At 71.4% G+C, this 53,052-nt stretch carries 64 protein-coding genes (2 of these 64 cut by a window edge); 22 read left to right on the top strand and 42 right to left on the bottom strand.

Going from position 1 to position 53,052, the window contains the following annotated elements; all coding sequences use genetic code 11:
- Positions 1–293, top strand: the 3' end of a protein-coding gene (locus AC6H2I_RS06290; protein WP_497499730.1) for a xanthine dehydrogenase family protein molybdopterin-binding subunit. The gene continues 2,026 nt to the left of window position 1, outside the view; the window shows 293 of its 2,319 coding nt (coding positions 2,027–2,319); the start codon falls outside the window, past its left edge; it ends in the stop codon at positions 291–293.
- A gap of 51 nt (positions 294–344) precedes the next feature.
- Here the strand turns inward: AC6H2I_RS06290 and AC6H2I_RS06285 are convergent, their stop codons facing one another.
- Positions 345–827, bottom strand: coding sequence for a peroxiredoxin (locus tag AC6H2I_RS06285; RefSeq protein ID WP_497499729.1), 483 nt, complete (start codon positions 825–827; stop codon positions 345–347).
- Between the two features lie 114 nt (positions 828–941).
- Positions 942–3,116, bottom strand: a complete 2,175-nt coding sequence (locus AC6H2I_RS06280; RefSeq protein ID WP_497499728.1) for a protein-disulfide reductase DsbD family protein — start codon at positions 3,114–3,116, stop codon at positions 942–944.
- Between the two features lie 153 nt (positions 3,117–3,269).
- On the opposite strand from AC6H2I_RS06280, the gene AC6H2I_RS06275 reads away from it, so the two are divergent.
- Positions 3,270–3,845, top strand: a complete 576-nt coding sequence (locus AC6H2I_RS06275) for a YqgE/AlgH family protein (protein WP_497499727.1) — start codon at positions 3,270–3,272, stop codon at positions 3,843–3,845.
- A 145-nt stretch (positions 3,846–3,990) separates the two neighbouring features.
- Here AC6H2I_RS06275 and AC6H2I_RS06270 read toward each other — a convergent pair whose 3' ends face one another.
- The 4 genes from AC6H2I_RS06270 to thrC form a co-directional block, all read right to left on the bottom strand.
- Positions 3,991–4,194: a hypothetical protein gene (locus AC6H2I_RS06270; protein ID WP_497499726.1), complete on the bottom strand. Its 204-nt coding sequence runs from the start codon at positions 4,192–4,194 to the stop codon at positions 3,991–3,993.
- 141 nt (positions 4,195–4,335) lie between these two features.
- Positions 4,336–4,926 carry a GNAT family N-acetyltransferase gene (locus tag AC6H2I_RS06265; protein WP_497499725.1) on the bottom strand — a complete coding sequence of 197 codons (591 nt, stop codon included), beginning with the start codon at positions 4,924–4,926 and terminating at the stop codon, positions 4,336–4,338.
- A gap of 9 nt (positions 4,927–4,935) precedes the next feature.
- Positions 4,936–6,195 (bottom strand): M16 family metallopeptidase, encoded by a 1,260-nt coding sequence (locus AC6H2I_RS06260; protein ID WP_497499724.1) that lies wholly within the window; start codon positions 6,193–6,195, stop codon positions 4,936–4,938.
- Positions 6,192–7,604: a threonine synthase gene (thrC, locus tag AC6H2I_RS06255; RefSeq protein WP_497499723.1), complete on the bottom strand. Its 1,413-nt coding sequence runs from the start codon at positions 7,602–7,604 to the stop codon at positions 6,192–6,194. Before thrC ends, AC6H2I_RS06260 begins: the two co-directional genes overlap by 4 nt.
- A 508-nt stretch (positions 7,605–8,112) precedes the next feature.
- Between thrC and coxB the strand changes: the two genes are divergently transcribed.
- From coxB to AC6H2I_RS06210, 9 genes are all read left to right on the top strand, one after another.
- A complete protein-coding gene (coxB, locus tag AC6H2I_RS06250; protein WP_497499722.1) occupies positions 8,113–8,967 on the top strand; it encodes a cytochrome c oxidase subunit II in 855 nt (284 codons plus the stop codon).
- 124 nt (positions 8,968–9,091) lie between these two features.
- On the top strand, positions 9,092–10,729 hold the full coding sequence (ctaD, locus tag AC6H2I_RS06245) for a cytochrome c oxidase subunit I (RefSeq protein ID WP_497499721.1): 1,638 nt from the start codon (positions 9,092–9,094) through the stop codon (positions 10,727–10,729).
- Positions 10,730–10,813: 84 nt separating this feature from the next.
- Positions 10,814–11,719, top strand: a complete 906-nt coding sequence (cyoE, locus tag AC6H2I_RS06240; protein WP_497499720.1) for a heme o synthase — start codon at positions 10,814–10,816, stop codon at positions 11,717–11,719.
- Positions 11,720–11,748: 29 nt separating this feature from the next.
- The gene (locus AC6H2I_RS06235; protein WP_497499719.1) at positions 11,749–11,871 is read left to right on the top strand and encodes a cytochrome c oxidase system small membrane protein; all 123 of its coding nucleotides are present in this window, start codon (positions 11,749–11,751) and stop codon (positions 11,869–11,871) included.
- A complete protein-coding gene (locus AC6H2I_RS06230; protein WP_497499718.1) occupies positions 11,871–12,539 on the top strand; it encodes a cytochrome c oxidase assembly protein in 669 nt (222 codons plus the stop codon). Before AC6H2I_RS06235 ends, AC6H2I_RS06230 begins: the two co-directional genes overlap by 1 nt.
- 16 nt (positions 12,540–12,555) lie before the next feature.
- Positions 12,556–13,395, top strand: coding sequence for a cytochrome c oxidase subunit 3 (locus AC6H2I_RS06225; protein ID WP_497499717.1), 840 nt, complete (start codon positions 12,556–12,558; stop codon positions 13,393–13,395).
- Positions 13,383–13,778, top strand: coding sequence for a DUF983 domain-containing protein (locus AC6H2I_RS06220; protein WP_497499716.1), 396 nt, complete (start codon positions 13,383–13,385; stop codon positions 13,776–13,778). The genes AC6H2I_RS06225 and AC6H2I_RS06220 overlap by 13 nt, the downstream gene beginning before the upstream one ends.
- Entirely contained in the window at positions 13,775–14,530 is a 756-nt protein-coding gene (locus tag AC6H2I_RS06215) for an SURF1 family protein (RefSeq protein WP_497499715.1), read from the top strand. Before AC6H2I_RS06220 ends, AC6H2I_RS06215 begins: the two co-directional genes overlap by 4 nt.
- On the top strand, positions 14,527–16,038 hold the full coding sequence (locus AC6H2I_RS06210; protein ID WP_497499714.1) for a carboxypeptidase M32: 1,512 nt from the start codon (positions 14,527–14,529) through the stop codon (positions 16,036–16,038). Before AC6H2I_RS06215 ends, AC6H2I_RS06210 begins: the two co-directional genes overlap by 4 nt.
- A 15-nt stretch (positions 16,039–16,053) precedes the next feature.
- Here the strand turns inward: AC6H2I_RS06210 and AC6H2I_RS06205 are convergent, their stop codons facing one another.
- Complete coding sequence (locus AC6H2I_RS06205; RefSeq protein WP_497499713.1) at positions 16,054–16,470, bottom strand: hypothetical protein; 417 nt, start codon at positions 16,468–16,470, stop codon at positions 16,054–16,056.
- Between the two features lie 333 nt (positions 16,471–16,803).
- Between AC6H2I_RS06205 and AC6H2I_RS06200 the strand changes: the two genes are divergently transcribed.
- Entirely contained in the window at positions 16,804–17,172 is a 369-nt protein-coding gene (locus AC6H2I_RS06200) for a hypothetical protein (RefSeq protein ID WP_497499712.1), read from the top strand.
- A gap of 96 nt (positions 17,173–17,268) precedes the next feature.
- Here the strand turns inward: AC6H2I_RS06200 and AC6H2I_RS06195 are convergent, their stop codons facing one another.
- On the bottom strand, positions 17,269–18,594 hold the full coding sequence (locus AC6H2I_RS06195) for a DUF3422 family protein (protein WP_497499711.1): 1,326 nt from the start codon (positions 18,592–18,594) through the stop codon (positions 17,269–17,271).
- A 145-nt stretch (positions 18,595–18,739) separates the two neighbouring features.
- Here AC6H2I_RS06195 and tldD point away from each other — a divergent pair, with 145 nt between their 5' ends.
- A complete protein-coding gene (gene tldD, locus AC6H2I_RS06190) occupies positions 18,740–20,176 on the top strand; it encodes a metalloprotease TldD (protein WP_497499710.1) in 1,437 nt (478 codons plus the stop codon).
- Positions 20,177–20,227: 51 nt separating this feature from the next.
- Here tldD and AC6H2I_RS06185 read toward each other — a convergent pair whose 3' ends face one another.
- Positions 20,228–20,905, bottom strand: coding sequence for an MlaA family lipoprotein (locus AC6H2I_RS06185; RefSeq protein ID WP_497499709.1), 678 nt, complete (start codon positions 20,903–20,905; stop codon positions 20,228–20,230).
- Positions 20,906–21,138: 233 nt separating this feature from the next.
- Between AC6H2I_RS06185 and AC6H2I_RS06180 the strand changes: the two genes are divergently transcribed.
- Complete coding sequence (locus AC6H2I_RS06180; RefSeq protein WP_497499708.1) at positions 21,139–21,456, top strand: rubredoxin; 318 nt, start codon at positions 21,139–21,141, stop codon at positions 21,454–21,456.
- 119 nt (positions 21,457–21,575) lie between these two features.
- Positions 21,576–22,094 (top strand): glycine cleavage system transcriptional repressor, encoded by a 519-nt coding sequence (locus AC6H2I_RS06175; protein WP_497499750.1) that lies wholly within the window; start codon positions 21,576–21,578, stop codon positions 22,092–22,094.
- 10 nt (positions 22,095–22,104) lie between these two features.
- Here the strand turns inward: AC6H2I_RS06175 and AC6H2I_RS06170 are convergent, their stop codons facing one another.
- The 3 genes from AC6H2I_RS06170 to AC6H2I_RS06160 all read right to left on the bottom strand — a co-directional run bounded on the left by AC6H2I_RS06170 (position 22,105) and on the right by AC6H2I_RS06160 (position 22,891).
- Positions 22,105–22,332 (bottom strand): hypothetical protein, encoded by a 228-nt coding sequence (locus AC6H2I_RS06170; RefSeq protein WP_497499707.1) that lies wholly within the window; start codon positions 22,330–22,332, stop codon positions 22,105–22,107.
- Between the two features lie 23 nt (positions 22,333–22,355).
- On the bottom strand, positions 22,356–22,592 hold the full coding sequence (locus AC6H2I_RS06165) for a hypothetical protein (protein ID WP_497499706.1): 237 nt from the start codon (positions 22,590–22,592) through the stop codon (positions 22,356–22,358).
- Positions 22,593–22,681: 89 nt separating this feature from the next.
- Complete coding sequence (locus AC6H2I_RS06160) at positions 22,682–22,891, bottom strand: cold-shock protein (RefSeq protein ID WP_497499705.1); 210 nt, start codon at positions 22,889–22,891, stop codon at positions 22,682–22,684.
- Between the two features lie 229 nt (positions 22,892–23,120).
- Here AC6H2I_RS06160 and AC6H2I_RS06155 point away from each other — a divergent pair, with 229 nt between their 5' ends.
- Positions 23,121–23,621: an Lrp/AsnC family transcriptional regulator gene (locus tag AC6H2I_RS06155; RefSeq protein ID WP_497499704.1), complete on the top strand. Its 501-nt coding sequence runs from the start codon at positions 23,121–23,123 to the stop codon at positions 23,619–23,621.
- Positions 23,622–23,626: 5 nt separating this feature from the next.
- Positions 23,627–24,322 carry a LysE family transporter gene (locus AC6H2I_RS06150; protein WP_497499703.1) on the top strand — a complete coding sequence of 232 codons (696 nt, stop codon included), beginning with the start codon at positions 23,627–23,629 and terminating at the stop codon, positions 24,320–24,322.
- Positions 24,323–24,353: 31 nt separating this feature from the next.
- On the opposite strand, the gene AC6H2I_RS06145 is transcribed toward AC6H2I_RS06150, so the two are convergent.
- Positions 24,354–24,485: a hypothetical protein gene (locus tag AC6H2I_RS06145; protein WP_497499702.1), complete on the bottom strand. Its 132-nt coding sequence runs from the start codon at positions 24,483–24,485 to the stop codon at positions 24,354–24,356.
- Between the two features lie 284 nt (positions 24,486–24,769).
- On the opposite strand from AC6H2I_RS06145, the gene rssA reads away from it, so the two are divergent.
- Entirely contained in the window at positions 24,770–25,699 is a 930-nt protein-coding gene (gene rssA / locus AC6H2I_RS06140; protein WP_497499701.1) for a patatin-like phospholipase RssA, read from the top strand.
- A 26-nt stretch (positions 25,700–25,725) separates the two neighbouring features.
- On the opposite strand, the gene AC6H2I_RS06135 is transcribed toward rssA, so the two are convergent.
- Together AC6H2I_RS06135 and AC6H2I_RS06130 are read right to left on the bottom strand one after the other, a co-directional pair.
- Positions 25,726–26,661: an SAM-dependent methyltransferase gene (locus AC6H2I_RS06135; RefSeq protein ID WP_497499700.1), complete on the bottom strand. Its 936-nt coding sequence runs from the start codon at positions 26,659–26,661 to the stop codon at positions 25,726–25,728.
- Between the two features lie 40 nt (positions 26,662–26,701).
- Positions 26,702–28,318 carry an alpha-glucosidase family protein gene (locus tag AC6H2I_RS06130; RefSeq protein ID WP_497499699.1) on the bottom strand — a complete coding sequence of 539 codons (1,617 nt, stop codon included), beginning with the start codon at positions 28,316–28,318 and terminating at the stop codon, positions 26,702–26,704.
- Positions 28,319–28,476: 158 nt separating this feature from the next.
- Between AC6H2I_RS06130 and AC6H2I_RS06125 the strand changes: the two genes are divergently transcribed.
- Complete coding sequence (locus AC6H2I_RS06125) at positions 28,477–28,761, top strand: (2Fe-2S)-binding protein (protein ID WP_497499698.1); 285 nt, start codon at positions 28,477–28,479, stop codon at positions 28,759–28,761.
- Positions 28,762–28,971: 210 nt separating this feature from the next.
- Here AC6H2I_RS06125 and AC6H2I_RS06120 read toward each other — a convergent pair whose 3' ends face one another.
- A complete protein-coding gene (locus AC6H2I_RS06120; RefSeq protein WP_497499697.1) occupies positions 28,972–31,968 on the bottom strand; it encodes a PAS domain S-box protein in 2,997 nt (998 codons plus the stop codon).
- A 318-nt stretch (positions 31,969–32,286) separates the two neighbouring features.
- Here AC6H2I_RS06120 and AC6H2I_RS06115 point away from each other — a divergent pair, with 318 nt between their 5' ends.
- Both AC6H2I_RS06115 and AC6H2I_RS06110 read left to right on the top strand, forming a co-directional pair.
- Complete coding sequence (locus AC6H2I_RS06115; protein ID WP_497499696.1) at positions 32,287–32,832, top strand: RNA polymerase sigma factor; 546 nt, start codon at positions 32,287–32,289, stop codon at positions 32,830–32,832.
- Between the two features lie 63 nt (positions 32,833–32,895).
- Positions 32,896–33,465: a hypothetical protein gene (locus tag AC6H2I_RS06110; RefSeq protein WP_497499695.1), complete on the top strand. Its 570-nt coding sequence runs from the start codon at positions 32,896–32,898 to the stop codon at positions 33,463–33,465.
- Here the strand turns inward: AC6H2I_RS06110 and AC6H2I_RS06105 are convergent.
- The 25 genes from AC6H2I_RS06105 to AC6H2I_RS05985 all read right to left on the bottom strand — a co-directional run bounded on the left by AC6H2I_RS06105 (position 33,431) and on the right by AC6H2I_RS05985 (position 52,374).
- Complete coding sequence (locus AC6H2I_RS06105; protein WP_497499694.1) at positions 33,431–33,991, bottom strand: hypothetical protein; 561 nt, start codon at positions 33,989–33,991, stop codon at positions 33,431–33,433. The two genes, AC6H2I_RS06110 and AC6H2I_RS06105, sit on opposite strands and share 35 nt — an antisense overlap.
- A gap of 34 nt (positions 33,992–34,025) precedes the next feature.
- On the bottom strand, positions 34,026–36,143 hold the full coding sequence (gene sctV, locus AC6H2I_RS06100) for a type III secretion system export apparatus subunit SctV (RefSeq protein ID WP_497499693.1): 2,118 nt from the start codon (positions 36,141–36,143) through the stop codon (positions 34,026–34,028).
- On the bottom strand, positions 36,140–36,505 hold the full coding sequence (gene sctY / locus AC6H2I_RS06095; protein WP_497499692.1) for a type III secretion apparatus assembly chaperone SctY: 366 nt from the start codon (positions 36,503–36,505) through the stop codon (positions 36,140–36,142). The genes sctV and sctY overlap by 4 nt, the downstream gene beginning before the upstream one ends.
- Positions 36,502–36,891, bottom strand: coding sequence for a type III secretion apparatus assembly protein SctX (gene sctX / locus AC6H2I_RS06090; protein WP_497499691.1), 390 nt, complete (start codon positions 36,889–36,891; stop codon positions 36,502–36,504). The genes sctY and sctX overlap by 4 nt, the downstream gene beginning before the upstream one ends.
- Before the next feature lie 16 nt (positions 36,892–36,907).
- On the bottom strand, positions 36,908–37,279 hold the full coding sequence (sycN, locus tag AC6H2I_RS06085; protein ID WP_497499690.1) for a type III secretion chaperone SycN: 372 nt from the start codon (positions 37,277–37,279) through the stop codon (positions 36,908–36,910).
- The gene (gene sctW, locus AC6H2I_RS06080; protein ID WP_497499689.1) at positions 37,276–38,394 is read right to left on the bottom strand and encodes a type III secretion system gatekeeper subunit SctW; all 1,119 of its coding nucleotides are present in this window, start codon (positions 38,392–38,394) and stop codon (positions 37,276–37,278) included. The genes sycN and sctW overlap by 4 nt, the downstream gene beginning before the upstream one ends.
- The gene (locus tag AC6H2I_RS06075) at positions 38,391–39,176 is read right to left on the bottom strand and encodes a hypothetical protein (RefSeq protein WP_497499688.1); all 786 of its coding nucleotides are present in this window, start codon (positions 39,174–39,176) and stop codon (positions 38,391–38,393) included. The genes sctW and AC6H2I_RS06075 overlap by 4 nt, the downstream gene beginning before the upstream one ends.
- 103 nt (positions 39,177–39,279) lie before the next feature.
- Positions 39,280–40,323, bottom strand: coding sequence for a type III secretion system export apparatus subunit SctU (gene sctU / locus AC6H2I_RS06070; RefSeq protein ID WP_497499687.1), 1,044 nt, complete (start codon positions 40,321–40,323; stop codon positions 39,280–39,282).
- A 10-nt stretch (positions 40,324–40,333) separates the two neighbouring features.
- A complete protein-coding gene (gene sctT, locus AC6H2I_RS06065; protein ID WP_497499686.1) occupies positions 40,334–41,128 on the bottom strand; it encodes a type III secretion system export apparatus subunit SctT in 795 nt (264 codons plus the stop codon).
- Positions 41,125–41,394, bottom strand: a complete 270-nt coding sequence (sctS, locus tag AC6H2I_RS06060) for a type III secretion system export apparatus subunit SctS (RefSeq protein WP_497499685.1) — start codon at positions 41,392–41,394, stop codon at positions 41,125–41,127. Before sctS ends, sctT begins: the two co-directional genes overlap by 4 nt.
- A gap of 27 nt (positions 41,395–41,421) precedes the next feature.
- Positions 41,422–42,066, bottom strand: coding sequence for a type III secretion system export apparatus subunit SctR (sctR, locus tag AC6H2I_RS06055; RefSeq protein ID WP_497499684.1), 645 nt, complete (start codon positions 42,064–42,066; stop codon positions 41,422–41,424).
- Entirely contained in the window at positions 42,059–43,096 is a 1,038-nt protein-coding gene (gene sctQ, locus AC6H2I_RS06050) for a type III secretion system cytoplasmic ring protein SctQ (RefSeq protein ID WP_497499683.1), read from the bottom strand. Before sctQ ends, sctR begins: the two co-directional genes overlap by 8 nt.
- The gene (locus AC6H2I_RS06045) at positions 43,093–44,199 is read right to left on the bottom strand and encodes a hypothetical protein (protein WP_497499682.1); all 1,107 of its coding nucleotides are present in this window, start codon (positions 44,197–44,199) and stop codon (positions 43,093–43,095) included. The genes sctQ and AC6H2I_RS06045 overlap by 4 nt, the downstream gene beginning before the upstream one ends.
- Positions 44,186–44,683 (bottom strand): type III secretion system stalk subunit SctO, encoded by a 498-nt coding sequence (gene sctO, locus AC6H2I_RS06040; protein ID WP_497499681.1) that lies wholly within the window; start codon positions 44,681–44,683, stop codon positions 44,186–44,188. Before sctO ends, AC6H2I_RS06045 begins: the two co-directional genes overlap by 14 nt.
- Positions 44,680–46,005 carry a type III secretion system ATPase SctN gene (sctN, locus tag AC6H2I_RS06035; RefSeq protein ID WP_497499680.1) on the bottom strand — a complete coding sequence of 442 codons (1,326 nt, stop codon included), beginning with the start codon at positions 46,003–46,005 and terminating at the stop codon, positions 44,680–44,682. The genes sctO and sctN overlap by 4 nt, the downstream gene beginning before the upstream one ends.
- A 3-nt stretch (positions 46,006–46,008) precedes the next feature.
- Positions 46,009–46,662 carry an HrpE/YscL family type III secretion apparatus protein gene (locus tag AC6H2I_RS06030; protein ID WP_497499679.1) on the bottom strand — a complete coding sequence of 218 codons (654 nt, stop codon included), beginning with the start codon at positions 46,660–46,662 and terminating at the stop codon, positions 46,009–46,011.
- Positions 46,641–47,315, bottom strand: coding sequence for a SctK family type III secretion system sorting platform protein (locus tag AC6H2I_RS06025; protein ID WP_497499678.1), 675 nt, complete (start codon positions 47,313–47,315; stop codon positions 46,641–46,643). The genes AC6H2I_RS06030 and AC6H2I_RS06025 overlap by 22 nt, the downstream gene beginning before the upstream one ends.
- Complete coding sequence (sctJ, locus tag AC6H2I_RS06020) at positions 47,305–48,120, bottom strand: type III secretion system inner membrane ring lipoprotein SctJ (protein ID WP_497499677.1); 816 nt, start codon at positions 48,118–48,120, stop codon at positions 47,305–47,307. The genes AC6H2I_RS06025 and sctJ overlap by 11 nt, the downstream gene beginning before the upstream one ends.
- An 8-nt stretch (positions 48,121–48,128) precedes the next feature.
- The gene (locus tag AC6H2I_RS06015; protein ID WP_497499676.1) at positions 48,129–48,647 is read right to left on the bottom strand and encodes an EscF/YscF/HrpA family type III secretion system needle major subunit; all 519 of its coding nucleotides are present in this window, start codon (positions 48,645–48,647) and stop codon (positions 48,129–48,131) included.
- Positions 48,648–48,699: 52 nt separating this feature from the next.
- Positions 48,700–49,077 carry a tetratricopeptide repeat protein gene (locus tag AC6H2I_RS06010; protein WP_497499675.1) on the bottom strand — a complete coding sequence of 126 codons (378 nt, stop codon included), beginning with the start codon at positions 49,075–49,077 and terminating at the stop codon, positions 48,700–48,702.
- Positions 49,078–49,117: 40 nt separating this feature from the next.
- Positions 49,118–49,936 carry a type III secretion system translocon subunit SctB gene (gene sctB, locus AC6H2I_RS06005; RefSeq protein WP_497499674.1) on the bottom strand — a complete coding sequence of 273 codons (819 nt, stop codon included), beginning with the start codon at positions 49,934–49,936 and terminating at the stop codon, positions 49,118–49,120.
- A 46-nt stretch (positions 49,937–49,982) separates the two neighbouring features.
- Positions 49,983–50,978: a type III secretion system translocon subunit SseC family protein gene (gene sctE, locus AC6H2I_RS06000; RefSeq protein WP_497499673.1), complete on the bottom strand. Its 996-nt coding sequence runs from the start codon at positions 50,976–50,978 to the stop codon at positions 49,983–49,985.
- A gap of 1 nt (position 50,979) precedes the next feature.
- On the bottom strand, positions 50,980–51,483 hold the full coding sequence (locus AC6H2I_RS05995) for a SycD/LcrH family type III secretion system chaperone (protein WP_497499672.1): 504 nt from the start codon (positions 51,481–51,483) through the stop codon (positions 50,980–50,982).
- 21 nt (positions 51,484–51,504) lie between these two features.
- Positions 51,505–52,032: a hypothetical protein gene (locus tag AC6H2I_RS05990; RefSeq protein ID WP_497499671.1), complete on the bottom strand. Its 528-nt coding sequence runs from the start codon at positions 52,030–52,032 to the stop codon at positions 51,505–51,507.
- A 33-nt stretch (positions 52,033–52,065) separates the two neighbouring features.
- Positions 52,066–52,374: a hypothetical protein gene (locus AC6H2I_RS05985; protein WP_497499670.1), complete on the bottom strand. Its 309-nt coding sequence runs from the start codon at positions 52,372–52,374 to the stop codon at positions 52,066–52,068.
- A gap of 237 nt (positions 52,375–52,611) precedes the next feature.
- Between AC6H2I_RS05985 and AC6H2I_RS05980 the strand changes: the two genes are divergently transcribed.
- Positions 52,612–52,830: a hypothetical protein gene (locus AC6H2I_RS05980; protein ID WP_497499669.1), complete on the top strand. Its 219-nt coding sequence runs from the start codon at positions 52,612–52,614 to the stop codon at positions 52,828–52,830.
- A 24-nt stretch (positions 52,831–52,854) separates the two neighbouring features.
- Here the strand turns inward: AC6H2I_RS05980 and AC6H2I_RS05975 are convergent, their stop codons facing one another.
- Positions 52,855–53,052, bottom strand: the 3' portion of a protein-coding gene (locus tag AC6H2I_RS05975; RefSeq protein WP_497499668.1) for a type VI secretion protein IcmF/TssM N-terminal domain-containing protein. Its footprint extends 2,652 nt past the window's final position; only the last 198 of its 2,850 coding nucleotides appear in the window; its start codon lies beyond the right edge, outside the window; it ends in the stop codon at positions 52,855–52,857.

Raw genomic sequence — 53,052 nt, 5'->3', positions numbered from 1 at the left:
TCGTGTTCGACCCGGACTCGGGCCAGCTGCTGACCGGATCGCTGATGGACTACGGGCTGCCGCGCGCCGACGACGCCCCGCCGATCACGGTGGCGCTGAACGCCGTGCCCTGCACCACCAACGCCCTGGGCATGAAGGGCGCCGGCGAGGCCGGGGCCATCGGCGCCCCGCCGGCCATCGTCAACGCCCTGGTCGACGCCCTGTCGGAGTACGGCATCGCCCACGTCGACATGCCGGCGACGCCGGAACACCTGTGGCGGCGCATCCGGGACGCCGCGTCCAGGGCGGCCTGAGGCCGGTCGGACCGGCGCCGCGAACGCCCCCGCGCCGCGGCGCCGACCGGGTCACAGAGCGGCCAGCATCGCCTCGGCCGAGGACACCTCGAACTTGCCCGGCGCCTCGACGGCGACGTGGGTCACCTTGCCGTCCTCGGCGATCAGCGCAAAGCGCTGGCCGCGGGTGCCCAGCCCATAGCCCGAGCCGTCCATGGTCAGGCCGAGCGCCTCGGTGAAGGTGGCGTTGCCGTCCGGCAGCATCAGCACCTTGCCGTCGACGTTGCCCTTCTCGGCCCACGCCTTCATGACGAAGGGGTCGTTCACGGCGACGCAGGCGATGGTGTCGACGCCCTTGGCCTTCAGCGCCTCGGCCTGCTGCACGAAGCCCGGCAGGTGCTTGGCCGAGCAGGTCGGCGTGAACGCGCCGGGGACGGAGAAGAGCACGACCGTCTTGCCCTTGAAGACGGTGTCGGTGGAGATCTCCTGCATGCCGTTGTCGGTCAGGTGCTTCAAGGTGACCGAGGGGATGGTGTCGCCGACCTGAATGGACATGGTGTCTCGCTCCCTGCGTTGGTGCCCGCCGGGGTGGCGGCACGGTTCAGGTTCTAGAGGGCGCCCCCTGGGGGCGGCAAGGCCTCTCGCCGCCCTCCCGCCTGGCGGAACGGCCTATGGCGTCCGGCGGGCGCGGTCGAGGGCATCGATCACCGCGCCCTCGCTCAGCAGTTCCGGCAGGATGATGCCGTCCGGCGCGCCCGGCCCGTAGACGATGTTGAAGGGGATGCCGTAGCGCCCGTAGCGGGCGAGGTAGGCCGAGATCCCGTCGTCCGGCCGGGTCCAGTCCGCCCGCATGGCCACGATCCCGCCCGGCCCCGCCGCGGCGGCCGCGGCACCACCGCGCAGACGCTCGGCCACGGCGCCGCGGTCGACGACCAGCTTCTTGTTGGCCTGGCAGGTGATGCACCAGTCCGCGGTGACGTCCACGAAGACGGTGCGCCCGTCGCCCACCAGCCCGGGGATCGCCGCCGCGTCGAAGGGCGCCCAGTCCGCCACCCCGGCCACCGGTGCGGCATCGGCCTCCTGGCCGTACTGCGCCGGCACGGCGAAGGCGGCCACCGCCACCGCGGCGGCCAGCGCCGCGCCGGCCCACCGCATCCGGCCATGGAGGCGGCGGCCGAGCCAGAGCGCCAGCCACAGCGCCACCATCAGCGTGGCCACCAGCCCGGCCACCGTGTCGCCCACCTGCACCGCCAGGACGCCGAGCAGCCAGACGCCGGTCAGCGCCAGCGCCACACCCATGACCCGGCGCAGCACGAGCATCCAGCGCCCGGGCCGCGGCAGGAGACGCGCCACCGCCGGGACGGCCGCGACCGCCAGGTAGGGCAGCGCCAGGCCGACGCCCAGGGCCGCGAACACGGCGACGATCTCCAGCGGCCCGTTGGCCAGGGCGAACCCCACCGCGGTGCCGAGGAACGGCGCCGAACACGGCGTCGCCAGCAGCGTGGCGAAGGCGCCGGTGACGAAGGGGCCGGCCAGGCCCTGCCCCTCCTCCGGTCCGGCCAGGGCGTCGGCGACCAGGCGCGGCAGCGGGATCTCGAACAGGCCCCAGAGGTTGGCGGCGAACAGCGCGACCAGCACCACCATGAAGACCAGGAACAGCGGCTGCTGGAACTGGATGCCCCACCCGACCGTCGCACCGGCCGCCTTCAGGGCCACCATGGCGGCGGCGAGGGCCAGGAACGAGGCGACGATTCCCGCCGCGGTCGCCAGGAATCCGGCGCGGACCGTCGATGGCGCCCGCCCTGCCCCGCCGTGCTCCACCACCGACACCAGCTTCAGCGACAGCACCGGCAGCACGCAGGGCATCAGGTTGAGCACCAGCCCGCCCAGCAGGGCCACCGCCAGCATGGGCAGCAGGGACGGCATCGGCGCCGTCCGCGCGGGCCCGCCGTCGGCGCCGACCGGCAGCCCGGCGCCGACGGTGACCGCGGCCTCCATCGCCCGGGCGCCGTCGACCACCGTCACGGTGGCGGCGCGCCCGGCGAGGTCCAGGCCCGGCGGCGCGTCCGGCACCTCCAGGCGCAGCGTCGCCAGCCGGTCCCCGTCGGAATAGGTGACCACCGGGGCGGCGAAGGCGACCGGCGGGTCCATCTCGACGAAGGCATCCGGCGCCACCAGGGTCTCGCGGCCGGCCACCTGGAGCACCAGCACCGCCCCCTCGGCCCCGGCCGCCCGGATCTCCAGCCCGGCGGCCCGGCCGTCGCCCGGCACGCTGGCCTCGGCCCGCGCCACCGCGTTGGCCTCGGGCCCGGGGGTCGCCGGGCCGGCGGGCAGCGTCAGCGCGACGTCGACCCGCTGGGGAATGCACAGGTCGGCGCACACCAGCAGGTCGACGGCGGCCCTGAGGTCGAGCGGGGCGCCGGCCCGTTCGGGCCGCGCGCCGATGGGGAAGACCACCGCGCCGTCGTAGCCGACCGTCTCGATGCCCAAGGTGGTGAAGCGGTGCGGCGCCGGGAAGCCCACGGCGGCGGCGGCCAGGTTGGTCGAGCCGTCCCAGGACAGCCGCGGCGGCAGCCCGGCGTCGCCGGGGCTGCGCCAATAGGTCTTCCAGCCCGGCTCGAGCCGGACCTCGAGCGCCAACGGGATGCGCTCGCGGTCGCCCGTCGCCTCCACCGCGGCGATCAGCCGCGCCTCGACGGGGCCGGCGGCGCTCCACGCTCCGGCCGCGGCCAGCGCCGGGCCAGGCGCGGCCGCACCCCCGACCGCGACCGCACACGCGAGGGCCGCCGGCAACGCCGCTGCCGCCGGCCGGAGAAACCGCAGGAGGTGGGCAAACCTTTTCATCGCGGGCACAGTTCTCTATCTGGTAACGATGCGGTGATGTCCGCCGTTTAGGATCGGTGGCACGTTCCGGTCCTTGCCGTCTGGTCCAGCGATGGCGGACGAAGGCCCCGGAGCCCCGGGGCGACGCCGCCCAGGAGAGAAGGATAACCGCCCATGCCGTACTCGACCAAGCCTCCCGAGTACCTGACCGGCCAGCTCCTCATCGCGATGCCGACGATGACCGATCCCCGCTTCCAGCGCACCGTCATCTACATCTGCGCCCACAACGCCGACGGCGCCATGGGCCTCGTCGTCAACAAGCTGTTCGGCTCGATCACCTTCAACGACCTGCTCGACCAGTTGGCGATCGAGCACGCCGCCGCCACCGCCACCATGCCCGTGCATTATGGCGGCCCTGTGGAGTCCGGGCGCGGATTCGTCCTGCATTCCACCGATTACGTGCGCGAGGGGACGCTGCTGGTCGACGACGAGGTGGCGCTGACCGCCACCATCGACATCCTGCGCGCGATCTCCGAGGACCGCGGTCCGAAGCAGAGCCTGCTGCTGCTGGGCTACGCCGGCTGGGGCGCCGGCCAGCTCGATTCGGAGATCCAGGCCAACGGCTGGCTCAACGTGCCGTGCGACGAGGACCTGCTGTTCGACCTCGACCTCGACACCAAATGGGAACGCTCGATCGCCAAGCTCGGCGTCAACGTGTCGATGCTCTCCGGCGAAGCCGGCCACGCCTGACGGCACGGGCTCCGGCCGCGGCCGGCGCCGTCGTCGCGCCCGCCGCCCATCCACGCCGTCCATCTTACGACGCCGCCTTCACGACGCTGCCTTCACGACGAACACCGCCCGGGCCAACCAGGCCGGTCACCCCGGAGGGGGAGGATCAGGCGCCGCCCATAGCGACCTGGAGGGCGACGCCCCGGGCCTGCATGAATTCCGCCTGCCGGTCGACCAGGGTCGGGCCGTCGTACACCGCCCAACCGCTTTGGAAACCGGCCGGTTCGTAGCGCAGATCGAGTCGTCGGCTGCCGCCGTGCAGCGCGAAATGGTGGGACGACTCGCGCGTCCAGGTGAACTTTTCTGCCATAACAGCCTCTGATATGGAGCGTTTGTTGCCTGGAATGGTAGTCGCCAAGGGTTAAGCCTTGTTTAAGGGACGGCCCAGGGCCGCCGCGCAGGAGGGGCGGTCCCAACCCTTTCGATGGCGCCCCACCCCTCGGCGGGTCGGTCAGCCACGCCACTCCTCGTGAAGGATTGCGTAGAGAACGTGGTCGCGCCACGTGCCGTCGATGCGGAGATAGCCCCGGGCGTAGCCCTCGTGGGTGAATCCCACTTTTTCCAGCAGGCCCCGGCTCGGTGCGTTGTTCGGCAGGCACGCCGCCTCGACGCGGTGCAGGCCCAACTGGCCGAACGCGAAATCCAGCACCAGACGCGTCCCGGCCGAGGTGTAGCCGGCGCGGGCGAAGGGCTGCCCCACCCAGTAGCCCAGGGTGGCCATCTGGGCGACGCCGCGGCGCACGTTGGAGAGGCCGATGCCGCCCACCAGGCGGCCGCCGTCACGCTCGAACACCAGGAAGCTGTACCCCTCGTCGTCGCGCCACTCCTGGGCCTGGCGCCGGAGGCGGCGGGCGAAGGCGGTGCGCGTCAGCGCGTCGGCCGGCCAGGTCGGCTCCCACGCCGACAGGAACCCGCGCGAGGCGGCGCGCAGATCCGCCCAGTCCCGCCAGTCCCGCGGCAGCGGCGGCCGGATGAAGCACCGCGGCCCGTCGAGGCGGACCGCCGGCGGACCGATGAGCCCGCTTCCCAGCAGGCGCATCATCGACGAGCCTCAGCCGAGGCGGGCGGCGATGCGGTCATAGCTTTCCAGCCGCGCCAGCGGGCCCAGGGCCGTCACCGTGGGCCGGCAGCGCCGCAGGTGGTGAGCCGACCGGCAGACCGCCTCCCGGTCCACGGCGTCGATGCGGGCGACCACCTCCTCCACCGGAACCGGGCGGCCATAGACCAGGAGCTGCTGGCCGAGCTGCTCGCAACGCGACATGCTGCTCTCCAGGGCCATCAGGGTGCCGGCCTTGATCTGCGCGCGGGCACGGGCGACCTCGTCCTCGGTGACCTCGTCGCCGACCTTGCGGATCTCCTCGCAGACCACCGGGATCAGCTCGCCGATCTCCTCGTCGCCGGTGCCGGCATAGACCCCGAAGATGCCCCCGTCCCGGTAGCCGCTGGTGAAGCTGTACACCGAATAGACGAGGCCACGCTTCTCCCGCACCTCCTGGAACAGGCGGGACGACATCCCGCCGCCCAGCAGCGTCGACAGCACCGAATGCGCGTAGTAGTCGGGATCGTGCACACCCACGCCGTCGAACCCAAGCATGATGTGGAGCTGCTCCAGGTCGCGCTCCTCGCGGTAGTCGCCGCCGACGTAGCGCGCCGCCTCCACCGTGGCGGCGCCGGATGACGGCAGCCGGGCGAAGGCCTTCTCGGCGAGAGTGACGAAGCGGTCGTGGTCCACCCGGCCGGCCGCGGCGAGCACGATCGACGGACCGGAATAGTGGCGCCCGACGTAGTCCACCAGGGCCGCCCGCGGCAGCGCGCCGACGATCTCGGCGGAGCCGAGCACCGGACGGCCCAGGGCCTGGTCGGGAAAGGCGGTGGCCTGGAAATGATCGAAGATGATGTCGTCGGGGGTGTCGGCGGCCTGGCCGATCTCCTGCAGCACCACGGTGCGCTCGCGCACCAGCTCCTCTTCGTCGAGGACGGAGTGCTGCAGCATGTCGGCGATGATGTCGAGGGCGAGCGCCGTGTCCTGGTGCAGCACCTTGGCGTAGTACGCGGTGTGCTCGCGCGTGGTGTAGGCGTTGAGCTGGCCGCCGACGTTCTCGATCTCCTCGGAGATGCGGAAGGCGGAGCGCCGCGCGGTGCCCTTGAACAGCATGTGCTCGACCAGGTGCGCGACGCCGTTGACGGCCGCGGCCTCGTTCCGCGTGCCCACGCCGACCCAGCAGCCGAGCGACACGGACTGGACGCCGGGCATGGAGTCGGTGGCGACGCGGAGGCCGTTCGACAGGGTGGTGATGCGGACGCTGCTCATGCGGACTCCGTGGCGGCGCGGGCGTGGCGGGTGACGAAGCCCTGGATGGCCGCCAGGTCGTTGGGCAGCACGTCCAGGCGCTCCTCGCGATCGTAGAGGTCGGCCAGGCGCGGCGGCAGGGCCGGACGCCGGCCGGTGGCCGCCTCCACCGCGTCGGGGAACTTGGCGGGGTGGGCGGTGGCCAGCACGACGGTGGGCGTGGCGCCGTCGCCGGCGGCGGCCCGTGCGGCGGCGATGCCGACGGCGGTGTGGGGGTCGACGGCGTAGCCGCCGGTGGTGCGCCACACCCCGGCGATGGTCGCCATGGTGGCGTCCTCGTCGACGCGGTGGGCGTCGAAGATGGCCAGCGCATCGCGGAGCTGGGCGTCGGTGACGGCGAACCGGCCCTCCGCCCGGAAGCGGCGCATCGACCGCTCGACGGCGGCGCCGTCACGGCCGTGCAGGTCGAAGAGGAGGCGTTCGAAGTTGCTCGAGATCTGGATGTCCATGCTCGGACTCAAGGTGGGGGTGACCGGCACCGTCTCCATGGACCCGCTGGCGAAGAAGCGGGCGAGAATGTCGTTGGAGTTGGAGGCCACCACCAGCCGCTCCACCGGCAGCCCCATGGCGCGCGCGCCGTACGCGGCGTACACGTTGCCGAAATTGCCGGTGGGGACGACGAAGGACACCGGCCGGTCGGGCACCCCCAGCGCCACCGCCGCGGCGACGTAGTAGACGATCTGGGCCATGATGCGGGCCCAGTTGATGGAGTTCACCGCCGACAGGCCCAGGCGGTCGCGGAAGGCGGCGTCGTTGAACATCGCCTTCACCAGGTCCTGGCAGTCGTCGAAGGTGCCGTCCACGGCGATGTTGTGCACGTTGGGCGACCGCACGCTGGTCATCTGCCGGCGCTGCACCTCCGAGGTGCGGCCACGCGGGTGGAGGATGAAGATGTCGACGTTGGCGCGGTCGCGGCACGCCTCGATCGCCGCCGACCCGGTGTCGCCGGAGGTGGCGCCGACCACCGTCACCCGCTCGCCGCGCCGGGCCAGCACATGGTCGAACAGCCGGCCCAGAAGCTGCAACGCCACGTCCTTGAAGGCCAGCGTCGGACCGTGGAACAGCTCCAGCACCCAGGTGCGCTGGTCGAGCTGCACCAGCGGCGTCACCGCCCCATGGTCGAAGGCGGCGTAGGCATCGCGCACCAGGGCGCGGAAGGCGTCCTCGGCGATCGCCCCACCCAGGAACGGCAGCATCACCCGCGCCGCGATCTCGGCGTAGGGCTGGCCGCGCATGGCCCGGAGGTCGGCGGCCGACAGCTGCGGCCAGGCCTCCGGCACGTAGAGCCCGCCGTCTCGGGCCAGCCCGGTCAGAAGGACGTCCTCGAAGCCCAGGGCCGGGGCCACGCCCCGCGTGCTGACGTACCGCACCGAACAGTCTCCCACCGAATTGAGCGGGGAAGTTAGCGACTGCGGATCGCTCTTAGCAAGCGGGACGGCGCCGAGTCCGCAACCACCGCCCGGCGGGCGGCCATGCAGGGCCCGCACGGGCCTCCGCGACGCCGCCCGGCGGCCTCGCCAAAAAGTGCCGGGTGGCACCATCCCGCTTGCTCTGCGGCAACCTGTCGCACTACAAACCCCACTCCGACGGTCAACAATCGGTCCGGCGCCAACCGGCGGTTTGCAGGGCTTTTCGCTGTGCGGCAAGGCCCGGCCTCCGCCCATCGGAAAGCCTTGTAAGCCGTGGCGCGAAAGGGCTAAATTTGAACATGCGGGAATTTGCCGCACGATTGTGGGTATTTTTTCGCGACGCTAAGACGACCCGCCGGACACGCCCGGCCACGCCCCGCCACCGGGGCCAATAATGGGCGGACGGAAGGGTTCACGGGACGGGATGTCCGTGGGCCGCGCGGTGCCACGGCAACGAGAAGGGTTGGGGATGAAGAGGCACACCATCCGCGCCGCCGGCGTGGCGGCGCTCACTGGCGCGTTCGGTTTGTGGGGCGGATTGTCGGGCGCACTGGCCGATCAGCCCCGGCCCTGGCAGATGGGGCTGCAGGACAACGCGACCCCGGTCATGGACCAGCTCACCAGCTTCCACAACCTGCTGCTGGTGATCATCACGGTCATTTCGATCTTCGTCCTGGCGCTGCTGGGCTATGCCATGGTGCGCTTCAGCGCCAAGCGCAACCCCACGGCGACCAAGACCTCCCACAACACGCTGCTCGAGGTGGCCTGGACGGTCGTCCCCGTGATCATCCTGGTGGTGGTCGCGGTGCCGTCGTTCCGCGTCCTCTACTTCCTCGAGCAGGTGCCCGAGGCGGAGATGACGATCAAGGTCACGGGCCGGCAGTGGTACTGGGACTACGAGTACCCGGACCATGGCAACATCGCCTTCTCCAGCTACATGGTGCAGGAGGAGGACCTGAAGCCGGGCCAGCCCCGTCTGCTGGAAACCGACAACCGCGTGGTCCTGCCGGTGGACACCACCGTGCGGGTGCAGGTGACCGCCGGCGACGTGATCCACTCCTGGGCCATGCCGGCCTTCGGCGTGAAGAAGGACGCCGTGCCCGGCCGCCTGAACGAGACGTGGGTGCGGATCGAGAAGGAAGGCGTCTACTACGGCCAGTGCTCCGAGATCTGCGGCGTCAACCACGGTTTCATGCCGATCACCGTGGAGGCCGTCTCCAAGGAGAAGTTCGCCCAGTGGGTCGAGCAGGCCAAGGTCGCCTTCGGCACGCCGGACGCGACGCCGGTCGACCGCGAGGTCGCCCAGGCGCAGACCGCGCGCTGACGCCGCGCGCCGCCGGCGCATCGCCGCACGGCGCACCACACGGCCGCCCCGGGGCGGAACGGGACAAAGAACGGCCTCGGGCCGGGATGACAGGACGGCCGCAGGCCGACGAGAGGGACGAGAGATGGGCAACGGAACCACGGGGAGCACTCCTCCCCACACGGGAGCGGATGCCGGCGCGCACGGCGATGCACACCACGACGACCACACGCCGGGCTTCGTGGCGCGCTGGTTCTTCTCCACCAACCACAAGGACATCGGCACGCTCTACCTGATCTTCTCGGTGATCGCCGGGCTGATCGGTGGCCTGTTCTCGGTGATCATGCGCGCCGAGCTGCAGGAGCCGGGCATGCAGTTCGTCGCCGACGGCCAGCTGTGGAACGTGCTGATCACCGCCCACGGCCTGATCATGGTGTTCTTCGTGGTCATGCCCGCGCTGATCGGCGGCTTCGGCAACTGGTTCGTGCCGCTGATGATCGGCGCGCCCGACATGGCCTTCCCGCGGATGAACAACATCAGCTTCTGGCTGATCGTTCCCGCGTTCATGCTGCTGCTCGGCTCGGCCTTCGTGGGCACCGGTGCCGGCACCGGCTGGACCATCTACCCGCCGCTGTCCAGCGTCACGGGGCATGGCGGGCCGTCGGTCGACATGGCGATCTTCGCCCTGCACCTGGCCGGCGCCTCGTCGATCCTGGGTGCGGTGAACTTCATCACCACCATCTTCAACATGCGCGCCCCGGGCATGACGCTGCACAAGATGCCGCTGTTCGTCTGGGCCATGCTGGTGACCGCGTTCCTGCTGCTGCTGGCCGTGCCGGTGCTGGGCGGCGCCATCACCATGCTGCTGACCGACCGCAACTTCGGCACCAGCTTCTTCAATCCCGAGGGCGGCGGCGACCCGATCCTGTTCCAGCACCTGTTCTGGTTCTTCGGCCACCCCGAAGTCTACATCATGATCCTGCCGGCCTTCGGCATCATCAGCCACATCATCTCGACCTTCTCCAAGAAGCCGGTGTTCGGCTACCTCGGCATGGCCTACGCCATGGTCGCCATCGGCGTCGTCGGCTTCGTGGTGTGGGCCCACCACATGTACACGGTCGGCCTCGACGTCGACACCAAGGCCTATTTCACGGCGGCGACGATGATCATCGCGGTGCCCACGGGCATCAAGATCTTCTCGTGGATCGCCACCATGTGGGGCGGCTCGATCGAGTTCAAGACGCCGATGCTGTGGGCGGTCGGCTTCATCGCCCTGTTCACCCTCGGCGGCGTCACCGGCGTGGTGCTGGCCAACGGCGGCATGGACGTGGCCCTGCACGACACCTACTACGTCGTCGCCCACTTCCACTACGTGCTGTCGCTGGGCGCGGTGTTCTCGATCTTCGCCGGCTGGTACTACTGGATCGGCAAGATGTCGGGCCGCCAGTACCCCGAGTTCTGGGGCAAGGTGCATTTCTGGACGACCTTCATCGGCGTCAACCTGATCTTCTTCCCCCAGCACTTCCTGGGTCTGGCCGGGATGCCGCGGCGCATCCCCGACTACCCCGACGCCTACGCCGGCTGGAACATGGTCTCGTCGATCGGCGCCTACCTGGCCTTCGCCTCGACCCTGCTGTTCGTGTGGATCGCCATCCGCACGCTGACCTCCGGCAAGCGGGTGTCGGCCGCCTACTGGGAGAGCCCGACCGCCACCACCTTGGAGTGGACGGTCAGTTCGCCGCCGCCGTTCCACGCCTTCGAGACCCTGCCCCAGGTGAAGTAAGGCGAACTCCAGAGATGGCAGACCGCCCCTGCGCGCCCTAGATGGCGTTCGGGGGCGGGCCCCGGAAGACCGGAGGGAAGGGACATGACGGATATCACCGTCCAACAACAACGGGCGTCGGCGGCAACCGCCGGCGATTTCGTCGAACTGCTGAAGCCGCGGGTGATGTCGCTGGTGGTGTTCACCGGCTTCGCCGGGCTGGTGGTGGCGCCCGGCCACATCCACCCGCTGCTGGCGGCGGTGGCGGTGCTGTGCATCGCCGTCGGCGCCGGGGCGGCGGGCGCCATCAACATGTGGTACGACCGCGACATCGACGCGGTGATGAGCCGGACCGTGCGCCGCCCGATCCCGTCGGGCCGGGTCGACGCCGACGACGCCCTGGCCTTCGGCGTGGTGCTGGCGGCCGCCGCGGTGCTGGTGATGGGCGTCGCCGTCAACTGGGTGGCCGCGGCCATCCTGGCGCTGGCCACCCTGTTCTACGTGTTCGTCTACACCGTGTGGCTGAAGCGCCGCACGCCGCAGAACATCGTGATCGGCGGCGCCGCCGGTGCCTTCCCGCCGATGATCGGCTGGGCGGCGGTGACCGGGACCGTGGACCTGCCGGGCATCCTCCTGTTCCTGCTGATCTTCCTGTGGACGCCGCCGCACTTCTGGGCGCTTGCCCTGTTCCGCAGCAGCGACTACGCCCGCGCCGGCGTGCCGATGCTGCCGGTGGTGCAGGGGCCGGAGGCGACCAAGCGGCAGATGCTGCTGTACACGCTGCTGCTGCTGCCGGTGGCGGTGGCGCCGTGGTTCGTCGGCATCGCCGGCCTCGCCTATCTGGTGGGGGCGTGCGCGCTGGGCGGGCTCTTCGTGCTGTGCGCGGTGCGCGTGCTGCGGTCGCGCGACGACCGGCCGGCCAAGCAGATGTTCGCCTTCTCGATCTTCTACCTGTTCATGCTGTTCGCCCTGTTGGTGGGGGAGCAGGCGGTGGCGGGCGTGCTGCCATGACCCTTCAGGCAAGAACGGACCCGACCCCCATGAACGACCACGACGAGCGGCGCAAGAAGCTGCGCGGGCGCAACCTGGCGGTGCTGGCGGTGCTGCTGGGGCTGGTCGCCCTGTTCTACGCGATCACCCTGGTGCGGATGGGCGGCAACTGATGGATGACAGCACACGGCGGCGCAACCGCAGGGTGATGGTGTCCCTTCTCGGCCTGGTGGCCGGGATGATCGGGCTCGCCTACGCGTCGGTGCCCCTCTACACCCTGTTCTGCCAGGTCACGGGCTACGGCGGCACCACCCAGCGCGCCGAGGCCGGCGCCGGCGAGGTGCTGGAGCGCACGGTGCATGTCCGCTTCAACGCCGACGTCAACGCCTCCCTGCCCTGGGCCTTCCACCCGAATCAGCGGGCGGTGACGCTGAAGGTGGGCGAGACCTATCTCGCCAGCTACAGCGCCGAGAACCGCACCGGCCAGCCGACCGTGGGCACGGCGGTGTACAACGTGACGCCGGCCAAGGCCGGCTCCTACTTCAACAAGATCGAGTGCTTCTGCTTCACCGAGCAGGTCCTGCAACCCGGTCAGATCGTCGACATGCCCGTGGCGTTCTTCGTCGACCCGGCGATCGCCGACGATCCCAACATGGACGACGTGAGCACCATCACGCTGTCCTACACCTTCTACCGCGCCAAGGACGCCGACGCGGTCCTGGCGCAGGTCCCCGAGACGCCGGGGACCAGCAACCCGGGGGCCCCGGCGCCCGCGAACAATGGACGGGCGGACACGCCCGCGAACACCGGGCGGGCGGATACGCCCGCCGCGAACCGATAGGACGGGGTTGGAGACAATGGCCGACATCACGCACGACGGGCACGCGCCCGCCTCCCACGGCGGCGAAGGCATCCCGCAACCTTACCATCTGCTGAAGCCGAGCCCCTGGCCCTTGCTCGGCGCCTTCGCCGGAGGCCTGTTCGCCTTCGGCATGGTGCTCTTCATGCACTACGACACCGGCCTGGTCGCCGTCGCCGGCTTCCTGTGCATCCTGGCCGTCATGGCCGGCTGGTGGCGCGACGTCATCAAGGAGTCGGTGCAGGAGAAGGCCCACACGCCGGTCGTCAAGATCGGGCTGCGCTACGGCATGTCCCTGTTCATCGCCTCGGAGGTGATGTTCTTCGCCGCCTTCTTCTGGGCGTTCTACGACGCGGCGCTGTTCCCCAAGGTGTTCGACGCCAACCCCGACGGGGTGTGGCCGCCGCCGACCATCCAGACCCTCGACGCCTTCGAAATGCCGCTGATGATGACCCTCATCCTGCTGCTGTCGGGCTGCACGGTCACCTGGGCGCACCACGCCATCCTGGCCGGGCGCAACAACGAGGCGGCCAAGGCCCTGGGCATCACCGTGCTGCTCGGCGTCTTCTTCTCGTTCTTCCAGGGCTACGAGTACATCCACGCCCACTTCGGCTTCACCGAGGGCATCTACCCGTCGACCTTCTACATGGCGACCGGCTTCCACGGCTTCCACGTGATCGTCGGCACCATCTTCCTGGCCGTGTGCTGGTGGCGGACGACGAAGGGCCACTTCACGCCGGCCAGCCACTTCGGCTTCGAGGCGGCGGCCTGGTACTGGCACTTCGTCGACGTGGTGTGGCTGTTCCTGTTCGTCTCGATCTACTGGTGGGGGTCGTAACGGCGGTGGCCGACGCCTTCCATCCCCCCGTCTCGCCGTTCACCGCGGGCCTGCGATGCGCCTGCCCGCGGTGCGGCAAGGGGCGGCTGTTCGACGGATACCTCACGGTGGCGGGCCGCTGCGAGGTGTGCGGGCTCGACCTGGCCCGCCACGACAGCGGCGACGGGCCGGCCGTGTTCCTCATCTTCATCCTGGGCTTCGTGGTCGTCCCCGTCGCGCTGATCGTCTCGCTGAACGTGGAATGGCCGCTGTGGCTGCACGCCCTGGTGTGGAGCGTGGTCATCCTCGGCCTGGCGCTGGGCATGCTGCGGCCGGCCAAGGCCTATGTGGTGGCGCTCCAGTACCGCCACCGCCGCGGCGAGCTGGAGGATGGCGGGGCGTGACCCACCCGTCCGCCCCCGCGGCCGGGCGGCGCCGGTTCCGCCCGTCCCTCTGGGCGACCCTGTTCGCCGTCCCCGCGATCCTCGCCATGGCCGGGCTCGGCACCTGGCAGGTGCAGCGGCTGGCCTGGAAGACCGACCTGATCGCCCGCGTGCAGGAGCGCATGGCGGCCCCGCCCGCCCCCCTCCCCGCGGCCCTTCCCGACCCCGGGGCGATCGAATTCCGGCCGGTGACGGTCACCGGCCGATTCCTCCACGACCGCGAGATGCTCGCCGTCGCCCGGCCCCGCCAGGGGATGGCGGGATTCGAGGTGGTGACGCCCCTGCTGCGCGACGACGGCGGCCCGCCCGTCCTGGTCAACCGCGGCTTCGTTCCGATGGACCGCCGCGCCCCCGCCAGCCGCGCCGCCGGCCAGGTCGACGGCGCAGTGACACTGCGCGGGGTCGCCCGCCTGCCCGCCGAGCCGGGCTGGCTCGCCCCCGGCAATCCCGGCGCCGACGCCCCGCCCGACGCGGTGTGGGGCCACAGCGACCCCGCCGCCATGGCCCGGCACGCCGGGCTCGACCGTGTGGCCCCGGTGGTCATCGAGGCGCTTCCCGGCCAGGCGCCGGGGGGTGTGCCGGCCGGTATCGAGCCGCGCGTCGCGCTCCCCAACAGCCACCTGCAATACGCCGTCACCTGGTACGGGCTGGCCGGGACCTTGCTGGTGGTCTATGTGGTGTTCCACCTGCGCCGCCCCGACGAGGCACCATGACGACGCCCCCGCCCGGCGCCTACCGGGCTCTCGAACGCCGGTTCGCCCGCATCGCCGCCATCGACGACGCCCTGGGCATCCTCGGCTGGGACACCCAGACGATGATGCCGGACGGGGCGGCCGAGGCCCGCGCCGAGCAGTCCGCCGTCCTGTCGGTGCTGGCCCACGAGCTGGCGACGGCACCGGAGGTCGGCGACCTGCTGGCGGCCGCCGAGGCCGCCGCCGCCGATCTGGACGACTGGCAGGCGGCCAACCTGCGCGAGATGCGCCGCACCCACCGGCACGCCACCGCGGTCCCGGCGGACCTGGTCGACGCGGCCAGCCGCGCCGTGTCGGTGTGCGAGATGACCTGGCGGAGCGCGCGGGCCGACAGCGATTTCGCCGCCCTGCTGCCGTCGCTGGGCGAGGTGTTGCGCCTCACCGTGGAAGGGGCGACCGCCAAGGGCGAGGCGTTCGGGATCGCGCCTTACGACGCCCTGCTGGACGGGCACGACCCGGGCGCCCGCGCGGCGCGGGTCGACGAGGTGTTCGACGCCCTGGCCGGGGGCCTGCCCGACCTGGTGGCGCGGGTGCAGGAGCACCAGGCCGCCGGACCGCCCGTGCTGCCCCTGGACGGCCCCTTCTCCACCGCGGCCCAGCGGGCGCTGGGCGAGCGGCTGATGCGCCAGGTCGGCTTCGACTTCACCCGCGGCCGCCTCGACGTCAGCCTGCACCCGTTCTGCGGCGGCGCGGACGACGACGTGCGCATCACCACCCGCTACGACGAGGCCGACTTCTCCTCCGCCCTCATGGGGGTGCTGCACGAAAGCGGCCACGCGCTCTACGAACAGGGCCGGCCGCGCCGCTGGAGGGGACAGCCGGTGGGCCGGAGCCGCGGCATGACCACCCACGAGTCGCAATCGCTGATCGTGGAGATGCAGGCCAGCCGCTCGCCGCAGTTCCTGGGCTGGCTGGCCCCGGTGGCGCGCGCGGCGTTCGACGGCGCCGGCCCGGCGTGGGAGGCCGACAACCTGCGCCGGCTCTACGGCCGGGTGGCGCCGGGCTTCATCCGCGTCGACGCCGACGAGGTGACCTACCCGGCCCACATCGTGCTGCGCTACCGCCTGGAGAAGGCCCTGGTGGCCGGCGACCTGGCGCTGGCCGACCTGCCCGGCGCGTGGTCCGCCGGCATGAGGGAGCTGCTCGGGATCGTTCCGCCGGACGACCGCCGCGGCTGCCTGCAGGACATCCATTGGCCGGGCGGCGGCTGGGGCTACTTCCCCAGCTACACGCTGGGCGCGATGACCGCGGCGCAGCTCTTCGAGGCCGCCTGCACGGCCGACGGCGACGTGTTGCCGGCGCTGGAACGGGGCGACTTCGCACCGCTGGTCGGCTGGCTGCGGGACCACGTCCACGGCCAGGGCAGCCGGCCCGCCTCCAACGACGCCCTGCTCACCGCCGCGACGGGCCGGCCGCTCGACGCCGCCGTCTTCCGCCGCCATCTGGAACGGCGCTACCTCGAGGGGTGAGGCGAAGCGCCCCTGCTAGGAACACGTCAACCGCAGGATCAGGTCACCCCCACGCACCGTCGGAGCGGCTTTCCTCAAGTTATACCAGACGTTGTTCCACTCCACCCGACTGTCGTCTCCCTCCCAATACTTTCCCGATCCGTCCGTTGACTCGGCGCAATAATACAGGGCGTGGCCATCGGTCTGCACCAATTGCACGTCCCCGGCACGCAAACCCGATCTCTCGAACGGTTTAAAATAATACCATGCGTGCGGATGCCAATTCCGATGGCCGTCCGCATGCTCTATGAGAACCCTGATAGGTGTGTTGCAGTCATTGTCAATAATGATTTCGCGTTTTGCCTGAGCATGCGCCGTCTGGAAGGGTGCTGCTGACACCAGCAGCAGCAACACCAACTGGCCGCAGGCAAAATGTCGGGCGACTCCTGCCATCGTCATCCCCCCTCTCAGGATCGACCTTACCCCCCGCGCAAGGATGACGCGCACCCGCGTGCATGACGCATCGCCGGTTCCCGTAAAGGGGGCTCCCTGAAAATTGTCCGCTTGAAACTGACATTCATCAACATTTTTTGCGTCTTCGACGGACCGATTGGCCGATGGCCGCGCGTGATTCGTGCGTGTGGCGGGCGGTCCTCCTGTCCGGTCGGCCGGTCCCGGGCTCACCCGCCGCCGTCGCTGGACCAGTGCCGCCATCCGGCCGTCCCGTCCGTCGGAACCGCGCCTCGGTCGAACCGTTGTCCAAGCGTCACCAACGGAGGAAACGTGATGAAATCCCACATCATTCTCGCCGCGGCGGCGATCCTGGCGACGACCGGCGCGGCCCAGGCCGAGACCGCCGGAGCGGCTGCGGCCTGCCTGGCCGAGGTCCGGACGATCGAGGCCGCGGCGGTGGGCGAGGCCGGCCCGGGCCGGGTGAACGAGGGCATGCAGGCCGCCCAGGTGCAGGAGGCCGAGCGCCTCCAGGCGGCGGCGCGGCGGCAGGCCGCGGACGGCGACGCCGAGGCGTGCACCCAGACCCTGGCGACGCTCAAGACGCTGGTCGCCGAGAACCGCCAGCAGCTCTCCACCCAGCAGGATCTCGCCACCGGCAAGCCGGCCGACGGCCCGGCGCTGGACGCGCCGGCGGCGGAATAGGCCCCGGCGACACCCGCCCGCGGCTGCGGGCCCGGGAGCGCGGCGCGGCCCCGCTCCATGGGCCCGGCCTTGCCGGGCCCCCGGTCAAAGGGCCCATCAATGGCGGCCCGTCACCGCCTTGCGAATGCGCCGCACCCCGACCCAGACGAAGCCGAGCACCACCGGGATCATCACCCCCACCAGCAGGTCCGGGTCCACCTTCCAGCCCAGCCCCTTCAGCCCCTTGGCCGCGTAGCCGACGATGCCGATGAGGTAGTAGCTGATGGCGACCACCGACAATCCCTCCACCGTTTCCTGGAGGCGGAGCTGGAGGTCGGCGCGGCGGTCCATGGATGCCAGCAGCTCGGCGTTCTGCCCCTCCACCGCGATCTCGACCCGGGTGCGCAGCAGATGGCTGGCCCGCGCCAGGCGTTGCGACAGGGTGTCGAGGCGCCCCTGCACGCTCTCGCAGGTGCGCATGGCCGGGGCGAGGCGGCGGTCCATGAACTCGGCGACCGGCGGGGTGCCCTCGATGCGGGTCTCGCGCAGCTCGGCGATGCGCCGCTGCACGATGTCGTAATAGGCGCGGGCGGCGCCGAAGCGATAGGCGGTCTCGGCCGCCAGATGCTCGGTCCGGGCGGACAGGCGGGTCAGCCGGTCGAGCGCGTCCCGTTCGTCCTCCAGCCCGGCCAGGGTGGGCGTGCGCGCGGTCAGGTCCGCCAGTTCGGTCTCGATCAGGCCGACGGTGGGCAGCACCCGGCGCGCCACCGGCAGGGCCAGCAGGGCCATCACGCGGTAGGTCTCGATCTCCAGCAGGCGCTGCACGACACGGCCGGTCTGGCGCGCCGTCAGGCTGCGGTCGAGGACCACCATGCGGGAGAAGCCGTCGCCATGGATGCGGAAATCGGTCCACGCCGCCCCGGCCCCGCCGGAGACCCGGGCGCCGACGTAGTTGTCGGAACCGAACAGCGCGGCGAGGCGGCCGGCGTCCGGCTCCGGGGCGTCGCGGTCGAGCACGGTGACGTGCACGCCGACCATCATCTCACCCGGCAGGCCGGCCAGCCAGTCGTCGGGCAGCGCCTGCAAGGCCGGCTCCACGAAGGGTTCGGCGAAGGCGCCGGAGCGGAACACCGTGTAGGTCGAGAATTCGGTGTGGCGCTCCCACTTCAGTCGGAAGGCACCGAAGTCACCGCTGTAATGGGTGGCGTCGGGGGTCGGCAGGGGCACCCCCGCCCATTCGCACAGCCGCGCCAGGTGCAGACGGTCGGCGTCCTCCGCCGCCTCCCCCGACAGCATGGCCAGCAGCGTCGCCCGCATCGGCGCCTTCAGCGCCTCCGGCGGGCGGGCATGGACCTCGTTGGTGAGGACGACGCGCAGCCCGTGTTCGCGCAGCGGCGCCCCGGAGGCGAGGATACGGGATTCGGCAAGTTCGTCGCTGCTCACGCGGCTTCCCCGTGACTTGAAGTGGACGCCCAGCCTTGCCGGGCCGGCATCGGCACGCCACACTATAGACCACATCATGGCGCACGGGGCGAGCGGCACGCGGCCGCCCCCGTGCGCCCCCTGGAGCCGAGACACCGGAGCAGCCATGAGCGCCCTCGCCGTCACCGACGACCTGTTCTTCAACCGCGCCGGCCTGGACCGCCCCCGGGTCGAGGGGATCGTGGCCGATGCGCTGGGCGGCGCCGACGACGGCGAGCTGTTCCTGGAGTACGCCCAGTCGGAGAGCCTGGGCTGGGACGACGGCAAGCTGAAGGCGGCCAGCTTCGACACCACCCAGGGATTCGGCCTGCGCGCCATCGCCGGGGAGGCCAGCGGCTACGCCCACGCCTCCACCCTGTCCGAGGACGCCATCCGCCGCGCCGCCGACACCGTGCGCGCGGTGCACGCCGGCCATGGCGGCACCATGGCCGAGCCGCCGCTGGGCACCAACCGCGCCCTCTACATCCCCGACAACCCCCTGCAGGCGGTGGAGTTCGAGGCGAAGGTGAAGCTGCTGGCCGCGATCGACGCCTACGCCCGGGCCAAGGACCCGCGCATCCGCCAGGTGAGCTGCTCGATCAGCGGCGAATGGCAGGCGGTGCAGATCCTGCGCGGCGACGGCGCCCGCGTCGCCGACCTGCGGCCGCTGGTCCGCCTGTCGGTGTCGGTGGTGGTCGCCGATGGCGACCGCATGGAGCACGGCAGCTACGGCGGCGGCGGGCGGGTGCAGTACGCGCACTACATGCAGCCGGAGACCTGGCGGTTCTTCGTCGACGAGGCGCTGCGCCAGGCGCTGGTCAACCTGGATTCCGTGTCGGCGCCGGCCGGCGAGACCACGGTGGTGCTCGGACCGGGCTGGCCGGGCATCCTGCTGCACGAGGCCATCGGCCACGGCCTGGAGGGCGATTTCAACCGCAAGAAGACGTCGGCCTTTTCCGGCCTGATGGGCCAGCGCGTCGCCTCGCCCGGCGTCACCGTGGTCGACGACGGCACCATCGAGCATTCGCGCGGCGCCATCACCGTGGACGACGAGGGCACGCCGGGCCAGAGCACCACCCTGATCGAGGACGGCATCCTCGTGGGCTACATGCAGGACCGCATGAACGCCCGACTCATGGGGATGCGCCCGACCGGCAACGGCCGCCGCCAGAGCTTCGCCCACCATCCGATGCCGCGCATGACCAACACGGTGATGCGCTCGGGCGACCACAGCCCGGAGGAGATCATCGCCTCGGTCAAGAAGGGCCTGTACGCCAAGAACTTCGGCGGCGGCCAGGTGGACATCACCTCGGGCAAGTTCGTGTTCTCGGCCTCGGAGGCCTACCTGATCGAGGACGGCAAGCTGGGTCCGGCGGTCAAGGGCGCCACGCTGATCGGCAACGGCCCGGACTCCCTCACCCGGGTCGGCATGATCGGCAACGACAGCCAACTCGACCCCGGCATCGGCACCTGCGGCAAGGATGGCCAGGGCGTTCCGGTGGGCGTCGGACAGCCCACCTTGCGCATCGACGGGCTCACGGTCGGCGGCACCGCGGCCGCCTGAGCGTCACCGGATCGGCGCGCCCGCCCGGTTCCGGGGCCGGGGGTCAGGGACTCACGGGGCGGTCGGCGCGTCGACGGCGCAGCCCGACCGCTCCAGGCTGGCGAGGAACATGCGGCGCTCGATGTCGCCCCAGTCGGGGCGGATCTCCGACGAGGCGAGGCTTTCCAGGGCGGCCGCGGAGGCCACCAGGTCGAGCCCCATGCTGGCCAGCGCCAGTTCCAGCGAGATGAAGCTCAGCGCATAGGTCGATCCCAGCATCACCGTCGCCGCCGACGCGGCGATCGTCACCGACGACGGGCCGACCCCCGGCACCACCAGATACGGCCCCGCCGGCACGCCCAGGGCGCACACCCCTTCCGAGAAATAGCGCTTGCGCCGGGCGACGCCCATGGCGTCGGCGACGTCGAAGGCGCCGAGCAGCCCGGCGGTGGAGTTCACGGAGAAGCGCAGCAGGGCGCGGCCGCTGTTGGCGGCGTCGCCGTCCAGCGCCCAGCTCAGCGCGCTCACCGGCTCCGTCAGGTTGCCATGGACGTTTGCGGCGACGGTGCGCGCCACCGGCGGCAGGCTGCGCACGCCCCGCATGGTCGGGGCCACGAGGGCGGCGCCAAGGAACTGGTTGAACTCGTCGGCCCAGACGTTGAATCCGCGCAGCGGGTCGTCCGCCGCCGCCCGGTCCGGCGCCAGCCACAACACGGCTCCGACCAGCACCGCGGCAACCCACCTGCCCATGTCCCATCTCCCCCCGCGTCCGTTCGCGATGCTGCGCCCATCGTGCCCGAAGGGCAAGCATCCATCATCGTATTCGCCGCGCGCCCGTGAATATTCCATGACGTTGCCATGCACCGGACTCCCGGCCGGCGCCCGTGCGACGAAGTGGCCGACCATGATGCCCTGAAGAAGGAAACGGCCTATAGTATCCGGTGTGGCAACCTATAATAAGAAAGGGTGCACCGATGATTTCGATGAGGAGCGTTGGCGCGAGCGGCGGCGCGGCGATGGGGCGCCGTCTGGTGCTGCGGCTGGCGGTCGCCATCGCCGCCGCCGCCGTCCTGCCGCCGCTGTCCAGGGCTGCCGCCCGCGCCGCCATCGCGGCGGACCCCCGCCTAGGCGAGATCTGGCGCTGCCGCGCCGGGGAATGCCCGGGGTACAGCTACGACCCGATGGCCGGCGATGCCGACAGCGGGGTGGCGCCGGGAACCGCCTTCCAGGATCTTCCCGACGACTGGTACTGCCCCCGCTGCGGCGCCGCCAAGGTCGAGTTCAGCCGGCTTGGTGGATAGGCGGCTTGGCGTTTCGTGGGGGTTGGCCAGGGCGACCGGGCGGCGTACCTTCCCCGGAAACCAGGGGAACGGCCGCGGCGGCCGTGCCCCGCGGCCGGCGATGGGAGGCAGAGGTGGCGGTGTTGGCGTTGGTTTCGGCGGTGTGTCCCGACCGGGTCGGGTTGGTGTCGGCGATCACCGGGTCGCTGTTCGACGAAGGCGTCAACCTGCGGGACGCGACCTTCGCGGTGATGGGCAACGGCGCGGAGTTCTCGGCCGTCTGCGACGTCCCGGAGGACTTGGATCTCGGCGTCCTGGAAGCGGCGCTGGCCGTGCTTCCGGAACTGGCGGGGGCGGAGGTCCGCGTCGCCCCCTTCTCGTTCGACCCGGTGCCGGGGCCGCTCGGCCGCATCACCCACCGGGTCGCGGTGAGCGGCGGCGACCAGCCCGGGCTGATCGCCCGGATGTCGGAGATCTTCACCCAGTTCGACGCCAACATCGTGCGCCTGGAGGCACAGACCCTGCCCGAGCCGCAGGGCGAGCGCTACGCCATCCGGTTCGCCGTGTCGATCCCGGAGGAGCGTCGCGCCCCGTGCCTCGCCGCGGTCGCGAACACCGCGGAAAGCCTCGGCCTGTCCTGCCGGGCCGAGGCACTGTAGCCGCCGCCCCTCACTGCCCGGGGGAGCGGGAGAACGACTTGATGGGGCCGCGCGGGTTGCCGGACATCGCGGCAATCTTGCGGTCCTGCTCTTCGAGGATGGTGCGGGCCGGCTCGTCGCCATCGAGTCCGCCCACCTCTTCGGCCGGCACCCGGCGGTTGGACGTGCGGGCACCGTCTTCATAGATGACGTCGAACAGGACGAACGCCGGCGGCGTCGCGGGTTTCTTGCGTGCCATGGGGCAACTCCAATAGGGCTGGATCAGGAAGCGCTGGACGGGGTCGCGTCGCTGTCTGTCTCGGCCTGCGCGTCGACGTCGACCTCACCGTCGGCGTCGGCGTCGCCCTCGACCTCGTCACCGCCGTCGGGGTCGCCGTCCTCCGGTGTCTTGCGCTTCGCGGCCTCCTCCTCGCGCCGGGCCTGTTTTTCCTTCTTTTTCTGCTCCTTGGCCCGGTTGCGCTCGGCACGCTGCTGGTTGTAATTGGGCTTGAAGGCCATTGGCAAACTTTCGAAAAAATGGAAGTCGCAACACGGAAAAAGGGCACCGGTTTCCCGGTGCCCTTCCATTCCGATCCGGATCGGAACGGTCAGACGGCCTTCAGGTTCTCCGCCGAGGTCTTGCCGCGACGCGGGTCGCGCTGCTCCTCGTAGGAAACCTTCTGGCCCTCGTTGAGGCTGCCCATGCCGGCACGCTCGACGGCCGAGATGTGCACGAAGATGTCAGGGCCGCCGCTCTCCGGCTGGATGAAGCCATAGCCCTTGGTGCTGTTGAACCACTTTACGGTGCCGACGGGCATCGTAACCCTCCATTTTCCGGTTGGCGCCAGCCCGCTGGCCGGCGCGAAGACTGTGTCCAGGAGTAGCGTCGATCTGGGCACCCGAAGAGGGAGCAGGCCGGCAATCCGAATCACAAGGTCCCCCAGAACATGGGCCGCCCCGGACGCTTTGCAAGGCGCAATCCGGCGATGGGCGGCAAAGAAATCCCGGCCGCGCGCAGCCCCCGCGCGCGCCGGCGCAACGCCACGGATGCGGGGCAGATCCATTGATTTTGCCGGAATCATCGTATATTTTGTTGGGATGGACGAGATTGACAGAAAGATATGCGGAATCGCCCAGAGCGACGGGCGCGCCTCCTACGCCGAAATCGGCGCCGCAGTGGGGCTTTCCATTTCCGCCGTGAACGAGCGCCTCAAGAAGCTGCAGGCCGCGGGAACGGTGCTGGGCTGGGGGGCGCGGGTGGCCCCCGCCGCGCTCGGCCTGGATGTGCTGGCGTTCGTCCAGGTTCTGCTGGAACGGCCCGAGCACGATGCCCCGTTCCGCGACGCCATGACGCGGGCCGCCGCCGTCCAGGAATGCCACCATGTCACCGGGGAGTGGTCCTACCTGCTCAAGGTGCGCGTCGCCGACACCGCGGCGCTGGAGCGGTTCCTCGGCGACACGCTGAAGCGCCTGGCCGGCGTGGTGCGGTCGCACACCGTGATCGCGCTCTCCTCGCCGAAGGAAACCGCCATGCTGCCGGTGGAGTGACCGGAATGGACGCCGTCGCCCTGCTGCTGCAGGGACTGGTCATCGGCGTGTCGATCGCCGCGCCGGTCGGGCCGATCGGGCTGCTGTGCATCCGCCGCACCCTGGCCGAGGGCCCGGTCGTCGGCTTCGCCACCGGCCTGGGCGCCGCCACCGCCGACGCCGCCTACGGCGCCGTCGCCGGTTTCGGCCTCGTGGCCCTGTCCGACCGGCTGCTGGGGTGGGAGGCCGAGGTCCGCCTGCTGGGCGGCGGCGCCCTGGTGTGGCTGGGCCTCGCCACGATGCGCGCCCGCCCACCTGCGGCAGCGGCCCCGCTCGCGCCTCCGGTGCCGGGCGGGCCGCGGCCCGGCAGCACCCCGCCGTCCGCCCCGCCGCCCACCCTGCGCGGCCTGCTCGGCGCCGGCGCGACGACCTTCGCCCTGACGCTGGCCAACCCGGCGACCATCATCAGCTTCCTGGCGGTCTTCGGCGGCCTGGGGCTGGCCGGCGGCGCGGGCGGCACCCTGGCGGCGGTGGCCCTGGTGCTCGGCGTCTATCTCGGGTCGGCGGCGTGGTGGCTGGGCCTCAGCGCCGGCGTCGGCGCGGTGCGCCATCGCGTGTCCGGAGCCGCCATGGCCTGGATCAACCGCGCCTCGGGCGCCGTGCTCATGGGGTTCGGGGCGCTGGCCCTGGCCGGCGGGGCGCTGGCCCTGGTGGGGGGATGAGCGGCGTCGGCCCGGAAGGCCCGGCGCCGGGTCACAGCAGGGCGAGGGTGAGCGGCCCGCTCAGCGCCGCCGAGGCGGCGAGCAGCAGGGCGAGCGCGGTCACCCGCTCCACCCACGACCACCTCTTCCAGTCCCGCTTCAAACTCTTCAGTTCCTCGGGCATGACCGGCCTCCGCCGTCTCACGAAGTCATCGCCTGAAGTCAAGTTGCGCCCTGACCGCTTTCTGATCTGTTAACGTGGAACCACTGTGCTCGGCCTTACCCCTTTTTTGTGATACTACCGTTGTCCCGGCGCCATCCTGATGAAGAGAATCAAATGAGCGACAATTTTCTTCCGGCGGATATTTCGAATCGGTCACGGGGGGCAACACGATGCGCTCCCCTTCCGAACGGAGGGGGCACCGCCCAAATGAGGGGGGACTCCAACAAGACGTCCGGGGTGGTCGCGTGTCGACACTGAAGATCGGCTTGGCGCTTGGCAGCGGCGCCGCACGGGGCTGGGCCCACATCGGCGTCCTGAAGGCGCTGAACGAGCTGGGGATCGAGCCGGACGTGGTGTGCGGGACCTCGATCGGCGCGTGCGTCGGCGCCGCCTACCTGACCGACCAGCTCGACGAGCTGCAGGGCTGGGCGCAGAGCATGGGCCTGCTGGGCATGCTCGGCATCATCGACGTCACCTTCCGCAAGGGCGGGCTGGTGGCGGCCGACCGGGTGTACGAGCGCTTCCGCAACGCCCGGACCGACGTGCTGATCGAGGATCTGCCCAGGCCGTTCGCCGCGGTGGCCTGCGACCTGGCGACGGGGCGCGAGATCTGGTTGCGCGACGGGCCGATGCTCGACGCCGTCTGCGCGTCGGCGGCCATGCCGGGGCTGTTCCCGGCGGTCCGTTCGGACCAGCACTGGCTGGTCGACGGGGCGCTGGTGAATCCGGTGCCGGTGTCCCTGTGCCGCGCCATCGGCGCGGACGTGGTGATCGCCGTGAACCTCAACAGCGAGCTTTCCGCCCTGCCCCGCCCGGTCACCGTCGCCGAGCTGCCGGTGGCCGACGAGGCGACGCGCAGCCTGCTGCCGCCGGCGATCGCCGCCTGGCTGGGCCGCCGGCCGGGGGAGCGGACCGGGTTCCTGGCCAACCAGCTGGCGGGGGAACCGGCGGCCGCACCCAACGTGATGGGCATCCTCGCCGGGTCCATCGACATCATGCAGGACCGCATCACCCGGTCGCGCCTGGCCGGCGAACCGCCGGACGTGCTGATCACGCCGCGGCTCGGGCACATCGGCATCCTCGAATTCGACCGCGCCCAGGAGGTGGTGGAGATCGGCTACCGCGCCGCGTCGGTGATGCGCCCGGCCATCGAGAACGCCCTGAAGCGGGCCTGAGGCGCGCGCCGCCGGCGCGCCGCGGCTCACGCCGCCGGCCACATCCAGGTCAGTTCGTGCTTGTTGTGGTGGAGGTGGACCAGGCGCCCGCCGGGAATCGCCGCGAAGGCCCGGGCGGCGTCGTGGTCGGTGGCGCCCTGAAACTTCAGGGTGCAGACGAAGCGGCGGGCGAGCCCGCTGGCCATCCACGCCTCGACCAGGCGCAGCAGGCGGGCGGGATAGCAGATAACGTCGCACGCCAGCCAGTCCACCGGCCCGATGTCTTGGGGCCGCAGCCCGAAGGCGCTCTCCTGGCGGACCGTGACCCGCGGCAGGGCCGCCACGGCGGGGTCCAGCGGCGCCTTGTCGACGCTGATCACCGCGGCCCCCAGCTCGTGCATCACCCAGGTCCAGCCCCCGGGACAGGCCCCGAGGTCGAGGCAGCGGTCGCCCGGCCCGGGGTGCCCGCCGAACAGCGTCAGCGCCTCCCACAGCTTCAGATAGGCGCGGTTGGGGGGAGCGGTGCGGTTCTCCACGAACGCGACCTCGCCGTGGCGGAACGGGCTGGAGCAGTGCGCGGCCGCCACCAGCGTGTGCTCGTCCAACAGGGTCCAGGACCCGAGCGGCGCGGTGGGGGCCGGCTGGGGAAACGCCAGCGGGTGCGCCGAGACGTGGGGAAGGTTCTCCTGGATCAGCGCGGCGCGGCGGTGATGGCGCTGCGGCCATGCCGCCCAGTTGCGCTGCAAGGCGCGCAGGGTCCGCGCCGCCTCCTTGATCGACGCGAAGCGGATGCGCACCGGGTCGCGCCACACGTTCTGGGCCCAGGCCACCGGACGCGGCGCCCCGGGGGCGTAGACCAGCCGCCCGTCCACCAGCGACACGTCGCCCAATTCGGCGACGAGGTCGTCGACCAGGCCGTCGGCGGCGAGGTAGACGGTCTCGCCCAGGGGATCCGGGACGGGGGTGGCGGTCGGTTCGGTCATCGTCGCAACGTCGCGGCTTCGGGACAGGCGCCGTTGTAGCCTACTCCGCCGCCGCGGCAAACAGCGCTCCCCATGGCGGCAGGCGGACGCGCGTCCCGTCGCAGGGCCCCGACCGGACCGGGGCCTCGACAGGGCACCACCGCACCCCCTCGGGAAGCGTCGCCTCCACGACGCTGGCCGAGAGGTTGAAGAGGCAGAGCAGGCGCGCGCCGTCCAGCGTCCGCTCGAACGCCAGCACCGGCTCGGGCGCCTCGCGCAGGCGGATGGCGCCCCCCCGCAGCTCCGGCCGGCCGCGCCGCCACGCGAGGACGGCGCGGGTGGCGGACAGCACGCTGGCCGGGTCGGCCGACTGGCGGTCGACGGCAAGCGCACGGTGCGCGTCGGGCACCGGCAGCCAGGGCTCCGCGGCGGAGAATCCGGCGTTCGGCGCGTCGCCGCACCACGGCATCGGCGTGCGGCAGCCGTCGCGCCCCACCTCCTCGGGCCAGAGGGCGATGCCGAAGGGGTCGCGCAGGCGCTCGAACGGCACCGCCGCCTGGGGCAGGCCCAGTTCCTCCCCCTGGTAGAGGAAGGCGGTGCCGCGCAGGCTGGCCAGGAGGGCGATGAACAGGGCCGCCGCCGCCGCCGGCGCCGCGGCGCCGCCCCAGCGGCTGGCGACCCGCGGCACGTCGTGGTTGGAAAACGCCCAGGACGGCCAGCCGCCGCCGGGCTGCGCCTCGAACGCCGCAACGGCCCGGCGGACGGTCGCCGCCCCGTCCAGCGGCCCCAGCAGGGCGAAGTTGTAGGCGGTGTGCAGCAGGTCCGGCGCCGCCACGTATTCGGCGGCGCGGCCGACGCCGTCATCGTCGTGCACCTCGGCGACCGCCATGCGCCCGGGATAGCGGTCCAGAACCCCGCGCAGGCGGCGCAGGAAGGCCAGCGTCTCCGGCCGCGACTTGTCGTAGAGATGGAGCTGCCGGCCGTAGGGGCTGCCGGCCGGCACCCCGTCGGGCCACGCCGCCCCCGCCGGCCGCGGCGGGTTGTCGCGCAGCCGCCGGTCGTGGCAATAGTAGTTGGCGACGTCGAGGCGGAAGCCGTCGACGCCACGGTCCAGCCAGAAGGCGCAATCCGCCAGCACCGCATCCTGCACCGCCGGGTTGTGCAGATTGAGGTCGGGCTGGGCGGCGAGGAAATTGTGCAGGTAGTACTGCCGGCGCCGGCCATCCCAGGTCCAGGCGGGCCCGCCGAACACCGACAGCCAGTTGGTGGGCGCCGTGCCGTCGGGCCGCGCGTCGGCCCAGACGTACCAGTCGGCCTTGGCCCCGCCGGCGCTGAGACGGCTTTCCTGGAACCAGGCGTGACGGTCGGAGGTGTGGCTCAGCACCATGTCGATGATCACCTTGAGGCCGAGCGCGTGTGCCCGCGCCAGCAGCCGGTCGAAGCCGGCCAGGGTGCCGAACAGGGGGTCGACGTCGCGGTGGTCGCTGACGTCGTAGCCGTAATCCTTCATGGGCGACCGGAAGAAGGGCGACAGCCAGACGCCGTCGACCCCCAGGGATGCCACGTGGTCCAGCGCCGCGGCGATGCCGTCGAGGTCGCCGACGCCGTCCCCGTCCGCGTCGCGGAAGCTGCGGGGATAGATCTGGTACATCACCGCGCCGCGCCACCACTCGGTCATCGCAAACCTCCGCTGCCGATCCCCTTTCTAGCCGAATGGCGCCCGCCGCGCAGCCGCCTGTGACATGGATCAAACCTTCGGTCCGACCGCATGCTGGCAATTGACAATCATTCTCAGATCTCGTAGCTGTGGAGGCAGAGACGTTGAGGGTACGCAAAATGTATGTGTGCATCTGTCACGCCTTTACCGACAAGCAGGTGACCAAGGCCCTCAACGAAGGCGCCGGCACCACGGCGGGCGTCTACAAGTCGCTGGGGCACCGGATCCAGTGCGGCAAATGCGTGCCCTATGTCCGTGGCATGGTCGAGGAGCACCGCCAGGCCCGCACCTGCGGCGGCGGATGCGGCGGCGGATGCAACCACGCGCACGATTCGTCCCCCCACGACCAGCCCCACCCCGCCAACGCGGAAGCGCCCATCGTCTACGGCGTCGCCGCCGAATAGGCGCCCCCACCGACGCCTCCTCCCCGCGGCAGCGCCGCCGCCGGCTCCCGCTCACCGGCCCCCGCCCCGAAGGGTCCGCCGGCCGGCGTTGTTCCACCTGCGCGTCGGGTTCGACGGCGAGGAGGACGCCGCGCGATTCTGCGATGGGCGGCACGCCGCGGCTCGGGAATGCGTGCTGCTGCGCCCGCACGGCAGCGGCGCCCCGGCCGGTCAGCCGGACGCCTGCGTCTGCTCTTCCAGAGCGGCGATCAGCTGGCGTGGCGTCACCGGCTTGTGGATCACCCGCAGGCCGTGCCGCGCCGCGTCCTCCTGGCATTCCGGCCCGGTCTCGCCGGTGAGGATGACACCGGGGATCACGCTCCCTGCCCATTCGCGCACGCGGACGATGACCTCGGTGCCGACCCGCCCGGCCCGCAGCCGGTAGTCCGACACCACGACGTCGGGGCGGCGGTCGCTGCGCCGCAGCTGCTCCATCGCCAGGTCCAGGGAGCCGGCGATCACCACCTCGTACCCCCAATCCTCCAGGATCGCCCGCAGGCCCAGCAGCACGATGGCGTCGTCGTCGACCACCAGGGCCAGGCGCCCGCACCCCGGCGGCGGCGGCACGGCCGCGACCGCCGGGTCGGGCGTCCGCGTCTCGCCCAGGGGCACCATGACGCGGAACTCCGACCCGCGCCCGGCCTCCGATCGGACGTCGACGCGGTGGTCCAGCAACCGCGCCAGGCGCCGCACGATGGCGAGGCCCAGGCCGAGCCCCTGGGTGCGGTCGCGCTCGGGATTGCCGACCTGGTGGAACTCGTCGAAGATCCGATCCAGATGGTCGCGGGGAATGCCGATGCCGGTGTCGCTCACCACGATGTCCAGGCCCCCGTGGCGCTCCGTGCACCGCACGCGGACGGATCCGGCGGGGGTGTAGCGCAGCGCGTTCTCCACGAGGTTGCGCAGCATGCGGGTCAGCAGCGTGCGGTCGCTGCGCACGGTGGCGCGGCACTCGTCGACGCGCCAGCCCAGCCCCTTGCCCTCGGCGACCGGCGCGTAGGAGGCCGCGATGTGCCCGAGCACCTCGGCGACGGGAAACTCCTCGATCGCCGGTTCGACCACACCGGCGTCCAGACGCGACACGTCGAGCAGGCTGTCCAGCAGCGCCTTCAAGGCGTCCAGACCGTGCTCCACATGGTGCAGCAGGTCCCGCCCCTCGGCGTCGACATGGGGCGCCAGCGTGGCGACGAAAAAGAACAGCGACTGGAGCGGCTGGCGCAGGTCGTGGCTGGCGGCGGCGAGGAACTTGGTCTTGGCGAGGTTGGCGCGCTCCGCATCGTCCTTGGCCGCGGCAACGGCGTCCTCCATCTCCCGGCGTGCCGAGATGTCCTCGACGATGGAGATGCGGTAGCCCTCCTCGCGGCCGGACACCCGCACGAGGGAGGACGTCACCCGCACCCAGAAATGGTGGCCGTCGCGGTGCCGATACCGCTTTTCGACGGCGTAGCTCGGCAGCCGGCCGTCCAGCAGCCGTACCAGCAGGGCGTCCTCGGCGGCGCGGTCGTCGGGATGGGTGAGGGCGCGGAAATCGGTCCCCGCCAGATCGCCGCGCGCCAGGCCGAGCATGCCGCACAGGCGGCCGTTGGCCTCCAGGATGCGCCCGTCCGGGCCGACGCGCTCGATGCCGACGGCGGCCTGCTCGAAGACGGCGCGGAACCGCTCGTCGCTGCGCCGCTGCGCCGCCTCGGCCGCGCGCAGCCCGGTGATGTCGACCACCACCGCGCCGACCGCCGCGACCGCGCCGTCCGACACGACGGGATAGAAGCTGGTCAGCAGGTGCCGGCGGCCAGCGGGGCCGCCGCCGCCGTCCAGCACGAGCTCCAGGGTCTGCACCGCGGCGGCGGAGCCGAAGATGCGCTCGACAACCGGCGCCACCGTCTCCGCCCCGTCGGACAGCACCTCGGCGGCCGTGCGGCCGATGAGGTCGGCGGCCGCCCGGCCGGTGCCGTCGGCGGCCGCCCGGCCGCTGAGAACGGCGAGCGTGGCGTTGGCGCGGATGCAGCGGCGCTCCCGGTCGAAGAAGGCGAAGCCGACCGGAGCGTGCTCCAGCAGGGCGTTCAGTTCCGCCAGGGTGGCGGCGCGGGCGCGGTCGGCGGCGGCGCGCAGCGTCGCCTGGCGCTGCAGGTCCGCGGCCATGGCGTCGAAGGCACGGGCCAGTCGGCCGATGTCGGAGCGGGTCTCGGCAAACCCGCTGCGGGCCCCGAGTTCACCGGCGCGCCAGCGTTCGCTGGCGGTGATCAGCGCGGCCACGGGACGGCGCAGGAAGCGCTGGCCGCCCCACCACACGGCCACCAGCGTCAGCACGGCCACCAGCCCGATCGCCACCAGGGCCCGGATCATGGCGTGGCGCAGGGGCTGGACCGCCGCCTCCTTGTCCAGGCCCACCGCGACGAACAAGCCGCCCAGCCCGCTGTTCCGCGCGCTGTACCCGAGCACCCGGGCCACCCCGTCGGACCCGACGAGCTCGATCGTGCCCGGCGCCGGCCGTCCGAGGTAGGGCCGGAAGCGGTCCGGCACGCTGTCGCCGACGAATCCCGGGATGTCCGGGACGCGCGCCAGGACCACGCCGGCCGGGTCGGCGACGGTGATCGAGGTCCCCGCCGGCAGCGGCTTGGCCGCGAGCTGGCGGGCCAGCCAGTCCAGCTCGACGACGGCGGTGACCACGCCGGCGGCGGCGCCCGGGCCGGTGCCCGGGGCGTCGTAGGGAACGGCGAAGGGAAGCCCCGGCGCGCCGGAGGCGGCCTGCCACAGATGTTCGCCGGTCTGGAACCCGCCGTCGGCGAGGGCGCGCCGCACATCCGCCCGGCCGGACATGTCGGTGCCCAGGGAGCCGCGGTCGGTGGCGCAGCGCACCCGCCCGCCGAGGCCGGCCACCCGGTAGTGCAGGTGCCCGGGCATCGCCGTCGCGAGCCGGTCGAGCAGGGCCTGGCACCGGCCGTTGTCGCCGCTGCGCACCGCATCCGTCGCCGCCAGCGCGGTCACGACCTGGCGGACCCCGTCGACCAGGCGGACGTGCTCGGCCTCCACCAGCCCGACCAGGCGGGCGGCTTCGCCGTGGATCTCGGTTTCACGCAGATGCTGGAGCCGCAGTTCGTTGTCGACCTCGACCACCGCCGCCGGCACGAGGGCCAGCGACACCAGCAGCATCAGACGGGTCAGGAGGCTCATCGCGGCGGTCCAACACGGAGAGGGCAGGTCAACGGCGGCGTGGCCGGGAGGCCGTCGGCGACGTGCGGTCAGGCATAACGGATGAGACCGCGCAAAGGTTCTGGAAGGCGACGGGGCGCCCCGGTGCGGCCGGACGGTCCGCCGGACCGCCGCCCCGCGCCGTCGGCCCGGGGAACAACCGGCGACGCCGGTGGGGTTGCCACGCGTGCGAAGAAAATGACACCGGTGGCCGACTTGTCTCTTTGCCGGCCGGGAGTATCGGGAATATCCTCTTTCGCTGTGGCGATGGCTGGCCCAATCCGGGAGGCGAGGAACGCAATGGAGATACCCAAACCGGATCTGCGTGCGTTGCTGCTCGCACATCAGGAAAAACTGTTTCGATTTATACTCAAGCACGTCGGCGATCGCACCGAGGCCGAGGACCTGACTCAACAGACCTTCCTCGAGGTCGTGCGGTGCTACCAGAATTTCCGCTGCGAATCCTCGCCGACGACCTGGATGTACGGGATCGCGCTGAACCTCGTGCGCAACCACTTCAAGCGCTCGCCGCAGCGCCGCTACCACCATGTGGGCGAGGAGATCCTGCTGGCGACGCCGAGCGGCGACGATCCCGGCCAGGAGATGGAACGCCGGCGCCAGATGATGGCGCTGCAGGCGGCCATCCGCGAACTCACACCCGACCTGCGCGAGGTTCTGGTTCTGGTCACCCTCGAGGGCATGGCCTACGACGAGGCCGCGTCGCTTCTTGGCATCCCCGTCGGCACCGTCCGCAGCCGGCTGTCGCGGGCCCGCGAGCAGGTGCGGCGAAAAATCGGGGGAACTGTTGGCACGCCTTCCGTTACTAAGTCTGTAGCCACCGCCTGACGAACCGCTCCAGCGGAGGGGACCGCAGTCGCAGTGGGGGCAACCGCAGACGCGAGTACGTGGATGAACCGAGACAGTGCGATCAGCCTGGTTGCCGCCGCGCTCGATGGGGCCCTGACGAAGGACGAGATGGTCGGCCTGTTCGACTATCTCCGGCGCAGCAGGGAAGCCCCGGAGGTGATCGATACGGCGCTCACGCTGGAACTGGCCATCGCCGACCTGCGCGCAGCCCATGACCGGGCTCCGGCGCCCCCCGATCTCACGGCGCGGCTGCTGAACGACGTGCTGTCGCAGATGAGCGCCCGGTTCCAGGACCATCTCCGCCCCACCGACCCGCTGGCCGTCCTGATGAACGTGCCCCGCGCCCCGGTCGGCAGCGACGGCACCGTCGCGTTTTCCGCCGAAGGCGATGTGGCGTGCGTCGTCGGCTCCGGCCAGGAGACCATCGACGTCGGGGCGCTGGGCGCGCCGGCCGAAGGCCGCTGGCGGCTGTGGCTGGCCGACGACGGCCGTCCCGCCCTGGACGCGGCGGCGCTCCGGCTGCCCGAGCGCGCCGCGGGGGCCGTGCTGGCCTCCGGCGGTGCGGCGCTGCTGTTCTTCAACGTCGACCGGATCGTCTGGTCCGGCCCTTGACCGCCGCCCGGTGGAGATGGCGCATCGGGCGGTAGTCGGCCAGGTCGAGGTGGACCACGGTCTCGCTGAGGCCGGGGCAGATCGGCCGTTCCAGGCACCGTGCGCCGAGAACCTCGGTGTAGCTCAGCATCAGCCGGTGGTCGTCCAGCCCGTCGCTGCGCCCGCCGAGCGCGGTGTCCACCCCCCCGGCCACGGCGGTCGCCCCGCTGGCGCTGTCGATCAGCCGTTCGGTGAACCAGATCAGGCCGGCGAACGGGTTGGTGAGGCCGCGCCGGGCGTCGACGCGGCGGTACAGCAGGATCCACACGAGACCGCCGGGCTCGACCCGGTAGATGATCTCGGCCCCACCCGCCGCCACCCGCACCCCGCGCGACGCGGCGAAGCGGCCACCGAACAGGGTGACCGGCTGGGGCGGGCTGCCCGCCGCGGCGAAGGCAGCGGCCAGGCGGCGGGCGACGGCGTCGGCGCCGGCCGCGCCGCCGGCGCTGGGTGTCGGCGGCGCGGGGTCGGGCGGGGTCTCGGGCATGGCGGCACCGGGGGCGGGTCGGCCACACCCCGCATCAATCCAGCGGGATCTGGCCGAGGGGTTGGATGGTGATCTCCTGGGTCAGTTCCTGGTAGGAGACGACGGGCAGTTCGTACAGCTCCATCTCGATCAGCTTGCGAATGAAGCGGCGCACGTCCATGGAGGTGACCAGGACCGGGCGCTGGCTGGCCTTGGTCACGTCTCCGACGGTCTTCTTGACGTTGGCGACGAACTTGCGCGCCACCGTCGGGTCGAGCGCGAGGTAGGACCCCGACGAGGTCTGGCGGATGGCGCCCCGCACCGCCTCCTCCACCTGCGGCGTCACGAGGTAGGCGGGAAGGACGTTCTGGCCGCTGGAATACTTGTAGCTGATCTGCCGGCGCAGGCTGGAGCGGATGTATTCTCCGAGCAGCACCGTATCCTTTTCCTTCTGCCCCCAATCCAGCAGCGATTCGAGGATCGCGCGAAGATTGCGGATGGAAATCCCCTCGGAGACCATCCGCTGGAAGATCTCGGTGATCTTCTGCAACGGCACGACCCGCTGCACCTCCTTCACGAGGTCGGGGAAATTTCCTTCCATGTTGGCGAGCAGGAACTTGGTTTCCTGGATGCCGATGAACTGGTCGGCGTATTTCTTGAGGACGAAGGAGAGGTGGTAGGTCAGGATGCGCGAGGCATCCATGTGGGCGATCCCCGCCCTGTCGAGCAGCGCCGTGTCGCTCTCCCGCACCCACAGCGTCTCCACCCCGGGCAGGAAGCGCGGCCCCGGCTCGGCGAGGACCTTGAACAGGGCGAGGTTCTCCGCGGTGTCGCGGGCGAGCACCCAGCCCGGCCGGAGCACGCCCTGGGACATGGGGATCTCCTGCAGCAGGATGCTGTAGGCGCCGTTGCGCAGCCGGTCGTTGAAGCGCAGGTTGATTCCCGGGAACGGCACCCCGAGGTCGAAGTAGAGGGCGCGGCGGATCAGGATCATCTCGTCGTTCAGCACCTCCGGCCGGATCGCCGTCTCCAGGTCGGCGGCGAGGTCGAGGAGCAGCGGCACGGTCAGCGCGAACTCCTCCTCCGGTTTCCCCTTGCCGGCGGCGGAGCGGGCGGCCGACGCCGGGCGGGCCGCCGGATTCATGGACGGCAGGGTACCGCCCTTGCCCGCCAGCGCCGCCGGCTCCGGCCGGAGGGCGCGGATCTGCAGGTAGGCGGAGCCGCCCAGCAGCGCGCTCAGCAGGACGAAAATGAGGGTGGGGAAGCCGGGGATGAGACCGAAGAGGAACAGCATCGCCGCGCCGATCAGCAGGGCGCGCGGCTCGTTGGTCAGCTGGGCGCTGATGTCCTTGCCGAGGTTGCTGTCCTCCTCGTCGACGTCGGACACGCGGGTGACGATCACGCCGGCGGTGATCGAGATGAGCAGCGCCGGGATCTGCGAGATCAGGCCGTCGCCGACGGTCAGGATGGCGTAGGTCTCCAGCGCCGTCGCGGCGTCCATGCCCCGCTGCATGGTGCCGATGGTGATCCCGCCGAGGATGTTGACGATGACGATGATGATGCCGGCGATGGCGTCGCCCTTGACGAACTTCATGGCGCCGTCCATCGAGCCGTAGAGCTGGCTTTCCTTCTCGACGATGGAGCGGCGGCGGCGTGCCTCGTTCATGTCGATGACGCCGGCGCGCATGTCGCCGTCGATGGACATCTGCTTGCCCGGCATCGCGTCCAGCGAGAACCGCGCGCTCACCTCGGCGACGCGCTCCGCGCCCTTGGTGATCACCACGAACTGGACGATGGTCAGGATCAGGAAGATGACCAGGCCGACCACCAGGTTGCCGCCGACCACGAAGTTGCCGAAGGTGTAGATGATCTCGCCGGCGTCGGCCTGCAGCAGGATCAGCCGCGTCGTCGAGATCGACAGCGCCAGCCGGAACAGCGTGGTGATCAGCAGCACCGCCGGGAAGGCCGCGAACTTCAGCGGCGACGACAGGTACACCGCCACCATCAACAGCACCACCGCCGCCCCCATGTTGAAGGCGATCAGCCCGTCGACCAGCAGGGTCGGCAGGGGAAGGATCATCATGAAGACGATGCCGATGATCAGCACGGCCAGCAGGACGTCGCTGCGGCCCTTGAGGCTGCGGAGCACGCGCGAAACGGGATTGGCGGTCATGGCAGCGCGGCGGAGCGGAGGGAGAGGTAGGCGGCGGCGGCGTGGGCCGCCTCGTCGCCCCGGTCGAGGCGCAGCAGCGCGCGACCGCGGATGAGGTGGATGGGTGCGTGTTCGGCGTCCCGGCGCGCCGGCGGGCCGACCGCCGTGAGGTAGGCGTCGGCGGCGGCCAGGGCGCCGCCGGCATCGCCGGCGCGCAGCCGGACCCAGGCCAGCGTCTTCAAGATGGCGGGGTCGTCCGCGAACAGCCGGCCCAGCGCCTCGAACAGGACGAGGGCGCGCTCGATGCTGTCGTGGCGCAGGTAGAGCCATGCCTTGAACACAAGGAAGTCGCGCTCGTCCTGGGCGAGGGTGGCGAGGGTCATCCGCGCAGCAGCACTTTGCGGTAGTCGTTGACGATGTCGCGCAGCATCGCCTCCTCGCGCAGCACCGCGAGGGCCCCGGCGATGGCGGGATCGTCGGGGCGCTCGTCGCGGATCACGCCGAGGCGGTCGAGCACCCCGTCGAGCATGGCCGAGAACCGCGCGGGCGCGGTCATGGTCCGGTCGCCGACCGGCGGCCGGACGAAGGCCAGCAGCTCGTCGTCCTTGGTGGGGCGTTCCACCACGGCGTCGAGCTGCACCTCCACCGCGCCTTCGCTCGGCGCCAGGGAACCGCCCTCGGGCAGCCGGGCGTCGCCCGGTCCCCCGTCGTAGAAGATGCGCTCGATCCCGGTGTCGAGCGCCATGAAGCGTGCCGAGACATCCACCATCGTCCCCCGCCCTCCTTCAGGCTGCAACCCGGTCGTGAAGCTGGAACAGCAGGTCGATCGTCGATTCCAGCGCCGGCGTCGTGACCTCGCGCTCCGGCAGGTGGGCCAGGAACACCAGCACCGACTCCCCGCTCAGACCCGCCGTCACCGGCCGCGGCCAGCCGTGGATCGGATGGCACAGGGACAGCGCCCGGCCGACGGCGGCCCCGCGGGCGTAGGGCGGCAGCGGCCGCGCCGCGGACAGGCGCAGCCCGTCCTCCTCGGCCTCGATGTAGAGCGTGCCGCGCTGTTCGAAGGCCACGCTCAGAACCGGCGTGTCGGCGTCGACCGGCTGGTCCAGACCCAGCCCGCGCAGGAACTCCGCCACCGCCGCGTCCGTCCAGCTCATTCTTCGTCTCCGATCGCCCGGTCCATGGACTCCTGGACGGCGTCCAGCAGTTTGCCGCGGATCTCCGCGTCGGCATAGACCTTCAGCGGCACGCCGCGCACCAGTTCCTTGAATTCCCGCAGCGTGTTGATCCGGGTCTCCGGCTGGTCGGCGCCGAAGCCGGCGACGACCCGGTCGATCCGGTCGGCGGTGATCCAGCGTTCGGCCGTCAGGTCGACCACCGTCTTCATCAGCGATTCCGCGGACTGGCCGCGCAGCACGCCGAACTGCCGGTCGAGCCGGCCGATCATCTCCGCGGCGTCGCGGTGCACGGTCACCAGCACCTCGAGCTGGTAGAGGTCGTCGATGATCGCCTTGAGCGCCCCGGTCTCCAGCGACGGGCCGCGCGACGCCAGATCGTCGCCCGCCGCCTTGATCAGGAAATCGGTGACGCGCGCGAAATCCTCGCCGGGATGGCGTTCGGCGATGGCCGCGTAGGTTGGCCCCAGGCCCTCGAAACCGAGCACCGTCTCGCGGTAGAGGCCGCGCAGCGCCTGGATGCCGTCCGCCGTGCCGTCGGACTCCGCCGCCGCCCGCCCGCTGACGTTCAGCCCGGCGCGGATGGCCGGCCCCTTCTCCGCCAGAAGCGTGGCGCGGGCCGCCGCCACCGCGTCGCGCAGCGGCGGCGGGGCGTCGAGGTCCCCGGCGATCTGCTCCTCGAGGAACGACAGCGCCGCGAACTGGTGGGACGGGTCGCGGTGCTGGCGCTCCACCAGTTCGCGCAGGCCGAAACCGGAGAAGGACTTGAGCTCCAGCACCCGCTGCAGCAGCTCCTTGAGCTGCTCGCCGGTGGGCTCGTCGGGCAGGGTCGCCAGCAGCTCCGCGGCGCGCAGCGCGTCGAGCCCGTCGTCCATCCCGTCGCGGCCCACCTTGCGCTCGCTGATCTTCTTCGACTCCGTCTTCTCCGAGGCCGCGAAGGTCATCTCCTCGGCGGCGTCGGCGACCAGCGAGGCGGCGTTGCGCGTCACCGTCACCGCCTCGCCGCGCAGGGTGCCGCGCGCCGGGGTCTCCGACCCGTTCGCCGTCGCTGCATGGAATCCGCCGGCCGCGACGCCGCCGTCGATGCGCTCGATCATCGGATGTTGCCGATCACCTTGTCCAGGGAACCCGAGAACTTCTGCATGATGTTCGTGGTCATCTCGAAGGTCTGGTTGTACTTGTTTGTGATACTCTGCAACCGGATCATCTCGAGCTGCGAGGTGCTGTTGGCGCTCTCGATGTAGCCCTTGAGGTTGTCGAGGTTCGCCTGCCAGGCCTCGGGGCTTCCGGTGGTGAAGTTGATGCCCTTGGACTGCATGAAGGCGGCCACCTCGGGGTCCGTGACCTGGGCAATCTTGCTGTCGAGCTGGGAAAGGACCTGGTCCATCTCGCCACGCGACAGCTCCTCCCAGCCGTTGGTGAGGCGCGAGGCGAGGTCCTTGGCCCACTGTTGGTTGTAAGGCGGGGTGTTGTTGGCGGCGCTGGTTTTGGCGAAGTTGTCGAAGGGGCCGCCGGCGGCGGTGTTCACCGAAATGCCGTTGTCCACCAGCTTCTGCATGAGGTCGGGGCGGCGCCCCAGGATCATGCGGTCGCCGGTTCTGATCGATTCCATCGGCAGGGTGTCCAGTTCGGCGCGGAGCTGCTGGAGGTCCTTGACCTGCCCCTGCATCTCGCGGATGCGGCCCTGCATCTCGATGGCCTGGCGGATCTGCGCCTGCTGGTCCTTCATCTGCTGGACCTGGTCGGCCAGCGACGACTGCAGCAGCTCGCCGCGCTCCAGGTTCAGCATCAGCACCGTGGTGCCGATGTCGTTCACGTCGATGGTCCGGCCGTACGCACCCGCCGCGGCCCCGGCCCCGCTCACCCCTTCCATCGCCATCGCTCACTCCCGCTCCTGGTTGGCGCCTGCTTGACCCTTAGTAACCGCAGGGCCGAAAAGATCCCATCCGATCGCCGCGCGCGCCGCGGCCTCCGGTGGTCGCTCAGCCACGCTCCAGCGACTTCACCCAGCGCAGCACCTCCGCCACCGGGGCGATCAGGTCCGCCGGGATGTAGGCGTCGGCGTCGGCCTGCTCGTCCAGCGCGCGGGCCAGCGGCACGTTCTGCATCACCGGGATGCCCTCCTCCTCGGCCACCTCGATCATGCGGCGGGCCAGCAGGTCCTGCCCCTTGGCCACCACCACCGGCAGAGGCGTGGTGTCCTGGTCGTAGAACAGGGCGATGGCGATGTGCGTGGGGTTGGTGACCAGCACCGTGGCCTTGCGCACCGCCTGGGTGGTGCTGTTCATGGCCATCTCCTGGTGCAGGTGCTTGCGCTTGGACTTGATGTGGGGGTCGCCCTCGGCCTCCTTGAACTCCTGCTTGATGTCCTCCTTGGACATCATCAGGTCCTTGATGTGCATGCGCTTCTGCAGGACGTAGTCGACCACGGCGGCGACCACGAACACGGCGCCGCAATACAGCAGCATCTCCTGCAGCAGGGCGCCGCCGACCGCCTCGACGCAGGGCAGGCCGCAGGAGGGCGCCTTGATCAGGGTGTCGAGGGCGCCCTCCACCACGATGTAGACGATCACCGCCAGCAACAGCGTCTTGGCGATGGACTTGACGAACTCGACCATCCCCTTCTTGCCGAACATGTTCTTGGCGTTCGACAGGGGGTTGAGGCGCTGCCCCTGGGGCTTCAGGGCCTCCAGCGAGAACAGGACGCCGATCTGCGCCATGTTGCCGACGATGCCGGCGATCACGGTCGCCAGCACGACCGGGACCAGCAGGTTGACGGAGACGGCGAGCACCGCGTCCATCGTCACCTCCAGGGCCTTGCCGAACTCGGCGTCGTGCAGCGTGCCCGGCAGCATCATCATGGTGATGGTCTCCTCGACCATGCCGTTCCAGAGGCCGAACACGACGGCCAGGATGGCGGCCAGCACGGCCGTCGACCCCAGATCCTTGCTGCGCGCCACCTGGCCCTTCTGGCGGGCGTCGCGGAGCTTCTTGGCGGTGGGGTTCTCGGTCTTCTCGCCGCTCATCGCCCCCTCCCTACTCGAACAGCGGCGCGGCCAGGCGCGGCAGGTCGGCGATCTCGTCGGTGACGGCGCCGAGATAGCCGAAGAGGATGCCGATGTAGAGGATCATCACCAGGAGGCCGATGGCGCTCTTGATCGGCATGGCGAGAAAGAAGACGTTGAGCTGCGGCGCGAAGCGGCTGACCAGGCCGAGGCCGAACTCGGCCAGGAACATGGCGATCACCGCCGGCGCCGACAGCACGATGGTCAGCCACACCAGGCGGTCGAGCATGGCGAGAAAGGCGGCGGCGCTGGCGATGTCGAGGGTCGGCGCGTAGCTCAGGACCGGCCAGATGCCGTAGGTCGTGTACAGGCTGGACAGCAGGGCCAGCAGGCCGCCCGTGGCGTGGAAATAGACGATGAACGCCTGCAGCATCAGCGTGCCGAGCGGCGAGGTGTCGCTGCCCGACATGGGATTCATCGAACTGGCCATGGCGGCGCCGCGCTGGTTGTCGATGAAGAAGCCGATCGCCTCGACCGCCCAGAAGGCCAGCGCCACCATGTAGCCCAGCACCATCCCCACGAACACTTCCTTGAGCACCAGCACCAGCAGGGTGACGCCGTCCAGGGACAGCCCGGCGATGCCGGCGTGCACCCCCGGCATGACCGCCAGCGCCAGGCTGAAGACGATGGCGTTGCGGATCATGCCCGGCAAGACCTGGCGGCTGAACATGGGGATCAGCGCGAACGCCGCCATCAGCCGGGCCGACGCCAGCACCAACGCCAGGGTGTACTCCTTGAGACCGCCGATGTCCGCGATCTCGGTCATGGCAGCATCTGGGGGAAGTCGCGGAACAGGCGCAGGGTGTAGGCCAGCAGCTCGCCGCCCAGCCAGCCCGCCGTCAGGTAGACGGTCAGCGCCACCGCCACCAGCTTGACGGCGAAGGAGAGCGTCTGCTCCTGGATCTGGGTCAGCGCCTGGACCAGGCTGACCAGCGTGCCGACGATGGCCGCCACCAGGATCGGCGGCAGCGAGAGCACCAGCACCAGGATCAGCACCTGCGCGGTGTGGCCGACGACGTCAGGTCCGGTCATGGGCGGGGTCCTCCGGCTGTGGGGGCATCACGTGTAGGTCAGCACCAGGCCCTGGATCAGGTTGCTCCACCCGTCGGCCATGACGAACAGGAACAGCTTCAGGGGCAGCGAGATGGTCATCGGTGACACCATCATCATGCCCATGGCCAGGAGAATGTTCGAGACGATCAGGTCGACGGCGATGAACGGAAGGTAGAGCAGGAACCCGATCTCGAACGCCGAGGTCAGCTCCGAAACGGTGAAGGCCGGGACGAGGATCAGCAGGCTGTCGTGGCCGAAACTCTCGGCCGCGGCCTCCGGCCACAGGGACCGGGTGGTCTGCACGAAGAAGTCGCGCTGGACCGGGTCGCTGTAGCGGACGAGAAACGTGCGCAGCGGCTCCGCCCCGGCCGACAGCACGTCCTTCAACTGGGACTCGGGCCGGGCCCGCGCATCCTCCACCGCCTGCAGCACGTCGAGGCCGATGGGCGCCATGATGTAGGCGGTGAGAATGATCGCCAGCCCGTAGAGCGCCATGTTCGGCGGCACCTGCTGGACGCCCAGCGCGTTGCGCACCAGCGACAGCACCACCGCGATCTTGACGAAGGAGGTGACCATCATCGCCACGAACGGCACCAGCGCCAGCGCCGCCAGGATCAGCGACAGCGTAAACGGATCGGGCAGGTTATCCATGACGGCCGGCGAACTCCAGGAGGCGGACGCCGACCGTGCCGTCGATCTCCACCAGTTCGCCACTGCCCACCGCCGCGCCGTTGGCGCGCACCGTGACCCGGCCCCGCTCCTGGCCCGGCAGGGCCAGCACCTGCCCCGGCGCCAGCCCTTGCACCTGGGCCAGCGTCAGGGTCAGCCGCCCCGCCTCGACCACCAGTTCCACGGGGACCCCGTCGATCCCGGTGGACCCCGCGGCCGCGGCCGCGCCCTCCACGTTGTTCGCCATGTCGATGCTCGCAACCTCCTGTACGGTGATCTGCCCGGCCGCCCAGCGCGCGGCCCGCGCCCCTCCCGGCAGGCCGGTCAGCAGCACCCCGCCCTCCCCGTCCAGCCACACCCGGTCCAGCAGCACCACGTCCCCCGGTTCCAGCGACCGCAGCTCGGCGATGCCCAGCCGGGTGCGGCCCAGCTCGACCGCGGCGGCGACCGGCACCATGTCCAGGGCCGCCGGCGCCGGCGGCCGCTGCTTGGCGACCAGCGCCGCCAGCGCCGCCAGGGTGGCACCGCCGAGGTCGACGGCCACCGCGACGGCCTGCCCGCCATCCTCGGGATCGAACCGCAGGCCGAGGCGCCGCTCACCCGTCGCCGGGCGGCCCAGCGCCAGCGCGACCCCGTCCTCGGCCAGGGACACCTCGGCCACCGCCGGCTGCCGCCCCAGCGCCGCGGCGAGCGCCTCCAGCGCGTCCTCCAATGCGACCTCGAGCACCGCCGCGCGCAACGGCCCGGGCAGCGCCGCCAGCACCAGATCCGGCCCGAGCCGCGCCACCATTGCGTGGAGCGGCAGGGAGTCCGTCCACAGTGTCACCCGCGCCCCGTCGAGCAAGAGCACCACCCGGCCCGCCGGCACGAAGGTGGGCGGGTCGACCGTGGCGCTCAGCCGCCACGCCGCGCCGCCGACCGTCACCGGCAGACCGCGCAGGATGCCGTGGATCGCGTTGAGCGCCGTCGCGGTCTCACGCGTCAGGACGGCGGGCGCGCTGCCGACGCTCATGGCTCACCCTCCTCCCCGTCCTCGTCTTCCGCCGCGGGCTGTTCCCTCCGCTGGCGCTGCTCCCGGTCCGGATCGACGGCGGTGAGGTTGCTGCCGTCGCTGAAGGACAGCACCACCGACACCGGGCCGTCGACCCGCCCGGCGAGACGGTCGCGCAGCGCGTCGAGCCGGTCGCGGAGCAGGTCGTGGGCGACGGGGCTGGCAGTCAGGACCTCCACCCGCAGGCCGCCGCCGGGCTCGCTGGTGATGCGGATCTCGGTCGCCGGCAGGATCTCGTGCTTCAGGCCGATGACCACCTCGGTGCGTCCGGCGGCATCCGGACGGCCGACCAGCACGGTCTCGGCGATCGCCCGCACCGTGGCGGCGACGTCGGCCGCCGGCGCGGCGGTCGCGTCGGCCGCCGCCACCGCCGGCCCCGCCGCCATCCTGGCGCCGCCGAGCGCCGCCAGGATGGCGTCGCCCAACGGCGGCGGTTCCTGCGGGCCGCGCTCGGGCCGGCCGCCGCCGGTTCCCTCGGCGTCGCCGCCCGGCGCACCGGCGGTGCCGGAACGGGCCTCGGCCGGCGGCGGGTGTCCCGCCGGTCCCGCGGCCGGCGCCGGCCCGGCGCCGGCGCCGGCGTGACCGCCCTGACCGCCCGTTCCGCCGGGGTGCCCTCCACCGGGAGAGCCGTCCCGGGACTCGCCCCGCTGCGGCGTGGCGAACAGCGGAGTCGCCGTGGGTTCGCCACCCCCCGCCTCACGCCCCGGCGCGCCCGCGGCCGCTCCCGGTGGCGGACCGGCGGCCGCGGCGCCCGGCCCGACCGCGCCCCTGCCGGCCCCGGCAAGGGCGGCGAAGAGGCTGAGGGCGGAGGGGGCGGCGCCGTCGGCGCCGGCGGCACCCGGTTGCGCGTCCGGTTCGCCGCCGGCCGCTCCGTCCTGCGGCGCCCCGGCGCCGTGTCCCGCGGCGTCGCCGCCGCTGCCCCGGCGCGATCCGAGGGCCGCGGCGAAGTCCCGCGCCGCGGTGGCCAGCTCGTGCGGGTCGGCGCGGTCCGCCCCGTCCCGCGGCCCGTCCGGGCGTGCCTCGTCGCGGGATACGCCAGCGGGCGGCGGATCAATTTTCGTCATACCGGTCCTCTCCGTCCGCAGGCGTGGCCGCCCGGAACTCCTCCAGTTCGAGGTCGGCGGCACGCTCCGCCTCGCGCATGAGATCCTCGCGGAAGACGGCGCTCAGTTCGTGCAGCTTTTCCAGGTCACGCCGTGCGGCGAGGTGGCGGGCGCGGGCGTCGTCGAGGGCGCGCACGGCCTCGACCCGCACCTTCTCCGCCGCCGCCGCCGCCGCCGCCAGACCCCGCTCGCGCTCGCGCAGGGCGGCCACGGCCCCCTTCATGGTCTCGATCCGCTCCATGCCGACGAGCTGAAGCTTGATCTCCTCGAACAGCGCCGCTTCCCGCGCGGGGCGCTCGGCGGCAAAGCGGCGGTGCGCGTCGGCCGCCGCCGCCGCCGCCCGGGCGGCGTCCTCCAAGGCCCGCTCGCGGCCCCGCACGGTGTGCGCCGCGGTGTCCTCGCGGATCGCGCGCACCCGGACGATGTCATCGAAGACCGCGATCATCCCACCAGTTTCCCCATCTCCGCGACGGTGGCGTCGAACGCCACCAGTTCGTCGGTGCGCTGCCGCAGGAAGCCGTTGAGGGCGTCGATCTTGCTCAGCGCCTCGTCGGTGACGGCGTCGCCGCCCTTCTTGTACTCGCCGATCTTGACCAGCAGCTCGACCTCGGCGTGGCGCGCCAGCAGTTCGCGGAAGCGGCCGGCCAGGCGCTTGTGCTCCGGCGTCACCACGGCGTTCATCACGCGGCTGGCGCTGGCCAGGACGTCGATGGCGGGGTAGTGGTTGCGCGCCCCCAGCTTGCGCGACAGGACGATATGCCCGTCGAGGATCGAGCGGGTCTCGTCGGCGACCGGCTCGGTCATGTCGTCGCCCTCGACCAGCACGGTGTAGAGCGCGGTGATCGACCCGCGCTCGGCCATGCCGGTGCGCTCCATCAGCCGCGGCAGCGTCGCGAACACCGACGGCGGGTAGCCGCGGCGGGTCGGCGGTTCCCCCGCGGCCAGCCCGATCTCGCGCTGGGCGCGCGCGAAACGGGTCACCGAATCCATCAGGAACAGCACCTTCTGACCCTGGTCGCGGAAATACTCGGCGATGGCGGTCGCCACGTAGGCGGCCTTGGCCCGCTCCATGGACGACTTGTCGGACGTGGCGACGACGATCACCGACTTGGCCACCCCCTCGGGCCCGAGATCGCGCTCGATGAACTCGCGCACCTCGCGGCCGCGCTCGCCGATCAGGGCCAGCACCGAGACGTCGGCCGCCGCGCCCTTGACCAGCATCGACATCAAGGTGCTCTTGCCGCCGCCGGCGGCGGCGAAGATGCCCATGCGCTGGCCCTCGCCGCAGGTCAGGACACCGTCCAGCGCCCGCACGCCCAGCGGCAGGGGCTCGTGGATGACCCGGCGCTTCAGCGGATCGGGGGCGGCGGCGTAGACGGGATACCACGCGCTGGGCGTCAGCGGGCCCTTGGTGTCGGCGTCGAGCGGACGGCCCATGCCGTCGAGCACCCGGCCAAGCAGGGCCGGCCCCACCGGCACCCGCTGCACGGAGCCGGTGGGAATGACCTCGGTGGTGTTGGAGATCCCGTTCATCGCGCCGATCGGGGTGAGCAACGCGGTGCCGCGGTCGAAGCCGACCACCTCGGCGTCGACCCGGACGTCGTCGCCGGGATTGCGCAGGACGCACAGCTCGCCCAGCTTCACGCTGGGCACGGCAGCCTTGATGATGGTGCCCACCACCTGCAGCACGCGCCCGCGCACCTGGACCGTGCTGACCTCCTCCAGGGACTGGCGGAGCATGGTGACGATGTAGTCCAGGTTGGCCACCGCTCAGACCTCCCCCGACGCCGCCGTGGCGGGCGGTCGCCGCGACCGCCCGACGGCGGATTCCACCGCGTTGCGGATGGCGGCGAGCTGGGTCGGCACGCCGGCGTCGATCACCCCGACGGGGGTGATGAGCTGGCAGGCGCCGCGGGGAAGCCGCGGCTCCCCGACCACCGACAGGATGGTCAGGCCGGGGAACCGCGCCACCAGGGAATCGACCTGGGCGCGCACCGCCTCGGCGTCGTCGATGCTGACGCGCAGCGTGACCTCCTGCTCGCTGCGCAGGGCGGTCAGGGCCTGGCGGACGACGCGGCCGATCAACTCGTCGGCGTCCATGGTGCCGATGATCTTCTGCAGGGCGATCATCACCAGTTCGCCGATGTCACCCTCGACCCGCTCCAGCAGTTCCACCGCCGCGAACGACGACTGCATGGCGGTCTCCACCGCCGCCTCCTGGGCGGCGGCACGCCCGTCGGCGTAGCCGCGCGCCTTCTCGGCCTCGTAGGCGGCGCGCGCCTCCTCCTCGATGGCGGCGGCGCGCGCCCGGGCCGCCGCCAGCAGCGCCTCGGCGTCGAGCAGCGCCTGGTAGTCGGCCGCCTTGACGACCCGGGTCCCCGGCGCCAGACGGAAGTCCTTGTTCAGGAGAACAGCCACCACCATGCCGGAGCGACCTCCCTAACCAGGTTGCGGAACAGGCCGGCGGCCGGAGCGGCGGTTTCCGGCGGCGGCGCGGGACGACGGCTTTGCTCGTAGGGCAGCTTGAGCCGCAAGCGCCCCAGGACGGCCGCCCCCAGCCCGGACGTGGCGGCCACGAAGGCGGAGGTGCCGCTGCGCGCCATCTCCGCCGGGTCGGTGGAGTCCGACATCAGAGGCCGCAGGCTCGGCCCCACCAGGAGCGGGGCGCCGCGCAGGGCGAAGCCATGGCCGTCGGTGCCCAGCGACGCCCGCAGCCGGGCCACGGCGGGACCGTCGATCACCCCGGCGACGGCGCGGGCGTGCAGCGCGATGCCGGCGTGGGCGATGAGGCGCGCCAGGGCCGGCCCCTCGATCAGCGCCAGCCGCGCCGCCACGCCGTCCATGGCGAAGCACCAGGCGCCGGCCATGCCGGTGCGCTCCAGAACCAGCCGGGACAGGTGCAGCCGGGCCCGCGGCCGCAGCAGAAGAGACGCCACCCCCGGCTCGGGCAGCAGGATCGGCACCCAGGAGGGGTGCAGCGTGGCCGCGGGGTCCAGGTTGAAGCGGCAGATGGCCGCCGCCAAAGGCCCGCCGGAGCGCACCAGCGCCGCCGCGCCGGCGTCCCCGTCAATCGCCATGGCCGCCGCCTTGCGCCTGGACCGGCAGCGCCGGCGCCGCCGACGGCTTGCGCGCGCGCAGGAACTGGATGCCGTTGCCGGCCAGGGCCAGGGCCAGCAGCGCGGCCAGTCCGCCGACCAGGGCCCAGAACCGCGGCACGGAGTCCCGTGCCACCGCGATCGACAGCACCTCCGCGACCTCGGGCGTGGCCGGTGCCACGTTGGGCAGCACCTTCGACGGCACCAGGATCACCGAGACGTTCTCGTAGTTCAGGTCGACGATGCTGTTGGCGACCAGCTTCTTGATCTGCGGCACCAGCGTGTTGATGTCGTAGTCGTCGCGGTACTTGATGAACGCGGCGGCCGAGGACGGGATCAGCTTGTCGGTGCGGCCGATGTTCTCGGGAAGCACGACGTGGACGCGGGAGGCGATGACGCCGTCGATCTGCGAGATGGTGTCGCCCAGTTCCTGGGAGAGGGCGTAGATGTACCGGACCCGCTCCTCCAGCGGGGAGGAGATCAGACCGCCCTTCTTGAAGACCTCGCCCATGCTGGTGAAGGAGCCGCGGGGATAGCCGCGGTTGCGCAACACCTCGACCGCCCTGGCGAGATCATCCTTGGCGACCGTGATGCCGACCATGCCCTCCTTGCCGGTGGTCTTGTCGGCGTCGATGCCCGCGTCGAGCAGGACGGCGACCATCTCGTTCGCCTCCTGCTCCGGGATCGCGGCGTAGAGATCGGCGCGCCCGCACGCCGCGAGAACGCCGACGGCCACCGCCAGCGCCGCCCAGCGGGCCGGGCCGGCCATCGCGAAACCCCGTCGCATTCGCAGCATCACTGGCTCTTCAACAGCGTTTCGACGTTCTGGGTGCTCTTGGACACGGTCTTGCTGGCCAGGTCCTGCTGCAGCATGTACGTGGTCATCTGGTACTGCACCTGAAGCAGATCCTGCATCGACACCTGGCCATCGCTGCCCAACCCCTCGACCGCCTGCTGCAGCCGGGCCCCCTCCTCGCCGGAGGTGGTGCGCATCTGGTCCACCATGCCGAGGATGCGATCGCCCAGCGTGGGCGCGCCGGCCGCCGGTTGGGTGGTCGTGGTCTCCGCCCCCGGCACCGGCTCCACCACCGGCTGGGTGCCGTCCAGGGGGCGCGGTCCCTCGACCGGCCCCGCGGCCTCCACCGGCGCCGCCGGGTCGGTGGGCGCGGTCCCCGACGGGCCGGCCCCCTGACCGTTCGCCATCGCCGCCTGGAACGCGTCGACGTCGGACGCCTCCGGGGCGGGTGGCCCCTTGGCCACCGTCTGGTCCATCGCCTGCTCGGCAAGGGCCCTGATCTGTGCGGCATCGATCATGACGTTTCCTGTCCGGACCGGGGAAGGTGAAAGGGTGGCAGCGGGGCGCCGGTCATGCCGGCTTGAGCAGCCCCTCGGCCAGCGCCCTGGTGGTGTCGTCGGTGCCGTTGGCGGCGACATCCTCCAGAACGCCCGCGGCCTCGCCGTTGCGCCCGGCCATGCGCAACGCCATGCCGAGAAAGCACTTGGCGTGGTCGCTGTCGGGGTTCAGCTTGAGCGCCCGGTCGCGCAGGGTCACGGCCGCGCCCTCGGGGTCGCCCTGGCACATCTGAAGCACGGCGATGCCGATCGCCGGAACCTCGCTTTCCGGCTTGGTCGCAGCGAGCCCGTCGAAGATCGTGCGGGCCTGCGCCCCGAAGCCGCGGCCGGCCGCCATGAAGCCGATCTCCGCAAGTTGCCTGAGCTGGTCTTCTTCCAGAATGGTCTGCATCGCCGTTTCCATCTCCCGCCGGGCGCGCCCCGATCGACGCCTATGCCCGCAGAATGTTGAGGGTCGTCTGGTGGTTGGCCTGCTCCATGGCGGCCAGCTTCTCCTGAATATCACGAATGAAGTCGCGCATGGCACCGGCGATCTCATTCTCGTTGTCCCGGACGGCGCCGGCCTTGGTGGCATCCGCCTCGTACTCGGCCTTCTGGGCCTCGGCCTGGCCGGCAAGGTACTGGAACACGGCGGAACCCGCCTGGCCGCTGCCCTGCATCACCTGGCCATAGCCCTGCCACTTCAGGGACTGGCCGTCGAAGGTCTTGCCCACGGCCGTCGTGGGGCCGCCGGCCGCGCCGCTCTGCATGGACAGCGAACCGGCCCGCACGGTCGCGAGGCCGCCGCCGATGGTCATGGCCCCGCTGACCACCCCGGCGACGAGGTTGAACATGGCGGCGGTGCGGATCTGGTCGGCCGCCTCGTTGAGGGAGCTGATCTGCGCCTCCAGCGCGCTCTGCCGGGCCTCGCGCGCCGACAGGCGCTGCTGCTGGCCGATCGCGTGGAACAGCTCCATCATGGCGAAGATGTCGATGTCGGCGGTCGCGCCGGCCTGGCCGACCGCGGTGCGCGTGTCGCCATAGGAGAAGCCGCCCGCCGGCACCCGGGGGGCGCCGTCCGCCTCGGTGTCGACCGGGGTGTTCTGGACGATCAGCCCGAGCGCCGAGGCGGACAGCTGCGCCAGCCCCGGCAGGCCCATGGCGGCGCCGATCTGTGCCAACTCCTCGCGCGACGCGGGGTCGTCGATGGTGCCCTGCTGCAGCATCTCCCGTATGCGGGAAATGCCGGCGTTCTGGTCGATGGTCATCATGTCTGTGTCTCCTTGGCGCGTTGCGGCGACAGCGGTCCGACGGCGCTCAGACGGCGGGGCGCATCTTGGACATGATGCTCTCCACGGTGGAGGCATCGCCCTTGATCATGTCGATCACCGCCGACGCGTTGGCCTGCATCTGTTCGACGACGCGCTGGATGGTCTCCATCTCCTCCTCCTGCTGCGCCTGCAGCTTCTTGAGGAAGGCCATCAGCTCCGCGGAGTCGGCGCGCGCACCCTCGGCCTCGTAGCGCTGCACCGAGGTCGCGATCTGGCTGGCCCCCTGGGCGACCATGGCCGCACCCTGGGCGACCTGGGCGATGCCCTTGATGAAGCTGGCGACCTGGGCCAGCGTCGTGGCGGCCGTGGCGCCGCCGCTGGCCACCGCGGCGGCGATGTTGGCGGCGACGATGGCCACCATGATGGTCACCTGGGCGACGATGGCGCCGATCTTCTCGGCCTCCTTCTCGTCCATCCCGAAGGCCACGAGCATGCCGGCGAACGCCTTGCCCATCGCCTCGGTGATCTTGTCCATCACCCCGGTTTCCTGGGCGACCATCACCGCCACGTTGAGGATCGCCACCGCCAGCAGCGGCGCCGCCGCCCCGCCGGTGGCGATCGTCGCGGCGACGCCGACGATCAGCGACACCGCAGCGCCGATCCAACCGAAGATCTTTCCGAGCGTGCCGCTCTTCTTCGATTCCTTCATGTTGTCGACGATTTCCTGGAGCTTCTCCAGGTTTTCCTTGTTCTTCGTCTCCTGCTGCTTCTTCTTGAGTTCGACGCCTTCGCGGGCGGTGCCAAGCTGCAATTCGTCGACCTTGTTGCGAAGCTCCAGAAGCATCAGGCCGATCGCCCCGGCGTCCATCCGCGGCGCGTCCAGGACCGGGCGCCCGGAAACCGGCGGCTCCTCGACGCCGGCGGGCGGCGGCGGCGCGGCGCCGGCCGGGCCGGGTTGCAGCGGCTGGCCGTCGGTCTCCAGGGCCAGGCGGGCGAGGTCGGCGATGCTGGAGGGGCCGGAGCCCACGTTTCCGACGCCCATGTCACACCCCCGTCTTCAGCGCGGCCAGCAGCACCTCGGCGCGCCGGAAGGCGGCCGCGTGCTCGGGCTTGTCGCGGCCCAGCTCGACGGCGGCCTCCAGCGCCCGCACCGCCTGCTCCTTGTCGCCGGTGGCGATGTAGCAGTCGGCCGCGTGCAGCGGCGCCGTCGGGTCGGTGAGGTCCAGCAGCCCCATCATGGCGTAGGCCTGGGCGGCGCTGTCGTAGCGCTTCAGCATCTGCCGGGTCGCCGCCAGGCCTTTCCAGAAGCGCTTGTCGTAGTGATCGTAGACGCACAGGAACTCGTAGATCTTCAGCGCGTCGTCCAGCTTGTTCTGGTTGTAGAAGTTGTAGCCCATGGAGTAGATGGCCTCGAGGTGCTCCGGCGTCAGGCCGCGCAGCGACGCCAGCGTGCCGCCGGCCCCGATCTCCTCCAGCACATCCTTCACCGCCTCCTCGTACGCCGCGGTCGGCAGCGTCTCGGCCGTGGTACCGGTTCCGGTCGTCATCGTCGTCTCCTCCACGGCGCGTCAGCGCATGTTCCCGATCACCTTGTCCAGCGTCCCGCTGAACTTCTGGATCATGTTGGTCATCAGCTCGTAGGCCTGGTTGCGCTTGTTGGTGATGCTCTGCAACCGGATCATGTCGAGCTGCGAGGTGCTGTTCATGCTCTCGATCTTGCCCTTGAGGCTCTCGATCATCTGGTCCCACTCGGCCTGGTTGCCGCCGGACTTGTTGGTGATGCCGTACATCGACATGATCTGGGCGGCGGTGTACTGGCCGTCCTGGCCCGGCAGGGTGTATTTGGCCGAGCCGTCGACGTTCGCCTTGCCGTCCTGGTCGGCCGGCCGCCGGCCGCGCAGATCGGCCAACAGCTGGTTGAGGGTGCGCAACTCCTCGTTTCGCTGCTTCATCTCGTTGACCTGGTCGGCGAGCTGGGCGTCCAGGTTGTCGGCGCGCTCGATCTGCAGCATCATGATGGCGGTGCCGACATCGAAGGTCTTGCCGTCGATCTGCAGGTTGCCGCCCACCGCGGTGACGGAGCCGGTCGTGGTCATGGGTCTCTCCGTATAAGGGGATGCCGGGGGCGGTCAGACGCGCATCATGCCCATCTTGGGCTTCGACGCCGGCTTGGCCGGGGCGGCGGCGGCGGCGGCGGCCCGCACCTCCTGGTCGATCTCGTCGTTCAGGGCGGCCAGCTCGGCCAGGGCCTTGTCCCGCTCCTCGGCGGGGACCTCGTCGCTTTCCAGGTACTTGCGCCCGATCCCCCGGGGGATGCCGTGCTTGTCCATGATGCGGCGGCCTTCGGCCAGTTGGCGCTCGGCCTCGGCGATGGCCTCGTCCATCTTGGCGATCAGCTCCAGACTGGCCGTTTCGGTGTCGCTGGGGGTCCCGCTCATCCTGCTCTCCCTTTCCCGTCGGGCTGCGGCCGATCGCCCGACGCGATCGCGACCGCCACGCTCCTGTCACGGGAAATGAGTAACCGGACGGGTCCAAGAGTTCGCGCAAAGTCGTGCATGGCCGCGACGCGCGTCGGCACGGCCGCGAACGCTTGCCCCCCCGCGATGACCCGCCTACGGTTTGCCGCAGCCGCGTGACCTTGGTTCGGACCGGCGCCGCCGGTCGAGGAGTGCAGGATGACCGTAACCGGACCCGCCGGACCCGCCGCGCCGACCGCGCCCGCTGGGCCGACCGGCGCCGCCGCCCCGACCGGCGCGGCGGCCACCGCCGACGCCGGCACCTTTGCCGCGATGACCCAGGAACAATGGGCGGAGTTCACCGCGTCCTTCGGCGTCCAGGTGGTCGGACAGCTCAACAAGGTCTTCCAGGAGATGGCCCAGCGGATGAAGGAGTGAGCCCACCCCGGCGCGGCGGCCCGGTCACACGGGTTCGGGAAGAAGCGGCTTGCGACGGGGAAGGGGCGGCGGACGCGACGGCGCGGTCGGGTCCGACAGGGCGATGCAGCGCCGCGCCAGGGTCTCGCGCAGCTCGGCCAGCCGGCTGGCGGCGAAGTCGTCCGCCGCCGTGTCCTCGGGCGGGGCGAATTCGATCGCACAGACGGCGCGCCCCGGCTCGGC

It is taken from the genome of Azospirillum sp. NS33 (assembly GCF_059703765.1).
The sequence above is the reverse complement of the archived record's forward strand: the minus strand, read 5'-3'. Positions and strand labels throughout refer to the sequence as shown.

Coding starts and splice junctions, on each gene's coding strand:
- AC6H2I_RS06155 (WP_497499704.1), top strand. CDS start 23,121: ATGCGGGGCAGATCCATTGATTTTGCCGGAATCATCGTATATTTTGTT.
- AC6H2I_RS06115 (WP_497499696.1), top strand. CDS start 32,287: ATGGAGATACCCAAACCGGATCTGCGTGCGTTGCTGCTCGCACATCAG.
- AC6H2I_RS06225 (WP_497499717.1), top strand. CDS start 12,556: ATGGCCGACATCACGCACGACGGGCACGCGCCCGCCTCCCACGGCGGC.
- sctR (WP_497499684.1), bottom strand. CDS start 42,066: ATGGATAACCTGCCCGATCCGTTTACGCTGTCGCTGATCCTGGCGGCG.
- AC6H2I_RS06045 (WP_497499682.1), bottom strand. CDS start 44,199: ATGACGAAAATTGATCCGCCGCCCGCTGGCGTATCCCGCGACGAGGCA.
- AC6H2I_RS06150 (WP_497499703.1), top strand. CDS start 23,627: ATGGACGCCGTCGCCCTGCTGCTGCAGGGACTGGTCATCGGCGTGTCG.
- sctV (WP_497499693.1), bottom strand. CDS start 36,143: ATGACCGCCAATCCCGTTTCGCGCGTGCTCCGCAGCCTCAAGGGCCGC.
- AC6H2I_RS06120 (WP_497499697.1), bottom strand. CDS start 31,968: ATGAGCCTCCTGACCCGTCTGATGCTGCTGGTGTCGCTGGCCCTCGTG.
- AC6H2I_RS05995 (WP_497499672.1), bottom strand. CDS start 51,483: ATGACGACCGGAACCGGTACCACGGCCGAGACGCTGCCGACCGCGGCG.
- AC6H2I_RS06075 (WP_497499688.1), bottom strand. CDS start 39,176: ATGGCGATGGAAGGGGTGAGCGGGGCCGGGGCCGCGGCGGGTGCGTAC.
- sctO (WP_497499681.1), bottom strand. CDS start 44,683: ATGATCGCGGTCTTCGATGACATCGTCCGGGTGCGCGCGATCCGCGAG.
- AC6H2I_RS06200 (WP_497499712.1), top strand. CDS start 16,804: ATGAAATCCCACATCATTCTCGCCGCGGCGGCGATCCTGGCGACGACC.
- AC6H2I_RS06205 (WP_497499713.1), bottom strand. CDS start 16,470: ATGGCAGGAGTCGCCCGACATTTTGCCTGCGGCCAGTTGGTGTTGCTG.
- AC6H2I_RS06180 (WP_497499708.1), top strand. CDS start 21,139: ATGAGGAGCGTTGGCGCGAGCGGCGGCGCGGCGATGGGGCGCCGTCTG.
- AC6H2I_RS06010 (WP_497499675.1), bottom strand. CDS start 49,077: ATGCAGACCATTCTGGAAGAAGACCAGCTCAGGCAACTTGCGGAGATC.
- AC6H2I_RS06210 (WP_497499714.1), top strand. CDS start 14,527: ATGACGACGCCCCCGCCCGGCGCCTACCGGGCTCTCGAACGCCGGTTC.
- AC6H2I_RS06135 (WP_497499700.1), bottom strand. CDS start 26,661: ATGACCGAACCGACCGCCACCCCCGTCCCGGATCCCCTGGGCGAGACC.
- sctB (WP_497499674.1), bottom strand. CDS start 49,936: ATGATGACCATCGACCAGAACGCCGGCATTTCCCGCATACGGGAGATG.
- sctQ (WP_497499683.1), bottom strand. CDS start 43,096: ATGAGCGTCGGCAGCGCGCCCGCCGTCCTGACGCGTGAGACCGCGACG.
- AC6H2I_RS06160 (WP_497499705.1), bottom strand. CDS start 22,891: ATGCCCGTCGGCACCGTAAAGTGGTTCAACAGCACCAAGGGCTATGGC.
- AC6H2I_RS06030 (WP_497499679.1), bottom strand. CDS start 46,662: ATGGTGGTGGCTGTTCTCCTGAACAAGGACTTCCGTCTGGCGCCGGGG.
- sctW (WP_497499689.1), bottom strand. CDS start 38,394: ATGATCGAGCGCATCGACGGCGGCGTCGCGGCCGGCGGATTCCATGCA.
- coxB (WP_497499722.1), top strand. CDS start 8,113: ATGAAGAGGCACACCATCCGCGCCGCCGGCGTGGCGGCGCTCACTGGC.
- AC6H2I_RS06170 (WP_497499707.1), bottom strand. CDS start 22,332: ATGGCACGCAAGAAACCCGCGACGCCGCCGGCGTTCGTCCTGTTCGAC.
- cyoE (WP_497499720.1), top strand. CDS start 10,814: ATGACGGATATCACCGTCCAACAACAACGGGCGTCGGCGGCAACCGCC.
- ctaD (WP_497499721.1), top strand. CDS start 9,092: ATGGGCAACGGAACCACGGGGAGCACTCCTCCCCACACGGGAGCGGAT.
- AC6H2I_RS06275 (WP_497499727.1), top strand. CDS start 3,270: ATGCCGTACTCGACCAAGCCTCCCGAGTACCTGACCGGCCAGCTCCTC.
- AC6H2I_RS05980 (WP_497499669.1), top strand. CDS start 52,612: ATGACCGTAACCGGACCCGCCGGACCCGCCGCGCCGACCGCGCCCGCT.
- sctS (WP_497499685.1), bottom strand. CDS start 41,394: ATGACCGGACCTGACGTCGTCGGCCACACCGCGCAGGTGCTGATCCTG.
- AC6H2I_RS06235 (WP_497499719.1), top strand. CDS start 11,749: ATGAACGACCACGACGAGCGGCGCAAGAAGCTGCGCGGGCGCAACCTG.
- AC6H2I_RS06105 (WP_497499694.1), bottom strand. CDS start 33,991: ATGCCCGAGACCCCGCCCGACCCCGCGCCGCCGACACCCAGCGCCGGC.
- AC6H2I_RS06285 (WP_497499729.1), bottom strand. CDS start 827: ATGTCCATTCAGGTCGGCGACACCATCCCCTCGGTCACCTTGAAGCAC.
- sctY (WP_497499692.1), bottom strand. CDS start 36,505: ATGACCCTCGCCACCCTCGCCCAGGACGAGCGCGACTTCCTTGTGTTC.
- AC6H2I_RS05990 (WP_497499671.1), bottom strand. CDS start 52,032: ATGACCACGACCGGCTCCGTCACCGCGGTGGGCGGCAACCTGCAGATC.
- AC6H2I_RS05985 (WP_497499670.1), bottom strand. CDS start 52,374: ATGAGCGGGACCCCCAGCGACACCGAAACGGCCAGTCTGGAGCTGATC.
- AC6H2I_RS06230 (WP_497499718.1), top strand. CDS start 11,871: ATGGATGACAGCACACGGCGGCGCAACCGCAGGGTGATGGTGTCCCTT.
- AC6H2I_RS06280 (WP_497499728.1), bottom strand. CDS start 3,116: ATGAAAAGGTTTGCCCACCTCCTGCGGTTTCTCCGGCCGGCGGCAGCG.
- AC6H2I_RS06015 (WP_497499676.1), bottom strand. CDS start 48,647: ATGATCGATGCCGCACAGATCAGGGCCCTTGCCGAGCAGGCGATGGAC.
- AC6H2I_RS06265 (WP_497499725.1), bottom strand. CDS start 4,926: ATGATGCGCCTGCTGGGAAGCGGGCTCATCGGTCCGCCGGCGGTCCGC.
- AC6H2I_RS06130 (WP_497499699.1), bottom strand. CDS start 28,318: ATGACCGAGTGGTGGCGCGGCGCGGTGATGTACCAGATCTATCCCCGC.
- AC6H2I_RS06025 (WP_497499678.1), bottom strand. CDS start 47,315: ATGGCGATTGACGGGGACGCCGGCGCGGCGGCGCTGGTGCGCTCCGGC.
- AC6H2I_RS06165 (WP_497499706.1), bottom strand. CDS start 22,592: ATGGCCTTCAAGCCCAATTACAACCAGCAGCGTGCCGAGCGCAACCGG.
- sctJ (WP_497499677.1), bottom strand. CDS start 48,120: ATGCGACGGGGTTTCGCGATGGCCGGCCCGGCCCGCTGGGCGGCGCTG.
- AC6H2I_RS06125 (WP_497499698.1), top strand. CDS start 28,477: ATGTATGTGTGCATCTGTCACGCCTTTACCGACAAGCAGGTGACCAAG.
- sctE (WP_497499673.1), bottom strand. CDS start 50,978: ATGGGCGTCGGAAACGTGGGCTCCGGCCCCTCCAGCATCGCCGACCTC.
- sctX (WP_497499691.1), bottom strand. CDS start 36,891: ATGGTGGATGTCTCGGCACGCTTCATGGCGCTCGACACCGGGATCGAG.
- AC6H2I_RS06260 (WP_497499724.1), bottom strand. CDS start 6,195: ATGAGCAGCGTCCGCATCACCACCCTGTCGAACGGCCTCCGCGTCGCC.
- AC6H2I_RS06110 (WP_497499695.1), top strand. CDS start 32,896: ATGAACCGAGACAGTGCGATCAGCCTGGTTGCCGCCGCGCTCGATGGG.
- tldD (WP_497499710.1), top strand. CDS start 18,740: ATGAGCGCCCTCGCCGTCACCGACGACCTGTTCTTCAACCGCGCCGGC.
- AC6H2I_RS06145 (WP_497499702.1), bottom strand. CDS start 24,485: ATGCCCGAGGAACTGAAGAGTTTGAAGCGGGACTGGAAGAGGTGGTCG.
- AC6H2I_RS06185 (WP_497499709.1), bottom strand. CDS start 20,905: ATGGGCAGGTGGGTTGCCGCGGTGCTGGTCGGAGCCGTGTTGTGGCTG.
- sycN (WP_497499690.1), bottom strand. CDS start 37,279: ATGAGCTGGACGGACGCGGCGGTGGCGGAGTTCCTGCGCGGGCTGGGT.
- sctU (WP_497499687.1), bottom strand. CDS start 40,323: ATGAGCGGCGAGAAGACCGAGAACCCCACCGCCAAGAAGCTCCGCGAC.
- sctT (WP_497499686.1), bottom strand. CDS start 41,128: ATGACCGAGATCGCGGACATCGGCGGTCTCAAGGAGTACACCCTGGCG.
- AC6H2I_RS06270 (WP_497499726.1), bottom strand. CDS start 4,194: ATGGCAGAAAAGTTCACCTGGACGCGCGAGTCGTCCCACCATTTCGCG.